Origin of the sequence: Cohnella luojiensis (assembly GCF_004564235.1) — a bacterium.
Taxonomy (GTDB): Bacteria; Bacillota; Bacilli; order Paenibacillales; family Paenibacillaceae; genus Cohnella; species Cohnella luojiensis.
Map to the genome: position 1 here is coordinate 1 of NZ_SOMN01000001.1, position 57671 is coordinate 57671.

Sequence of the window (57671 nt, forward strand, 5' to 3'; positions counted from 1 at the left end):
TGCGTAGGTTTACTAATTGCGTGAGTGGAGAGGATTTATGAGTGAAGAAGGGGCTATCCCAAAAGGGTAGAACCGATTAAGTAAATCCCGAAATATGAACAAGAAAACCTCCAAATCCACTATCAAACTGGGGATGAAGGTTTTACTTTGGCTTGATTATTCATCGAAAGTGGGGGCTCAAAAAACCTAAAATTGACTTTTGAGACAGCCCCTTTTTTGTGTGGCGTGCCCAGAGGCACGCATCTTCTAGCCGGTGGAAGCCAGTCGCGGGAGGGGCCGGCTTGCCAAAAGTAAGCCTAGAGGTCGGGTGGCTTTCGCTTGCCCATAATCTGCTTCAGAAAGTCGCAATTGACCGAAATAGAGAAAATGGTGGTACAGGGATAACGCTCCTGCACCACCATTTCTCGGTTTACTATGATTTTTCACTCCGAGTGAGCAATCTAATCAGTAAATTTTTGAGGGCTATTTCGGCGAAAGACACAACTGCATACAAATGAAAATAATTGGAAATGGTAACCATTATCCAATGAGTATAATACGGTCAAGGTTTATACAAATTTTTAGAGTCTTGGGGGGATAAAGATTGGGAACGGTAGATTGGAGCCGGGGCTTAACAGAAATGACGCTGGCCTTTCATATTTTGTTCGCGACAATCGGAGTAGGCGTGCCGGTTTTCATATCCGTGGCCGAATGGATGGGGATTAAGAAGAAGGATGTGCACTATTCGTTAATGGCCCGAAGATGGGCGCGGGGGTTTGTAATTACCGTGGCCGTTGGCGTCGTCACGGGGACATGCATTGGTCTTCAGCTCAGTTTGTTGTGGCCAGAATTCATGAGGGTGGCAGGTAATGTGGTTAGCTTGCCTTTGTTTTTGGAGACTTTCGCGTTTTTCTTTGAGGCAATATTTCTCGGCATCTATCTTTATACCTGGAACAGGTTCTCTAATCCATATATCCACTGGCTGTTAACCATTCCAATCATCATCGGTTCATCTGGCTCCGCGCTGTTTATTACGACCGTCAATGCTTTTATGAATACGCCGCAAGGATTCACCATTGAAAGCGGGAAACTGACGAACATCGACCCGCTCGCAGCTATGTTCAATCCGGCTACTCCTTCGAAAGTAGCGCATGTATTGTCTACCGCTTACTTGACTGCCGCATTTCTACTGGCAATGATCGCCGCATTCGCCATGATTAGAGGTCGTAAGGACGATTATTACCGAAAATCGATACGTTTGAATATGACAGCAGGTCTAATTCTGGCTTTAGTCACGATTGGAGTTGGTGATATGGCCGCTCGGTTTCTAGCCGAGGAACAGCCGGAGAAGCTGGCTGCTGCTGAGTGGCATTTCGAGACCGGCAGCAGGGCTCCATTGGTCGTCGGCGGTCGATTGAATCCGGAAACGCAGGAGATTGCCGGGGCTATCGAAATCCCTTGGGCGCTCAGTCTGCTCGCAACCCACCATCCTGACGGCATGGTCGTCGGTCTAAACGATTTTCCAAAAGACGAATGGCCTCCGCTATATGTTCATTATTTGTTTGATTCCATGGTTGGGATTGGCTTTTATTTGCTCGCCGTGCCCATTCTGTTTCTGGCGATGTTATGGCTGAAACGTTGGAATGCATACAATCGCTGGATGCTGGGAGGCATTCTGGCGGGAGGACCGCTATCCTTTCTCGCCATTGAACTCGGATGGTTTTATGCGGAGGTTGGCAGACAGCCTTGGATTATACGAGGATATTTGCGTGTGTCCGATGCAGCCACCACGAACACTCACGTAAGCATCGCTTTCTGGTTGTTTGCCGGTTTGTATGCCGTGCTTGGTATCGTATGCCTATTCGTGCTAGTTCGTCTGTTTCACAATAAACCAGCCGAGTTGGAACTGGAAACACATCGCATCATTTTGTGAGGAGGTGACAGGCATGTCGATTGAACAACTCGGAATCACTGTTCTTTGGAGCTTTTTGTATGGCTATCTTATTGTTGCCTCCATTGATTTTGGAGCGGGGTTCTATGCTTATTACGGACGGATAAGCGGAACGGAAACGATCATTGGGCCGGTGATTTCCAGGTACTTATCCCCGGTCTGGGAAGTAACCAACGTATTTCTCGTGTTTTTTTTCGTCGGGATCGTCGGCTTCTTTCCGGAGACGGCTCATTATTATGGCACAGCTCTGCTGATTCCCGGCAGCATTGCGCTTCTATTGCTTGCCATCAGGGGGTCGTTCTATGCATTCGCGAATTATGGTGTTAAGAAAAATTCCTTCTACCTGCTTGCCTACGGAACGACGGGCTTGTTAATACCGGCTGCTTTGTCAACGGTATTCACCATTTCTGAAGGAGGTTTTTTGGCAGTTCGGGGGAATGAAGTCCTATTGCTGATGGAGGAGTTGTTTTATAGCTCGTATTCCTGGGCGGTTGTACTGCTTGCCCTGTCCAGCGTGTTGTTCATCAGTTCGACCTTTTTGACCTATTATGCGGCTCGTGCGCAAGACGCGAGAGCTCTCGAACAGATGCGTCGATTTGCCTTGTGGGGCGGTATTCCAACGATCATTTCAAGCCTGTTTGTCTTTGTTGCTCTGCGGAATCATAACCTGGAGCATTTTCAGCGTGCACTGGACATATGGTGGATGTTTGGCCTCTCTCTGGTCAGCTTTGTATTTGCGGTCTGGCTCATTTGGAAACGAAAATCCTATGGAATCGCATTTGTGATAGTGATGTTGCAGTTCGCGTTCGCATTTTACGGATACGGCCTTTCTCATTTGCCCTACTTGCTGTACCCTTACTTGACGCTGTATGGCGGCGTGACAAATCCGGCAATGGGACGAGCTCTGGTCATTGCCTTTGTCGCGGGTTTCGTGCTTCTGGTTCCATCCCTTGTTCTTCTGCTTAGGCTGTTTCTATTCAACGCTCGATATGTGAAGGGAGACCTTTGATGAATATATTTGATCACCAGGATAAATTGCTGATGCGCCTCTGTTTCGTTATCGCTTTTTTGCTTTTGTTATCCCTAATAAGATATTTCATTTAGGAGTTGTACGCACAGCCACCCAGAGCAATGGAGTGGTTGGTACAGGAAGGCAGTTGAAGCCGTGAGTTTGTTGATGAACGGCTTAAAATACACGTTGGCTTTATCCGGGCTTCTGACGTTATTACGTTTTTTCTTCGCATTGCCTTTGGGGCTGTGGTCGGGGATAACGGGCAGAGGGCGCGGCTTTTTGCGTGCGATGCAATGGGTCATTTCGGCTGTTCCAGCGTTCTTATTGCTCTTCCCAACGCTTGGAGGCATGTTCTTCGGACTCGGCTTGAATGAAAAAAGTGCAGAACCGCAAGATATGATGTTATTTATGATCGTCTTTTTGTTGCTGGTGACCATCCATGGCGTCTTCCCGCTCGCTTACCAGATTTCCGAGAGAGCTCAATTTTATAACCAAAAACCTTACGTCGAAGCTTCACGTTTGATGGGTAGCTCCTTCTTTCATAGAATTGTGACACACATCCTCTCGAGTATGCGGTTAGAGTTAGTTTTTACACTCATCAGTGAATTCATCTTGATTCTCTTTCTCATGGGACAGCTTGCCATATTTAACATCATCCTGGGGCGTACGAAAACGCGTGCTTAATGTAGGTCTTTGTTTTCTCGGCCTAATCTTCTCGCTACAATTTTTCTTGCATCAGTTTAAGAAACGGTACGGAGGATTGGAAGGGGCGGAATAAGCACCTTCACAAAATCACCATCGATGTTATGTTTCGCTCAAAAAAAGCGACATAAAGTATTATTAATTGTACAATTTGGCTGTAATATTTTACATATACCTTCCATTAATCATTTTATATATGAGAAAACGAAAGAATAATAGAAAAGTTTACATAACACGTAATAATTATTGACATAAAATTATCGACTTTGTATAATTTCGTAAATAGGGTTAAAGTTCCTTTTTGATACGGGCTTTTTAACTTTGTAATTATATTATTTGGAGGGAACCGTTTTGAGAAAAGTAAAAATAGCTCTATCAATCTTCTTGGTCATTATTTTGCTTGTCGGCTGTACGAGTTCAAAGCCAGATGCAACAATACCTGCTGAGACCGATTCACCGTCAGCCAGCGCGGCTGAAGCGAAGATCATCAATCTTGGCAAGGAGGTCGAGCTTGCCTCCATGGACTCCGCCATTGCAACCGATGGTTTGTCGTTTGAGGTCATTGCCGCGACCATCGAAGGGCTGTACACGATAGACGCCGCTGGCGTACCTCAATTAGCCATGGCAGAGAAGGCTGAGCTGAGCGACGATGGCTTAAATTACACCTTCACCATTCGCGATGCCAAATGGTCAAACGGAACCCCTATAAGCGCCAAGGATTTTGAATTTGCCTGGAAACGTCTGGTCAATCCCGAAACCGCAAGCGAGTACAGTTTCATTATGGGCGTAGCCGGGGTTAAAAACGCCGATGCGATCGTGGCCGGTGAAAAAGGCATCGATGAACTGGGCGTGAAGGCTGCTGATGATAAGACGCTGGTTGTCGAGCTCGACCGTCCGGTCGCTTTCTTCAACTCGCTGCTGGCCTTCCCTTCATTTTATCCGATTAACGAAGCTTTCTATAAAGAAAAAGGTGCCCAATACGCTCTGACAGCCGACGCGCTGCTAGCCAACGGTCCTTTTAAAATGAAAACTTGGGAAGTTGGCGGCACGACTTTCTATCTTGAGAAAAACCCGGATTATTTTGACGCTGCCAACATTAAAGTGGATGGCCTGAACTACAAGGTTATCAAAGATACCCAGCAATCGATTCTGGCCTATGAGAATGGCGATGTCGACTATGTCACCCTCACCGGTGAACAGATTGTCAACTATCAGCAAAGCCCGGAGTATCACAATATTGTAGCAGGCTACCTTTGGTATCTGTCTCCCAATCAGAAGGTTCCTGGTTTAGAGAATCTGAACCTGCGCAAGGCGTTATCGCTGGCCTATGACAAAGAAGCCATTGTTAACGACATTCTGAAGGATGGCTCCATCGCAGCCAGTTTCGCCGTTCCTACGCTGCTTGCGACTGGTCCAGACGGAAAGGATTATCGAGAAACCGCCAGAACCTTTCCTTCAACAGATAAGGCCGAGGCACTGAAATATTGGGAATTGGCAAAGAAGGATCTTGGCGTTAGCTCGATCAAGCTCGAGCTGCTGTTCGAGGATACGGAATCCGCAACCTTGGTTGCGCAGTTTATTCAATCGGAAATTGAAACCGCCCTGCCGGGCGTGACCTTTGAGCTCAAGTCTCAGCCTAAGAAGAACCGGGTCGAGCTGATGCAGAACGGAGAATACCAAGTTGGACTTACAAGGTGGGGTCCCGACTATGCCGACCCAATGACCTATCTGGACATGTGGACAATCGGCAATCCGAACAACTATGGCACGTGGGAAAACAAAGAGTATGACGATTTGGTCAACAGTGCCAGCAAGGGCGAACTGGCAAGCAAGCCGAATGAAAGATGGGAGGCCTTGAAAAAAGCTGAATCCATTGTCATGGATCAAGCGGTTATTTTCCCGGTCTATCAAAAGGGGAATGCTGTATTGATCAAGCCTGAGGTAACCGGTATTGAATTCCATTCCGTAGGCGTTAACATCTTCTACAAGAATGCCGACAAGAAATAACTTGCAGCTTTGAGCTGTCATTAGAGCAGCCGGATTATAGTTGCGGACTTTCTGCGACTGTAATCCGGTATTTTTAGGAGATGAATGTATTGAGAAGGTATGTGCTCAATAGGTTGGGACTTGCAGTTGTTACCATCCTGGTTATTTTGCTGGTCCTGTTTCTTATACTAGAGTTTATGCCTGGGTCTCCTTTTAACGATGAAAAGATAACCAAGGCGCAGAGAGCCGTACTGGATGCCAAATATGGATTGAACCAACCTGCTCTTTATCGCTTTATCCATTATATCAAGGCCATGCTGAGCGGTGATTTCGGGGTTTCTTATGTAATCCAGAAGAACATGCCGATATCCACCATGCTGGAGGCTCGTCTTCCGGTCTCCATTCAGATCGGCGTCCAGGCAGTATTGCTGGGTACGCTTATCGGACTCATTCTGGGCATTGTGGCTGCCTTAAAACACAACAGCTTCGTCGATAACCTAACGACCTTTATTTCCGTTATCGGTGTCAGCTTTCCATCCTACGTGTTTGCTTTGGCTTTGTCTTATTTTCTCGGCTCAAAGCTAAAGTGGTTTCCAATCCTGTATACCTCATCAGAGCCGTTTGTTTCCTCTATATTACCGACCATAGCGCTCTCCGTGTTTACCGTGGCCACGGTTGCCCGTTTTGCCAGGTCCGAAATGATTGACGTGTTGAGCTCGGATTATATGCTGTTGTCGGAAAGCAAAGGGGTAAAATGGCAAAGATTGATTTTCATTCATGCGCTGCGCAATGCGTTAATTCCAATCATCACGGTACTCGCGCCTCTGGTCGTCGCTTTGATGACAGGAAGTCTCGTCATCGAGCAAATCTTCTCTATACCGGGAATCGGCAGCCTTCTCGTAACCGCCATACAGGTGAACGATTACAACGTCATTATTGCCGTGACCTTTGTCTACAGCATTTTGTTTATTGCCATCATGCTGCTAGTCGATATCCTATATGGGGTTATTGATCCGAGAATCCGTTTGGCAAAGGGGGAGAAGTATGAGTAACCAGGCTCCGACGTTCGATCCGGGCGACTTTGAATTTGCAGACAATAGCGAGCGGGTTCAAATCGATCGTAATTATACCAGCCAATCCTATTGGAAGGACGCTTTTATTCGATTTAAATCCAACAAAGGGGCTATCGTCGGTCTCGTCATCATCCTGATCATTTCCTTTTTTGCCGCGTTCGGTCCGATGATGAGCGAGCACACGTATAAATCGATTAATATCAAGCACAAAAGCCTGGCTCCTCGGATTGAAGGCTTTGAAAACTCGTTCATATTCAATGGCGTTGCCAATGGAATCAACTCCTATGAGCAAAAGGGACTGGACGATGTCTACTATATTTTCGGTACCGATACACTTGGCCGGGATTTGTGGACCCGTACCTGGGAGGGTACGCGCATCTCGCTATATATCGCCGTCATCGCAGTCATCATTGATATGCTGATCGGAATGATATATGGCCTTGTTTCCGGCTATTTCGGCGGCTCGATAGACAACGCAATGCAGCGATTTATCGAAATTCTGAGCAGTATTCCCAATCTGGTCATTGTGACCCTGCTGATTGTGATCCTCAAGCCGGGGCTTGTGACGATTACGCTCGCCTTGATGATTACCGGCTGGATCGGCATGAGCAAGGTAGCCCGGGCGCAGATGCTTAAATTGAAGGGACAAGAGTTTGTCCTGGCCTCCAGAACCTTGGGAGCCGGAAACTTCACGATTATCTTCAAGGACATTCTGCCTAATATTTTCGGTCAGATTATCATCATGTCGATGTTCTCGATTCCGACCGCCATTTTTACGGAGGCATTCCTTGCATTTATCGGTCTTGGCATCCCTCAGCCCATGGCTTCCCTCGGGTCCTTAATCAGTGAAAGCTTCAAGTCCATGACAATATACCCCTATATGATCGTAGCGCCGGTTGTTGTGCTCGCCCTGTTGATGCTTAGCTTCAACCTTTTGGCTGACGGACTCAGAGATGCGCTGGACCCGAAAATGAAGGAAATGTAGGAGGGCGAACAAGATGAGCGAAACCGTGCTTTCCATTCGAAATTTATCCATATCCTTTCAGACTTCAAACGGCATGGTGAATGCCATTCGAGGCTTGGATCTGGATTTGCATAAGGGTAAAACCGTGGCAATTGTCGGGGAATCCGGCAGTGGTAAATCGGTTACCGTAAAAGCCATTATGAGAATCTTAAGCGGAAATCAAAAAATCAATTCAGGCTCTATTACCTTTAACTTTGACAGCGGTGACGAGAAAATAAGTCAGGATTTGCTGAAGCTCTCCAAGAAGGAAATGCGCTCCCGGATCAACGGTAGACGAATTGCCATGGTCTTTCAAGATCCTATGACATCGCTCAACCCCACGATGACCATAGGCAAACAAATCATGGAGGGTATGATCATCCACCTGAATAAAACCCGTGCCGAAGCTCATGAGCGAGCCCTAGAGCTGCTGAGGCTGGTCGGCATCTCCGATCCGGAGAACCGAATGAAGAGCTATCCTCATCAGCTATCCGGCGGGATGCGGCAGCGGGTCGTCATTGCCATTATGCTGGCCTGCGATCCGGAGGTGCTGATATGCGACGAGCCGACTACTGCTCTGGATGTAACCATTCAGGCTAAGATCCTGGAGCTAATTAAGGAGATTCAGGCGAGAACCCATATTTCCGTCATCTACATCACGCATGATTTGGGTGTGGTTGCCAAGGTAGCCGACTATGTTGCCGTGATGTATGCCGGCAAAATTGTGGAACGGGGCACGGTCAACGAGATTTTTTACGATCCCAAGCATCCGTACACCTGGGGCCTGCTTTCCTCCATGCCGGATATCGGCTCAGAGAACGAGAAACTGTATACCATTCCCGGCAGTCCGCCCAATCTGCTCCATAAGATTGAGGGAGACGCTTTTGCTCCGAGGAATGTCCATGCCCTGAAGATTGACTTCAAACAGGAGCCGCCTATGTTTAAAATCACGGATACCCATTATGCGGCGACCTGGCTGCTGCATGAAAACGCGTCAAAGGTGGAAATGTCCGAAACGCTGCGGCGGAGGATTGACAAGGTCGTAAAGGAGGCGGGGAGAGATGGAGAGAACACCGATCTTGCAAGTTACTGATTTAAAGCAGCATTTTAAAATGAGCAAGAAGTTTACGGTAAAGGCAGTGGACGGCGTATCCTTTGAAATACGCGAGGGTGAAACCTACGGGCTTGTCGGCGAATCCGGCAGCGGAAAATCCACTATCGGCAGATCGATCATTCGTTTGTACCAGCCAACCTCAGGCACGGTTACCTTTCAAGGCGTGGACATATCCGGTCCTCTCAAGGAAAAGGAGCAAGTTCTCCTTCGCACCAAAATGCAAATGATCTTTCAGGACCCGATGGCCTGCCTGAATCCGCGGAAAAAGGTCATAGATATCATCGCACAGGGGTTGGATATTCATAAGCTATATAAAACCAAGCAGGAAAGAAAGGAAAAGGTCGACCGGATTCTGGACAAGGTCGGTCTTTCCCGGGAACACGCCAACCGCTACCCCCATCAATTCTCGGGAGGGCAGCGCCAGCGCATCGGCATTGCCCGGGCTCTGATTATGGAGCCCAAGCTGATTATTGCCGATGAAGCCATCAGTGCGCTCGACGTCTCCATTCAGGCACAGGTGGTCAATCTGATGAAGGAGATCCAGGAGGAGACCAACACCGCTTTTTTGTTCATCGCGCATGATTTGTCGATGGTCAAATATATATCGGACCGCATTGGGGTGCTGCATCTGGGTAACTTGGTTGAAACGGGAACCACCCAAGATATTTTCGATCATCCGATCCATCCGTACACCAAATCCCTTTTATCGGCAATCCCTCATGCAAATCCGATTAAGGAAAAGAAGCGGGTGGCCATTCCGTATGATTACGCAACCAGCGGAATCGACTATAGCAATGGCATCCAGCAGAAAATTTCCGATTCCCACAGCGTCCTGGCAACCGATGAGGAATATAAAGCCTGGACCGCAGGGTAGCGGGTTAGGGCATTACTTAGAAAATAAACGGAATTAAAAAAGGAGCTGTCTCAAAAGTGAAAACTTTTGAGCAGCCTCTTTTTGATTTATTGGGGACCTTGACGGAGATCGAGCCAATTGGGATCGAAGTGGGAACTAACTCCATGAAATCGTATCCCTGAAGAGTGGACTTACCCCACTCTCTCATTATGATTGTGGTTTTATAATAATAATGCTTGGCTGCTAAGTCGAGATATAAAGGGGAATAAACTGCAACCGCTTACAATCTTCAATAAAAAGGAGGAACTAAGATGTTAGTAAAAGGCTTTTTGAAATCGATGAGTTTTGTATTGGTCGCAGGAATTATTGGTTCGGGTATCGGCATTCAACCGACAACGGTTAAAGCGGCTCCGTCCCAGAACATTACGATTAATCCGATTCCCAGTCAGGTTCACCGGATCTCGCCCCGTTTTACCATGACGGTAAACGGCGTCAATGCGCCGGTGGTCGACGGCCAGTACACCACGACGATCTCGGAGAACGGCACGACCCGGACGATTAAACCGGATTACCTGGGTTACGATTACACGACGTTCACGGCTTCGACCGGGGAAACCGAAATCGTCATCCGGTGCCGGAGCGTCATCAGTTCCATCAGCGTGAGTCCGTTGAAGCTGGGTATTACGCCCGTCAAGGTCGACGACTATACGTACAAATTCACAATCGAAAGCCAGCAGTATTTGATCGTAAACATAAACGGCAGCAAGCTTGCGGTGACCCGGGATGATCCCGAAGCCTACGTCCCGACGCTTGGCGCGCCCGGCGTGTTCAACGTCGCGAGCTACCTCGGTTCCACCGATGCAACCCAGCAAGGGAACATGCTGGCGACGGCCGCCGCGTTCCAACAGGCGGTGAACGAAGCGAGCGCCTACGGGACGGCGGCCGGAGGCGGAACGAAAGGAATCGTATACGTGCCGCCAGGGCTTTATTACATGGGCAACTTGATGCTGAAGAGCAACACCGCCCTCTATCTGACACACGGATCCGTACTCCGGATGACGGACGACTACTCGAACTACCGCGTCGATTTTTTCAAGGCCTCGCTCGGCAGCAACGGCCGCAACGGCACCTGGTGGATCTACACCGAGAATAATTCGAGCAACATCAAGATTTTCGGCCGCGGAACGATTGACGGCAACGGACATTATTTGCAAAAAGACAAGCCGACGACGGATCCCGGCTTCGCCGCCCACCTGGTGACGATCATTGGTACGAGCAATTTCAAGCTGGACGGACCCGTCATCTTTCAAGCCCCGTTCTGGGGAACGATTACGGCGCGGGCGGACAACGTGAACATTTCGAACATCAAATTTTTCAATTCTATGGACGGCAACGAGAACGACAACCTGGACATCAACGAATCGCAGCATGTGCGGGTGTGGGACTGCATCGGCATCGCGCTGGACGACAACTTCTCCACCAAAACGTGGGAAGGGAAAGGGACGATGGCGAACTGGTACGGCGCGTCCGAGCCGCTCGATGACGTCATTTTCAACAATGTGTTCGGATGGACGGACCACGCCACGTTCAAGCTCGGGCACGGGGCGCACGAGAACCAGACCAACATCACGTTTAAGAACAGCGTCACCTATAGCGCCATGCGGGCGATCGGAATCGAGCATGTGTACGGAGACGGCGTGTGGTCCAACATCACATTCGACAACATCGACGTCGAGAATGTCGGCAGCGAAGGCTGGTTCAAGGCCTGGATCGATAATGGCGCCGGGCTCGGCGTCGGTCCGATCTCGAACATTACGATCAAAAACATCAACGTTCGCCACAGGGGCTCGGCTTCCTGGCTGAAGGGCTACAGCAGCTCGGCCATGATCTCGAACATCACGTTCGACAACATCAAGACGCTGGGCAATCCCGACCCGGTAACCAGCCTAGGGGAACTTAACATTACCAATACGGCCTTCTACCAGAACGTGAGTTTCGTTCCGGACCGCAGGTTTGCCTCGCAGTACCGGATCCAGGCGGAGAACAACAACGGCCTTTTCGGGGTAGATTGGAACGGCAGCAAGAGCATCAAGCATTACGCTTCCAACGATACGGACGCCGTCGGCTACCAGATCGGAGGCATTGCGGACGACAATTACGCACTGTACAAGGGCGTTGATTTCGGGGCCAATACTTCGAACGTCAACATCCGGTACGATGCGCCCAGGGCGGTTCGGATCGAACTGCGCCTGGACAGTCCGTCGGGAACGCTGGTCGGATCCACGGATCTTGCCGGAAACAACAACACGTGGCTGCAGTGGAACAATTACAATATTCCGGTATCTGGCGCATCAGGCGTGCATGATCTCTATGTCGTTTTCCGGGTATCCGGCTCTACCCAAGAAAACCAGTTGCTAGGAAGCCTGAACTGGTTCGAGCTTACTAGAAGCTTTTAATCCTTAAGCGAAAAATATTAAATCAGCCCATCTATCAAGAGACTTTGATGGGCGGGTTTTCTTGTCATTGTGCAAGCGGGAGTGTCGTGACATAATCGAATTATTCAACCTCCTATCAGGCAGGACGTGACTCCATTGACCGATTTCAACAAGCTTTCGTTTCGGAATAAGCTAAGATCGGCTTTTCTAGCTCTAACCATCCTATCGATTCTCGTAACGGGCGGTTTTTCGTATTATATAACTTCTACTATTATCGAGAACAACGCACTGAAGCTGACTCAGGACACCGTCGTCCAATCGGCGCAAATCGTGGATGAGAAGCTGGGAAAGCTGATGCTCGTCATGATGACCTTCATGATAAGCGAACCGTTTCAAAATTTAATGGACGATGTTTCGGCAGGCGAGGATAGACGATACTTCACGCATTTGTCCAATCTGGACAATGCCTTCTCCCAAGCCAGGATTGCGGAACCTTTAATTCATTCTATTTACATTTCAACGCCAATAGGAGAGTTCTACCCTCTAGCCATAAACCGAAACCGGCAGACCGTCTTTAATGAAACGCCTCTATTCGAACGTTTTAACCGGGAGAAGAGAAATGTCTGGGTGGAGGGGCATGAGGATATGCTGTTCTCGGGTAAAAACCGCGTTATTTCGCTCGTCCTGGAGCCAATAATCGATAACACGATAAACGTGAAGGATGTGTATGTCGTCGTTAATATTCGAGAGGACGGAATTCGCAAGCTTTTGGGTACGGAAACTGTGGGGGGCTCTTCCCGGTTTCTGCTTAATGCCGATGCGGCGCTTGTCGGATTAGAACGGAATCCGCTTGTAATGGAGGCTGTCAATAGTGGTCTAATGGGAGAGATTATCAAGAATGAGCCTATGGGTTACACGTCTTATGAGCTGGGAAACGATTCTCATTTGCTGAATTACGCACGTCTGGGTATTAACGACTGGACGGTGATGGCCATACAGTCTAAGGATCACGTCCTGCGGGATATGATCTATGTGAAGTGGATGATTCTATTTATAACGGTATGCTGCTTTGTGGTTACGGTGTTCGTGTCGGGAGCGTTCACCCGCTATTTGTTAAAGCCTCTGCAAGGGCTGCAGCAGGTTATGAAGCGAGTCGAAAACAATGATCTGTCAGCCCGGTTCAAGAGTAAGAACGAGGATGAGCTCGCACAGGTTGGCTTCCGCTTCAACCGGATGTTATCACAAATTGTTCTGCTAATTGAGGAGGTTAAGAAAGCCGAAGCCAACAAGCGGGCTGCTGAGATCAAGGCGCTTTCCGCGCAAATGGACCCGCATTTTCTGTATAACGCACTGAATACGATCTATTGGAAGCTCAAGCTGAAGCAAGTCGATCAATCTCAACAAATGGTTGTCTCCTTATCTCGTTTATTCCAGCTGGGACTTAATAAAGGGAATGAGATTACAACGCTGGATAAGGAGCTTCAGCATGTCCGTCAGTATTTGGAGCTTCAGACTTACTGCTATGAGAACTTGTTCGAGTATGATATTCAGGTTCGAGAGCCGTCGTTAATGGAACTGCCGGTTCCTCGCATTATGCTGCAGCCACTGGTGGAAAATAGCATTCAGCATGGGTTCCAAAACATGGAGAGCGGCGGCCGAATAACGATAGATATAGATGTCAATTTTGAATTGGGGCATTGGACTATGCGGGTACAGGACAACGGCTGCGGTATGGAAGAAGCAACGATCCACTCCTTGCGACAGCAGGACCCGGAACGGGGTTATGCGATCGGGAATTTGATCAGCCGCTTGCAGCTTTATTACGGAGATCATGCGGAACTGTACATCCAAAGCCCGAGTCCTTCGGGTAAAGGGACAATCGCTCTCATCACGATTCCGTTGAAAGGGATGAATCCAGATGTACAAGCTTGAACAAGTTAACCTGTGCGTTATCGATGATATAAAGAGTGTAGTGGACGGTCTGTTGTCCATGGAATGGGCGGGGCAAGGAATTACGATCGCAGGCGCATCGGCCAATGGGGTAGATGGATTGGAACTGGTGAGAGGCACCAAACCGGACATTATCATCACGGATATACGGATGCCCAAGATGGATGGGCTTACGATGCTGCGCGCTATTCTGGAGATGAACTATTCTTGCAAGGTCATTTTGATTAGCAGCTACACCGATTTCGATAATGCCAAGCAGGCCGTTCAGCTCGGTGCTTTTGATTTTGTCGTTAAGCCTTTTACGGAGGAAGACATTATGGAGGCTGTGCTGCGGGCAAAGGCGCAGGTCATGCAGGAAAGATCTCGGCTTATGAGCGTACGGGAAATGGAGCTCAAGCTGCGGGAAAGCATGCCTGTGCTGAGACAGGAGTATTTCTCTCTACTGATAAGCCATTCGACCTCTTGGGAGAAGGCCGCGGAGCGCTGGCAATTTCTTCAGGTCGAGCTCATTCATCGCGGCTTTGTTGTTTTGTTGCTCGAAATCGATGGTTTTCAAGAGCGGGCTGCGGATCTTTCGGTCCTTGAGGTGGAGCTGAATTGGTTTTCCTTGCAAAATATTACAGAGGAAACGATTCGGGTTTATGCAAAGTGCGTCGTGTTTCGAGGTAAGAATAATCGTTTCGTCGCCGTATTGAATGATTCCGAATCGCTCAGCACGACTCAGATCGCAGAGAAATGCTGCAAGAATATAGAACGGTACACGAAGTTTACCGTTTCCGTCGGAGTAGGAGGAAGAGTCGAGGAAATTAGCGAGCTGCCTGATTCTTATCGACAGGCTGATCGGGCACTGACGTATCACCTCTTCACCGGGGGAAACGGAGCGATCAGTTATGAAGAGCTGCCTAAGACGGATCTGCAGGCACCTATATCGCTAGAACGCAAGGATGAGTTGTTGCTTGTCCTGCGCTCCGGCAATGGAGATCGGGCTGAAGAAATATTAAATGATATTTCGAATACGCTGCAGATGAAGTCTTCTAGGCAGAATCCGAATTATTTGCTTAGCCTTTATGAGGAGCTGGCGGCTTCCGCCATTCGGATCTTTTACGAGCTGGTGCCGTTTACTGAAGTTCAACCGCTAATCGAACGATTTAAGGCAAAATGGGGAACTTCGGGTTTGACGTTGTCCGAGCTGGAGCAGCAGCTATTGGGGCTATGCCAGGAGGGGGCAGGATTGGTACGGAAAAATACGTTGTCGGAGGCGCAAGCAGTCATCTATAAGTCGCTGGATTATTTGAACAGTCATATCGATCGGGATGTGACGTTAACGGAATGCGCGGCTTATGTCCATCTGAGCGTAAGTTATTATTCGAGTCTGTTCAAGAAAGTAACGGGGACGACGTTAACCCAGTACGTAACCGCCGAGAGAATCAACAAGGCGAAGTCGATGCTGATAAGCGGATTAACCGTGCAAGAGGTGGCATCCGCCGTGGGTTACGAAGAACGTCGGTACTTCAGCGATATGTTCAAAAGAACGACCGGGATGACTCCCTCGGAATTCCGGGCGAGTTATCACCCGGAAACCATGATCGCCGAAAGACAATAAAATCGTATCCTTGGAGAGTGGACTCACCCCTCTCGCTGCTTTGTCAGAGCATCTTATAATGAAATTGCAGCAAACAATTTCGACAAAAGAGGGGCGAATATGTTGAAAAAATGGTTTAGTCTAAGCTTGAGTGTCGTCTTGGCGGTTGTTTTAACGGCCTGCGGCAGCAATAACGCCGAATCGAGTAAGGAACCAGCAACGGCATCGACAAGCAGTGAAGCTCCATCGGCTTCCGCATCCGCATCCGCATCGGCGGAGAAGAAGGTTATTAAATACTGGACGGATGACCGTCATGACCAAGAGTACATCAAAGAGCTAATCTCTCAATTTAATTCCTCGAACCCGGACAACATCGAAGTCGAGCTAACGGTTCTATCGGAGAATTTCAACCAAAGTGTAGATATAGCGTTCTCCAGTAATCAAGCGCCGGACGTTCTTAGATTGAAGAGCGCAAACACCGAACTCTTTTACAAAAAAGGATACTTAACCCCATTAGATGACTATCTAACAGGCGAGAACGAAGGAATGAAGACGAAGTTCTCCACCGGTATTATAGACAATGTTAACCGTTTCGGCGGCAAGCTATATTCTCTTCCGAATACGGGTCTGACTTTACGGCTTGTGTATAACAAAGACCTGTTCGAGAAAGCGGGCATTACCAGCCCTCCGGTCTCTCTGCAAGAAATGGTGGACGCTGCCAAGAAAATTACCGAAGCGGGCAAGAAAGACGGTATCTATGGTTTTGCCCTGAATTTCAAAAACCCGAAAAGCGCCTTCGACCGTTCCGTACGCGAGATCTTGTCTCTTAGCGGTCACCAAGGACTTGGATTCGACTTAAAAACCGGCAAGTTCGACTTTGCCCCTTATGCACGGGTTATCGAATACTTTAAACAAATGTATGACGATGGCAGCATTCTGCCTGGAGCGGAAACGCTTGATATCGATCCGCTGCGCGCCCAATTCGCAGCTGGCAAGATCGGCATGTATCTAAGCTTCTCAACTGAGCCCGGCGTGTATAAGGACCAGTTCCCGACTGACATCAATTGGGGTGGAGCCATAGCCCCGTCGATTGACGGAACGCAACTAGGAACATCGGAAATCGTATCGGCCGGCACATGGCTTGGAATAAACGAGAAGTCAGAGAACAAGGATGCGGCTTGGAAATTCATGGCTTACATGTATGGCGATGATATTCAAACTACTTATCACGAGAAAGGCTTCGGGATCGCTATCGTGCCAAGCATTGCGGCTAAGGCGAAAAATCCGGATATCAAAGGAATGGAAGGATTTCTTGTCGGCAAATCCGACTCCCTGTGGCCGGTATCCCCTACCATTACTCCAGAGGGACTTAATTACGGCGATGCTTTCTTCAAATATATGATTTCCGGTGGAGATTTACAGAAAATTACAGACGATTTGAACACCCGGTATAACGCAGCCTTAACTGCAGCAGTAGCGAAGGGCGACGTTAATGTAACCGCTCTTCCGGACTTTGATCCAAGCAAGCTGCAAGCAAAATAATATGGCGAGGGCAGGGGCTTTCGTGAGCTGTTGACGAAAGCCTCTTTCTCATTCTTGTAAGGAGGGTAAAAAATGTTCAGTTGGAGGCGGCTGCAAGAAAATTCTCTGTTTTTATTCCCGAGCGTCATCCTTACCCTGGTATTAGGTATCTATCCATTACTATGGATGCTGCGTTTTATGTTTTATGATTATCCCGGTTACGGCGACGAGCTGTTCGTCGGCTTGGACAATTTCGAGCGGTTGGCGAGAGATTCCGAGTTCTGGAAATCGGTTCAGAACACATTCGTGTTCGCGGCCGGCAAGCTGTTGATAACGATTCCGTTGTCTCTGCTTCTGGCTGTTCTATTAAACAAGAGCTTCCGAGGACGTAATCTGTTGCGGGCAGTTTATTTCATGCCAACGATCATTAGTACGGCAGTAATTTCTGTCGTCTTCTATATTATCTTCAATTCCTATAACGGCATGGTCAACCAGCTTTTGATGAAATATCATCTGATCGATCAGCCCGTTCCCTGGCTGGGACCTAAATATGCCATGCTGACCGTAATTCTTGTGGCGGCATGGGGAGCTGTCGGCAACTATATGCTGCTGTTTCTTGCCGGGCTGCAGAGCATTCCGCAGGATCTATACGAAAGTGCTTCAATCGACGGAGCGAATGCCGTACAGAGGTTTCGGTATATTACGATTCCAATGCTGGGACCCATTATGCAGATCATTATTATGCTGGCGATTATTGCTTCGCTGAAAGGGTACGAAAGTATAATGGTCATGACCGACGGAGGCCCAATCGGCAAGACTGAGGTCATGTATTTATACTTGTATAAGCTGCTTTTCCCGGTTCCGACAGGCCCGCCCGTCGAACAACAGCTGGGTTACGGGAGTGCCGTTGGTTTTGCGACGGCTATTATCGTTGGACTAATCACGGCGATCTATTATTTTATGACCAAAAAAATGAACAAGGTATTCTAGGAGGCGAGTCTGCTAATGAACGTACAATCGTTATCTATTGAAAAATCATCGGCACGGCTCGCTAGAACCGTAAGTCGCGCGGTAATTTGGTTGTTTTTACTGGCGACGGCGCTTCTGACCTTGTTTCCTGTATTAATGACGTTATCCGGTTCTTTGAAGAGCAACTCCGAACTGATGACCGGCGGCGGACTGCTGCCTAAGGTGTGGCAATTCGCCAATTATTCGCAAGCGTGGGAGCAAACTAATTTCGCCCGATTCACATGGAACAGTCTATTTCTGAGTATCTCTGTAACGATTGGCACACTTCTTGTAGCGGCCATGGCTGCGTATGTCGTCGACCGAAGGCAATTTCCGGGGAAAGCGCTCTATGTCGGAGTTCAGGCATCGACGATGTTCATTTCCGTTGGGGCAATTGTACTGCGGCCGCAATTCGATCTTATGGTCAAGCTTCATTTGAATACATCGCTGTGGGGGGTCATTCTCATTCTTGTGAGCGCCCATGCAACGACATTCTTTATTCTGATCGGCTTCTTCAAAGCGATTCCAAGGGATCTTGATGAAGCGGCTATGATTGACGGCTCAGGTTTTATTCGCACCTTCTATAAGATCATTCTTCCGTTGCTGGCGCCAGGGCTGGGGATTTCCGGACTGTTCGCGTTTCGGCATGCGTGGAATGAATATATTTTACCGCTCGTATTTACAATGACGAATCCGCAATTGCAGACGCTGACGGTAGGGTTGGCGAATCTTCGTTACGGCACATCTGCCGCTATGCAGACCCATCTTATGATGGCTGGAGCTTGCTTGTCGATTCTGCCTATGCTGCTTGTCTATATGGTTGCGAACAAATCGTTCATGCAGGTCACGGCAGGTTCTATTAAAGGTTAGAGGAGGGAAATCCCATGAACGAATTTACGATCGGCCCGCTGCATTCCAGCAAGGTTATCCACCGTCATCCTTCAAATCCGATATTGGCGCCGAAGGATGTCCCTTACGGCCCTGCGATGGTGTTTAATGCTGGAGTTACTAAATTTCAAGGAAAATACGTTATGGTATTCCGCAACGATTACGGGGATGCCGACAAACATACGATCCTACCGCATAGCACGACCAATCTGGGAGTTGCGTTTAGCGATGATGGGGTGAAATGGGATGTCAAAGCTACACCCTGCTGGACTTGGAACGATGAAGAGGTCATCCGGGTTTATGACCCGCGGCTAACCGTTATCGACGACAAATGCTACATGTGTTTCGCGGTAGACACGAAGCATGGGCTGCGCGGAGGGATCGCCGTGACCGAGAACTTCGAGAGCTTCGAGGTGCTCAGCCTATCCTTGCCCGATAATCGGAACATGGTGTTGTTTCCGGAGAAGATAGCGGGGCATTACGCGCGGTTGGAAAGACCCTTTCCGGTTTATAGCCGAGGAGGAATCGACCGCTTCGATATGTGGATGAGCGATTCCCCTGATTTGCGCTATTGGGGCAACTCCAAACTGCTGCTTGCGGTCGAACAGGTTCCCTTCGCTAACGACAAGGTTGGACCTGGAGCTCCCCCAATCAAGACGGAGAAGGGGTGGCTGACGACGTTCCATGCAGTCGATATCGACCACAGCCGAGGTAAGAACGGATGGGAGGATATATGGAAGAAGCGATATACGGCTGGGATTATGTTGCTCGATTCGGATAATCCGAGCAGAATTATCGGCTTGGCGAAAACTCCTCTGCTCGCTCCCGAGGCGGCTTACGAGATTGATGGCGGGTTCCGCAACCATGTCATTTTCCCGGGAGGCATGATTCTCGAGGAATCCGGCGAAGTGAAAATCTATTACGGTGCCGCCGATACGGTGGAATGCTTGGCAACTGCTCATGTAGATGATTTAGTGCGTCTATGTTTGGAGGAGAGATAAATATGAGCTTTGATCAAGTGACATTGCCGGCAGAAAATATACCGGTATCCCGCGATGTCGATGTCGTTGTAGCCGGCGGCGGTGCGGCGGGCATTGCTGCAGCGATAAGCGCTGCGGCTAATGGCGCGAATACGCTTCTCATCGAGCAAAGGGGATTTCTCGGTGGAATGGGAACGGTTGCCCTCGTTCCGGCGTTCTGCCCATTTACCGATAAAGAGAAACCAATCATCCGCGGCATCGGGCTGGAGCTAATGGAACGGATGAAGCAGGCTTGCAATTCGGATTACAGAAATAATTACGAGAATACGCTGGATTGGGTGCCCATTGATCCAGAGGTGCTCAAGAGGATTTATGACAACGCTGTGATAGAGAGCGGTGTTTCGCTTTTGTTTCATACCTTCGTGTATGATGTTCTGCTTTCCGAGGATAAAAGAAACATTGAAGGCGTGATTATCGTAAACAAAACGGGGCGTTCATTCGTGCGATGCCGTTATGTCATAGATGCCAGCGGAGATGCCGATATAGCAGCCTTAGCCGGGGTGCCGTTTCAGAAGGGCGGAGAGCAGGGAGAGCTGCAACCGGGAAGTATGTGTTATTTGCTTGCCAATGTGGACAAGAAGAGGTTTGAACGGTTTCTTCGGGAATCCGGAGATTCGGGCCAGCTTCACCGCGCGGTGGAACGGGCAATTGCCGACGGATCGCTGCCGGAAGGACGCAAGTCCGTTTCGGGTTTGGCATGGGTAAACGATTATCTGGTCGGCGTTAATTTCGGGCATGTATTCGGGATCGACGGCACCAAGGCGGAGGATTTAACCCGCGGGGCTATCGAAGGCCGCGCGCTGGCGGAAAGGCAGACCCGGTTTTTCCGCGAATACGTTCCAGGCTTCGAGAATGCCCATATGGTTGCCAGCGGAGAACAGGTAGGCATTCGTGAAACGAGGCGAATTCAAGGGGATTATGTACTTACGGGAGAGGACTTTATGGAGGCTCGCTCCTTCCCTGACGATATTGCGCGTAACGCTTATTATATCGATATTCATTTAGCTAACAGCAAAGGAAGCATGACCTTCACCCACCTGCCGCCTGGCCAATCTCACGGAGTCCCTTACCGCGTCCTTCTGCCGCTTGGCATAGACAACCTGTGGGTACCGGGAAGAGCGGCTTCCTCCGACAGGGCGGTTCAAGGGTCTCTTAGGGTGATGCCGAATTGCTTCGCAATGGGGCAGGCATCCGGAACGGCTGCCGCATTGGCGTTAAGCTCAACCGCCAAGTCTCGAGAAATTCCTATTGCAAGGCTTCAGCAGCTATTGCTTGAGCAGGGTGCATGGCTCGGTGAAAGCTTTGTCGGCGCTGCCGTAGAAGGACAATTGGAAGTCGATGTGGCTGACAGTTGAGAGCGATTCCTTTGGCAGACGATTTATTTTACGGAGCGGTTTCCCTCGAGCATATAGATGGGGGGATCAAGCCATGGCGAATTCCGTATCGGGATCTCGCGTTATTTCTGCCGAACGGGATCGATTCGAAAGCGGAAATCTGTGCTGGAGTAAGGCTTCGGCTGCGAACCGATTCTACATCTGTTATCATCATGTTCGCACCTCTGGAAGAAGCTGCCCGTATGGATTGCACAGTGGATGGAGCTTTGCATTCAACGGTAGCGTTGCTTAAGGGAGATAGTGCAGCTCCATTCACTATGCTGCCCGGTGAAATGGCGGATTTGGAGATTTTCTTGCCTCAAAATACCGGCATGACGATAATCGGCTTGCGAGTGATGTCTTGCGCGGAATTTGCTTTTTTCCCGGATCAAAGGCCGAAATGGGTAACCTACGGCAGCTCTATCACCCAGTGCGTCGACGCGCGGAGCCCATCTTATACTTGGCCGGCTATTGCCTCCCGGAGATCCCAATTTAACCTGACATGTCTCGGATTCTCGGGGAATTGTCACCTAGAGCCAACGGTCGCCCGGATGATCCGGGATTTGCCGGCGGATTTCATTTCCCTTTGTGTAGGGATTAATGTCTATGGAGCAGCCACGCTTAGCCCTCGAACCTTCAAGCCGGCGCTTATTGGAATGTTGGAGACGATTCGGGAGAAGCATAGCCATACCCCGCTGCTGGTCATCTCACCCATTTATGCTCCGGATCGCGAGACAACGGAGAATAAGCTGGGCTTTACGTTAATCGCAATGCGCGAAGAGATTAGCCAAACGGTAGCTCTGATGCAAAATCGGGGTGACCGCCGCATTTTTTATCTGGATGGATTAGAATTGCTTGGTTTAGCTGACGCAGATCATCTTCCGGACGGCCTTCACCCGGATGCCTCTGGCTATGAGCTAATGGCAGATCGTTTTGTGGATAGAGGGATTAACGCATTGCGTGATAAAGGTATTTTTTTATAAGTAATAAATGATATTGACATATCGACGATTGTCGATATAATAAAATGTATGAAACCCATTGAAATATTCAAGGCTCTATCCAACGAATCGCGGCTTCAAATTCTGGAATGGCTCAAGGATCCGGAACAACATTTTACGCCCCACGAAGGGATTGATATGCGCACGATCGGGGTATGCGTAAGCCAGTTCACGGACAAATTGAACATGACGCAATCAACGGCTTCGCAATATCTTGCGATGCTTCAAAGAGCCGGACTCATTAAGACGAAGCGGATCGGCAAGTTTACGTATTACCAAAGAGATGAGCAAGCCATTCGTGAAGTAGCGGATTATTTTAAGCAACAGATGTAAATCGTTGAACTGAATTTCGATAACCGGAGTTCAGTTTGATTTTTCGGAAATCATATCGACAATTCGTGATATATAATTATTAAATGAAGGAGAGGAATTTCTTTGTCAAACACATGGAAAGTTTATATTTTGGCTATCGTCAGTTTTTTAGTCGGAACGTCAGAGTATATCATATCAGGTATTTTGGATAAGATTGCAGATTCGCTTGGAACATCGCTGGCCGCAGCAGGGCAGCTCATCACCATTTTCTCGCTTGTTTATGCCATTGGTACCCCCATCTTAATGGCTTTGACTGCTGGCATGGATCGACGGAGGTTAATGATTTACGCTCTTGGACTGTTCGTACTCGGGAATATCCTTTCATTTGTTTTACCTGGCTATGGACTGTTTGTCGCCGCACGGATTATTATGGCCCTTGGCGCAGGGATGGTTGTCGTGACGGCTTTGAGCATTGCGGCCAAAATAGCTCCGCCTGGCAAGCAAGCCGGTTCGATTGCAACGGTCATAATGGGTTTCACGGCTTCGTTGATTATCGGCGTGCCCCTTGGAAGAGTGATGGCTGAAGCATTTGGGTGGAAGTCTGTTTTCGCAGGAATTGCTGTATTGGGGTTGCTCGCGATGATCGTGATTGTCCTCGCTATTCCGCACATCAGGGGAGATAAACCGATTCCGTTGGTCCGACAGCTTGGCCTTTTGAAGAAAAGAAAAGTGGCCATCGGGCTGTCCATCACTTTCTTCTGGCTAGCTGGATACTCGATTGCGTATACCTATCTGTCGCCTTATCTGCTTGCTGTTTCGGGGATAAGCGACAAGTGGATTAGCGGTGTATTGCTTATTTTCGGGATTGCCAGCTTGATCGGGTCAAAATTCGGAGGCTACAGCACGGATCGCTGGGGAATCCCGGTTACGTTAATGGGCGGTATGGTACTGCACATTGTTATGCTGATTGTGTTGTCGTTCGTGACGAACACATTGGTCGGCGTGGTGGCCATCCTTATCGTATGGTCATTCGCGGCCTGGTCATCCGGTCCGACTCAGCAATATCTATTGACGACGATCGAGCCGGAATCGACAGGAACGATGCTTGGTCTCAACCAGTCCATGATGCAATTGGCCATGGCTGCGGGAGCCGGAATCGGAGGTATTGTCGTGGAGAAGGTTTCACTTGCATCCGTATCGTGGATCGGGGCCATCGGCGTTGCCGTGGCGGTCGCATTGGCATATTCACTTACCGTTTCCGACGTATCCAAACGAAAGAAGTAATATGACACAAGTATTTAAACAATCATCGTACTCTTTGTAGTCGATTAGCCAAAGTGAAACAAACCTTTCCATTGTGATATACTGTTTATACAATAAGCAGTTTTAACCGTAGATCGGCTATGGAGGCCATGAAATGACGCAGAACGGCAGTCACGAGGAGCAAGAAGAAGTGTTGAAGAGTTTGCCTAACGGCGTGACGCTAAGTTGGGGGATCATTAAACAACCGCGAAGAGGGCCGAAGGGCGAGCTAAGCATCGAAAAGATCGTTGCGGCGGCTATCGCCATCGCCGATCAGGATGGGCTCCCCGCCGTCTCGATGAGTCGGGTTGCCCAATCTTTGGGGTACTCGACCATGTCCCTTTACAGATACATTGCGAGCAAAGAAGATCTTCTTATCCTCATGCAGGACGCCGTAAGCAATGTACCGATTCCCCCGGAAGACGCCGCCTTGGACTGGCGCGATGGCATGAGGGAATACGTGAGAGTTTGTGTCCAGGTTTTCCGGGATCATCCTTGGTACAGCGATATCCCGATCATGAGCATCCCCACTACGCCGAATACCCTTCAAATCATTGACTGGCTATTGCGTACGATGCGGGATTTCCCGTTAAACGACTACGAGAAAATATCGTTCGTTCTCTTGTTAAGTAGTTACGCGAGGGCGTGTGGAATGATACAACGGGATATGGATCGGGTGATCCAATCAGGGAGAAGCCCGGAATCCTTCAGCGGGTCCGACTATAGCGCGGCATTGAAGTATCTGGTGAAGGCGGATCGATTCCCGGACTTGTATCCGGTTATTCATTCCGGTGCCTACACGGACGATACCGACAGTCCGATCGGCAACGATCTCGATTTCGGATTGGAACGGATTCTAGACGGTATCGCGCATTACCTAGAAAATAAACGGAAATAAAAAAGAACAGCGATTCGGCGATGCCGAGTCGCTGTTCTTCATTACCGGAGTCCCGCGTTTCGTCGGAATGCGATGAAACACCAAGAGATGGAGAAGATAAGGATGACCGCACACCATCCGATTGCCCACCAGCCTTGATGTTGTATCGGGGTGCCTGTAAGCAATCCGCGAATGGTCTCGATAACCGGCGTGATAGGCTGGTGGTTCGCGAAACCTTGCAACCAGTTCGGCATCGTGCTCGTCGGGACGAACGCGCTGGATAGGTAGGGGAGGAACAGCAGCGCGAATCCGTATCCGCTGGCTGCGGACGGACTGCCGGTTACTAACCCGATGGCCGCGAAAAGCCAAGTAAACGTCAGGATGAACAAGATAATGACGCCAAGAGCCGCCAACCACTCTATGCCGTTAGCGGATGGCCGAAATCCGACGAGCAAAGCGACGCCGATGACGACGATCGAGGCAACGAGGTTGCGGGCGAGACTAGCGACCACGTGTCCAGTGACAACGCTCAAGCTTCGAATCGGCATCGTGCGGAAGCGGTCGATGATGCCGTTCGTCATGTCTTGCGCGACATCGACGGCGGTACTGGACGAACCGAATCCCGCACAGAGCAAGATAATTCCCGGTACGACGTAATTCACGTAGTTCCCGCCCGGATCGATTGCCCCTCCAAACACATAAGTGAAAAGCAACATAAGCATGATAGGGAGCATAATAGCCATAATCAGCGCCTCGGCATTGCGTAAGCTGTGACGAATGCTGCGTCCGATGAAGACGACGTTCGTCATGCCGAAAGACGCGGGTTTCCTGACGGATGGTGGTGTATTCACGCGTATGATTCCTCCCGTTCTTTGGATGTTAAAGCTAAGAACACATCGTCCATGCTCGGCTTACGGATGCTTACCTGCGTATCCGGCGGCAGGGAGTGAGCTAGCTCGTTTAGCGTGAGCATGACATCTTGGATTTTGCCGCTCGTGGGGACGACGAGGAGGAGTTCATCGTGTCCGTTGCGCAGTTCAAGTACTTCGCCGCCCAAACGAGATTTCAGTTGTACGGCAGTCCCGGCTGTAGCGACGCGACCTTGGTCGATGACCGCGATGCTGTCCGCAAGCTGATCCGCCTCCTCCAAATATTGCGTCGTGAGGAAGATGGTAATGCCTTGCTCTTTGAGCTGAATAATGTTGTCCCACAAGGCACGCCGGCTGATCGTATCGAGACCTGTCGTCGGCTCATCCAAGAACAATACGGGCCGGCTGACCACTAGGCTAATGGCAAGATCAAGCCGTCGGCGCATGCCGCCAGAGTAGGTCTTGACGCGCTTTTTCGCGGCAGCGGCCAAATCGAAGCGAATCAGCAATTCGGAGGTCCGGATACGGGACTCAGCTGTCGTCAAGCCGGAAAGCTTGCACATCATAAGCAAATTTTCCTCGCCGGTCAGCACTTCGTCGACCGCCGCGAATTGTCCCGTAAGGCTGATGGACTTTTTAACCTCGTTTTTGTCGCGTACAACGTCGTAACCGGCTACGCGCGCCGATCCCACATCCGGATTTATAAGCGTAGACAGGATGTGGATGAGCGTTGTTTTACCTGCGCCGTTAGGGCCGAGCAACGCGAAAATGGTACCCGGCATTACTGCCAGATCGATACCGTTGAGCACGACCTGGTCGCCGAATCTTTTACGTAACCCATTCACTTCGATAGCGAATTTAGGCATTGGAGTTCACCCTTTCTGTTCTCATTAACTGCGGATAACATAAACAGTATATTATGTATACAGTTTATTCGCAATATAAAATTTCCATTCTAGCGCTATAGCAGAGGAAATCGGAAAATAAGTTATTAAGGTAAAACCTCCCAAAAATACGGGACTTGCATCGCCAATAAAGAGCGGCTGTCCGAAATGTGAAATTCACATTCCGTACAGCCGCTCCTTTTCCTTACAGTACCTCATTTACCCAATGGCAACAATAGCCAAAAGATCAAAACGTTCTGGCTGACTCCTTGGCTTTGGCGATCGCTTTTTCCTTGATGGATGGGGCTTGATCCGGCATAGCCGCCATCCCCTCGACAAAGATACCTTCGAATGACGGCACGCCGATAAACTGCATGATTTTCCGAAGGTAACTATGCCCGCTCTCCATGGATGCCGCGGGCCCTTCCGTATAAACACCGCCGGAGGCTTGAATATGAATCGCTTTTTTGTCGGTCATTAATCCAACCGGACCGCTCTCGGTATATTTGAACGTTTTGCCGGCGATGCAAATCGCATCGATGTAGGCTTTCAAGATCGGCGGGAAGGAAAAATTCCACATCGGCGATACGATCACGTATTTATCCGCGCTTATGAACTGTTCGAGGATTTCATTCATCCGTCCGACCTTGGCTTTCTCCGAATCGGAAAGCTTATCGAATTCCGAACCTGAGCGAAGCTTTCCCCATCCGCTGAATACATCCACGTCAATGTGCGGAATATCCGTCCTGTACAGATCGACCTCGACAATTTGGTCTCCCGAATGGGCTTGCTTATAAGCTTCGATGAATTCTTTCCCGACTGCCATGCTGTAAGAAGCTTGATCGTCATGAGGGTGCGCAGTGATATAGAGGAGCGTTGCCATTCCGTTTCATTCATCCTTTCGGTAATCATATTTTTCTCTTGATATCCTTTAACGAGCAGGTGTAATTTATTCAGCTTTTCTCTCTTGACAGTTACTTTTTAAACAAGGCTGTCCATGGGCGGTGTCCAATGTTCAACATCGTGTTTAATATTCGCATATTATTGCAGCTAGCAGGATAATCGGAATGGGTTGCGAATCGTTTACATGAGATTACTAGCGATGAAAGAAGGTTATCGGAATGAGCGGAGAAGCGGGGATCGGGGTCATTGGACTCGGCGGAATGGCGCGATATCATATCGAGCAGCTTGGGAAAATAATCGGAGTGAGAATCGTCGCCCTGTGCGACGTTAGCAAGCAGGCACTAGAGGAAGTCGGCGACAAGTTAGGAGTTGCGGAAGACAAGCGGTATGATTCGATTGAAGCGCTTATCGGGGACGCGGAGGTAGACGGCATCGTCTCCGTAACGCCGAATGATTCTCATGCCGCTATTCTGAAAGCCTGCATAGAAACGGGCAAGCCGTTGTTCGCGGAGAAGCCTCTAACGAGGACTCTTGCGGAGGCGGAGGAAGTGCTAGCATTATACGAGAGCAAGCCGATTCCGCTGCTAATCAATTTCTCCTATCGCAACGGGCCTGCTTTTCAGTTCGCAAAGGAATTCGTTCGAGAAGGAAAGCTTGGCCGGATCAATCATTTGTTCGTGCAGTACTTGCAGGATTGGGGCTCGACGGTGAAAGATACCCCCTTTCTCTGGCGCTTCGACGAAGCCGTTACGGGAACGGGTACCCTTGGGGATTTAGGCTCGCACATGATGGATATTGCGGAGTACGTAACCGGCGGCCGCATGGTTGAATTGCAGGCGATGTTGCAGACGATCGTGCCGGAGCGCAAAGATCCGAAGACCGGGGAACCGGTTGCCGTTCGCGTGGACGATTTCGCTTGCTTCAACGCCAGGTTCGAGAACGGCGCCATCGGCGTGTTCCAGACCTCGCGTAACGCGCTAGGCAGCGGGAACCAACACGAGATCAACTTGTACGGCGAAGCGGGAACGCTTTACGTTAGTACGCTTAACGATCGCCAAGTCGTTTGGACTTATCCGAAGGAGGACGGCAGCGGAACGGTAACCGAGACGATCGAAGTTCCGGCGGATAAGGGACTAAACCCCTGGCAGGAATTTGCCCTGCGGATTCGCGGGGAGCAGCAGGCGAATCCGGAATTCGCGTCGCTGCAAGAAGGATACCGGAATCAATTGTTACTGGAGACCGTGGTACGGGCTCATCTCAGCCGGTCGGTCATTTCGGTATAAACGCAAGCTTAGGTGTCAAACCTTCCGACAGCCAATCGGAAGGTTTGACACCTTTTTTGTTTATAGCCAATTGGATGGTTTCAAGGGAGTAACGCTACACCCCATTCGCGTAATGTAAGCGGTTACGAAAATTATAGAAATCCCTCCATAATGAAGGCGTAACACAACAACAAATCGAATTGGGGGAAACAAGTCAATGAGAAAGCGGATATCTTTGTTACTATCTTTAGCGCTCTTATTTCTATTAGCGGCGTGCGGAGGAGGTAACAACAACAACGCGAGTCCGAGTGACAGCGCATCCTCGGCCAAGCCGGCCGAAAGCTCGGCGAAGGCGTCGGAACCTGCGAAGAAAGTCACCATTGAGTATTGGCATACTTATTCGGATTCCGAAGAGAAGGTATTGACGGAGAAAATCAAACCGATGTTCGAGGAGGCCTATCCGAACATAGAGCTAAAGCTGACCCGTATGCCGTACGAAGGCTTGAAGGATCAGGTCATCGCGGCCGTAGCCGGGGACGCGGCGCCGGACTTGATGCGGATGGATATTATTTGGGTGCCCGAGCTCGCGTCCAAGGGTGCTCTAAAGAAACTGAACGATCTACCGGGGTTCGACGACGTGAAAGCAAGCGTATTCGAAAGTCCAATGCAGACGAATTTCTATAAAGGCGATTATTATGGCGTGCCGCTAAACACGAACACGAAGATCGCCGTCTACAACGCGGATACCTTAAAGGAAGCCGGTCTTGACCGCGCGCCTGCCACGATGGATGAACTCGTCGAGGCGGCACGCGCGCTGAAGGGGAAGAACAAACAAGGAATCGGTATTTCCGGTATCCATGCCTGGGGCTTGCTGCCTTACTTCTGGAGCCTTGGCGGTACGGTGACGAACGAGGACTATACGAAGGTCGACGGATTCTTGAACAGTCCGGAGAGCGTCAAGGCTTTGGAAACGATCGTAAGCTGGAACAAAGAAGGCCTCGTCATCTTGGCATTGCTCGGCGGCGAGCCGGGCGCATGGGACGGCCTCAAATCGGGTCAGTACATGATGATCGACGACGGTCCGTGGTTCTTTAGCATCCTGATGGGCGACGCGGCGAATACGTTCAATCCGATCGACAAGACCGTGCGGGCATTGTTGCCTGCGGGGCCTGGCGGAAGCCGCTCCGTCGTCGGCGGCGAGGACCTTGTCACCTTCTCCAATTCCAAGCACCCTGAAGAAGCATGGACGTTCATGAAGTGGATGCTCGGCGAAGAGCCGCAGCAACTCATGGTCGAGGCGGGAATGATTCCTACCAATAAGAATGCCGCCAATGCGATAGATACGACCAAGAACCCGTATATCGCGCCGTTCATAGAGCAGTTGAACACGGCGTTGCCGCGTACTCCGATTCCGCAATGGGGCGAGATGGAGACGATCTTTAACCTAAGCTTCGAAAAAGCGATCCGCGGCGAACAAACCGCTGCCGAAGCATTGAACGAGGCGGTCAAGCAAATAAACGCGGTATTGGGCGGATAACCTATCCAGCTAATAAACCGACGACCGCACCGGTATTTCCTAGCCTGGTGCGGTCGTCTTCATCCGATAGAGGGAGGCTATAGCCGTGGCGCAATCGTTGCTGTCCGGAAACCCCAAGCCCATGAAGAAAACCCGTTTGCGAATCGGTCTCAAGCAATGGTTGACCGTGCTTCCGTTCGTCACCGTCGGGATTGTTGGCGTTCTCGTCTTCGTGGTGTACCCGATGATCCAGAACATTAAGCTCAGCTTCCAGGAATTCAACATCCTGCCGGGAACCCAAAGCCCTTGGATCGGCTGGGAAAATTACAAAAGCGTCTTCGAAGACCCGAACGACAAGTTCATGATCGCGCTTAAGAACACGTTCCTTAACGTACTGGTCACCGTGCCGATCAACTGGTTTCTCGCGGTGGTCTTCGCCGTCGTCATCAATACGCGTTTCGTCAAGATGAAGGTAACGTTCCGTACGTTATACTATTTGCCGATCGTTACCTCTTGGATCGTCGTGGCGCTTCTTTTCAAATATTTGTTCGCCGACGGAGCCGGCGGTTTCGTCAATTACTCGCTCCTTCAGCTCGGGATCCTCTCGGAGCCTATCGCCTGGAAAAGCCACTATTGGTCGGCCATGATCATGATCTGGTTGTTCCATATCTGGAAGACGGTCGGCTGGGGAGTCGTGATCTACATGGCCGCGCTTCAAGGCATCCCACGCGACCTGTACGAGGCAGCGGACATCGACGGCGCGTCGCCGGTCAGCAAGTTTCTACGCGTGACGTTGCCGATGCTGCGCCCGATTACCTTGTTCGTCCTCATCAACCTGATCAACGGGGCTTTCGGCTTTTTCCCGCAGGTATACTTCATAACGGCCGGCGGACCTATGAATCAGACCCAGGTCATCCCAAGCTTGATTTACATGGAGGCGTTTAAGCACTTCCACTTCGGGGAGGCGGCCGCGATGGGAGTCATGATGGGGCTTCTCGTATTCGCCGTCACGTTCTATCAGATGACAAAGATCGGCAAGCAAAGGCTTTTTTAACGATTAGCAATTATAAGCCGTTTTACTTGAAAGGGGATACGGAATGAAAACACCGTGGTTCACGAAGCTCGCCGTTTACGCCATTATCGTGGCCGGTGCTCTGCTGTTCGTTTTTCCGTTTATTTATATGATTCTGACTTCGTTCTTCACCGCGACGTTCTCCCTCCCGAAGCCGGAGGAAGTATTTAACGTCACTCCGAATTTCATTAACTATCAGGTCGTATGGAGCAAGAACCATTTCGCCCAATATTTCTCGAACAGCCTGCTCATCACTTCTGTTGCAATGTTCGGAGCGCTGTTGATCAGCTCTTTAACAGCTTACGGTTTTGCAAGGTTTGCTTTTCCGGGCAAGGAAGGGGTATTCCGCCTGTTCCTGCTGACGATGATGATCCCTTCGGTCATCAACATTATTCCGCAGTTCGTTATCGTGAAGAACCTAGGACTCGTGAACACGTATTCCGGGCTTTGGCTCATCTATATCGCGACGGGAGTAGTCGGCAACATGTTTTTCCTGCGCGGTTTTTTCGAGAGCATTCCGAAGGAACTGGAAGAATCGGTGCTGATCGACGGCGGGGGCAACTGGAGGATTTACTGGAATATTTATTTGCCTCTCTCGCTTCCGGCGATGGGAACGCTGGCTATTTTCATCTTCCAAGCGACTTGGGAGGAATATTTCCTTGCGCTGACCATCATCAAGAGCGAGGCGCTTCGCACGCTTCCGATCGCGATTCTCATGTTCAACGACAAGTACGCGACGAACTACGGGCAGATTTTTGCCGCTTCGATGATCGCGTTGCTGCCGGTTATTCTCATCTACGTGATTTTCCAGAAGCGGTTCGTGCAGTCCGGATTTAATGAAGGAGCCGTAAAGGGATAATCGGGAGGGCATTATGCAACGGATAAAGCAGGGTATTGGAAAAGGGTTCGCAGCTGCGGTTGCGATTCTGTTGTGGAGCGTAACAGCAGGTTGTTCGCAGGGTGATAAGGAACCGATCAGAGCCGATCGGTTACAATTGAATGAAACGACTGCCGTTCTCGGAGCCGTGTCGACAGACAAAGCTGCCTATAAGCCAGGCGAGACCGTTCGGTTCGAGATGTCGTTGAAGAGGGCTGACGCTTCCGGCGAGTTAGTCGTCCAGTACCGCCATCTTGGGGAAATGGTCGATCGCAGCGTGATCAAGCTAAAGGCAGGCTTGGATCATGCGGAATGGACATGGAATCCGCCGGAGGAAGATTATCAAGGCTATATGACGGAGATTTACTGGCGAGAGGATGGAGTCGTGCGGGAACACGCCAATATCGGGGTGGACGTCTCAAGCGATTGGGGAAAGTTTCCGAGGTACGGATATTTGGCGGATTTCGGTAAAATGACGGCCGATCAGCAGAAGGAAATCGTCGCAAGGCTTAACCGGTTTCACTTGAACGGCGTTCAATTCTACGATTGGCAGTGGAAGCACCATGTGCCCCTTAAGCTAGACCAGGACGGAAAGCCAGCAGCGGAATGGCCGGATATCGCGGGTCGCGCGACGTCCTTCAATACCGTGAAGGGATATATCGACCTGCTTCATGAAAGAGGCATAAAGGCGATGAATTATAACTTATTGTTCGGCGCTTACGACGACTATGAACAAGACGGCGTGAAGCCGGAGTGGGGGCTGTACAAGGATCGCCTGCATGCGAACCAAGACCGTCATGTCCTGCCGGATTCTTGGGAGAGCGACATCCAGCTCATGGATCCGGGCAACGGGGATTGGCTCGATTATTTGTTCGGGGAGGAGAAGAAAACGTTCGAAAGGCTGCCGTTCGACGGATGGCACGTGGATCAGCTTGGCAACCGGGGGAATCTGTTCACGTTTGACGGCAAGCCGGTCACGCTCATGCTATCGTACGGCGAGATGCTGAAGAAAGCCAAGCAAGCGATCGACGTCGACTACGTGATGAACGCGGTGGATCAATACGGGCAGGCCCTAATAGCCAAATCTCCGGTGAAGTTCTTGTATTCGGAGCTGTGGGACAGCTATCCGGGATATAAGGATCTGAAGCGAGTACTCGACGGGAACCGGGAGTTGACCGAAGGCAGGCTGAATACAGTACTCGCCGCCTATATGAACTACGGAATCGCGGATCGCGCGGGCGAGTTCAATACGCCGGGGGTGCTGCTGACGGATGCGGTAATCTTCGCTTCGGGAGGCTCGCACATCGAGGCGGGGGAGAATCTGCTGGCCAAGGAATATTTTCCGAACCGGAATTTACGCATTCCGCCGAAACTGGAAGAGAGCCTGATTTCCTATTATGACTTCATGACCGCTTACCAGAACGTATTGAGGGGTGGCGTGGAGGAAGCAGCTGGCACGAAGGTGGCGATGGCAACCGGTTCGGCAGGAGACTCGTCCCTTGCGGTTTCCGCGGAGGCGGAAGGCGGCAAAGTATGGTCGTTCGTGAAGAAGAAGGATAACCGGCTTATCGCTCATTTCATCAATTTTAGCGAAGCGACGACGATGCAGTGGAACGATACGCTCGGCTCGCAGGCAGAACCGAAGGCCAGAAATAACGTATCCGTAGTTATCCCATCGACTCAGGAAATTTCCCGTGCATGGATGGCAACCCCGGATGCTTACGGCGGTTCGCCGATCGAGCTGCCTTTCGAGTCTGTGTACGGAGGAGTGTCGGTTAGCCTCCCCACTCTCAAATACTGGAGCATGGTCGTTCTAGAGTCGAAGGGATGAATTCTGAAAGCAAATATTTCGCAAGGGTGGGGGCTGAGAAGCTTTCACCCTTTATATGGATAGAAGGACGCTAGTTTTCGCGTATCAATAGCCGTGCGAGGCACGCCTAATTTTACGTAACATAATACACTCATCCCGGAAAATACGACACCGATAATTGATTATAATGTAAGTGCTTTCAACAACTCCGCCAGGCGTTGTACAATAGGTACACGGAGGGCGACGACGATGAATCTGAACATAAAACGGAAAAACCAGCGGCTTCGATGGGGCAAACGTTTCGCGACCAAGATGATCCTCGCCCTGCTCGTGGTCATTCTAATACCGACGTTAACGAGCGTGTTATTCTATTCGGCTTCGTCGAAGCTCGTGAAGAAGAACGTTCGCGTATCCTCGCTGCAGCTTGTCAGGCAAGCCGCCGATGCGTTGTCATCGATCATTACGGCCGGAACGGATGCGTCCAACGTGCTGTACAGCGATACCAAGCTGCAGCAGGCGGTACGCAATACGAAGCCGACGCCCGAGGAAGAGAAGACGAATAACGATTATATATCGAATTTAGTCAACAACTTCGTGGGTTCGAATTCATTCGTAAAGACGTTATACATTCTGAGAGAGGAAGGAACTAGCTGGGGAAGCGGTTCGTTTAAGCTGTCCAAAATCTACCGTCAGTCCGTCCGCGACCTGGAGTGGGTTCGGCTTGCCCGCGATAAGGACGGCGAACCGGCTTGGGGACCGCTCGCATTCGATCCCTATAGCGGAATAGGGGAACGCAACGACTTGATCTTGCCGGTCACGCGCGTCATCAAGGATTTCGAGTCCCTCGAGGATATCGGTTATTTACTCGTTAATCTCGACGGGAAGAAAATCGTGGATCGGATCGGGCAAATCCATCTGGGGGAAACAGGGGGATTCTCGGTCGTGGACGATCAAGGAATCATCGTAATCGATGGTCGCCAAGAGCGTGTAGGTCAACCTCTTGCCGACGAAAGCTTGCGCCATTGGGCATCCCGCGGAAGCGAAGCGGAGTTTGAATACGAAGCAGACGGCGTTAATTACTACAATATCAAGCAACCGCTTTCCAATGGTTGGAGCGTCGTCGGTTCGGTACCTATCCATGAGATCACCGACGAATTAACCGGCATGCGCAGGATGATCTGGACATCGGCCGTTGGTTTCGCGCTCTTGGCGATCCTAATCGGCCTCTTGCTTGCCCGCCAAGTGACGAAGCCGATCCAGCAGCTAACCTCCCAGATGAAGGTAGCGGAAAGCGGTGACTTCACGGTGCGTACGGAGGTCAGATCGCAGGACGAAATCGGCCACATGAGCCGTCAATTCAACAAGATGATCAAGCGGATCGACGAGCTCGTCCAGGAAGTCCACAATGTCCAGGAGAGCAAGCGGCAAGCGGAGCTAAGGGCGGTTATCCATCGCATTCATCCCCATTTTCTATTTAATACGCTTAGTACGATCAAGTGGCTTGTCCGGTACAATCAATCTACAAAAGCGTACGAAGCATTATCGACGCTCGTTCTTTTGCTTGAGGCGAACATGGGCAAGAAAGGCAGCTTCGTGGCACTATCCGAAGAACTGGATATCGTGGGCAAGTACTTAACGATTCTGGAAATTCGCTATGATACGTTATTCCGGCTCCATCTAGATATCGATCAGGAAGCTGAATCTTTCCGGATACCGAGAATGCTTATTCAACCTCTCGTGGAAAATGCCGTCTTTCATGGTCTTGTGCCGACGGGGATCGAGGGGGATATCTGGATCAAGGCAACGAACGCGCCGGATGGGATTACGATCGAAATCCGGGATAACGGACGAGGGATCGCTCCGGAGTATTTGCTAAAGCTTGAAGATCACGAGAATGGCCAGCTTTCCGGAATGACAGGAATCGGGCTGATGCACGTCCATGAATCCATCAGGCTATATTATCCGGCGGGATCCGAGCTTCGGATTCTAAAAGGCGAGTCGGGCGGGACCATCGTGCTTATGAAACTATTGAAGCCTAAGGAAGATATTACGCAGCAAGAGGGGGCTTAACCATGTATCGTGTCGCGATCGTTGACGATGAACCGGTTATTCGCTTCGGGATAAGGGCTTCGGTAGATTGGGAACGTGAGAACGTCGGGCTTGCGGGTGACTTCGCCAACGGAGAAGAGGCATGGCGGACGATCGAGAAGGAGCCCGTCGATATTCTGATCACCGACATTAAGATGCCGGTAATGGACGGTTTGGAGCTTACGAGACGAACGTTAGACCAGCATCCGAAGACGAAGGTGATTCTGGTCAGCAGCTATAACGATTTCGAATACGTCCGGCAAGGCCTGAAGCTCGGCGTTGTGGATTATTTGTTAAAGCCGACGCTTGAGCCGGAAGGGCTTCTGGAGCTCGTCCGCAAGTGTCTGCGTCTGATCGAGGACGAACGGCGCTACGATCTTGACCGACAGCTGATTCGGACGACGAGGATGACCTATGACCGGAAGAAACACGAAACGGACGTTAAGCGGGCGCTGGCGCATGAAGACGAACGTTTGCCTCAGGGGGCTGTTCCGCCTTGGATGAACGATGGTTACGCGCTATGCACTGTTCTCGTTAACGGCTTAAGGGAGACGGAGGAGTCGTACGGCCATCTGCATGTCGGCATGCTGCTGGAAGAGATGCAGGATAATTTCTACGAAGCGGTGGAAGAAGGGATTTCCTTTCCGGCAGAGCGTGCATTAATCATCGCGTTTCCTTCGTTACGCCCCGAATCTCCAGAGGAGATTATTGGCACGATGTGCGATATCTGGTCCGCCCGTCTAGGGATTAGCGTAACGGCGGGGTGCGCTGCCGGTTCGAATGCCGAGGAGCTCCATTCGGTATATCAGGAGAGCGGACGCGCAGCCCGGAGAAGATTCTTCGAAGGCGAAGGGAAATATTACGCGCAGGAACCCGCGATCCCTCTACACTATCAAACGGCGACATCTTACAAACCTGCCAGCCAACTGCTCCAGGAGCTGCGGACGGCATCCCACTCCCGCGATGCGGTCGCAGCGGAAGCGGTCATTCGTTGTTGGATCGACCGGTGGACGGCACTGCGAACGGATCCGGATGCGATCTGCAGGGAAGCGTTCGAAATCGTGACGACGTTATTCATGAACGAGCAGGAAATGACCGTGCTTCTGGAGGGGTTCGAGGATCTGAAACGGAGTGAGACGTTGGAAGAATTGACAAGGCTGCTGCTCGCGCAAATCCGCGGATACCGTAACTCGTACGCCGTCGGATCGCATACGTCCAAAGGAAACAAGCAGCTCATAGACAAAGCAATCGAATACATTTCAACTCATTATACGAGCGAAATCACGCTCCAACAGCTGGCCGACCACGTGCACATGAGCAAGAACTATTTCTGCCTTCAGTTCAAGCACCATACGTCTTTCAATTTTATCGATTATCTCATCCGGCTTCGGATCGGCAAAGCCAAGGAACTCATCGGCGACCCGGGTCTCAAAATTTACGAGGTAGCGGAGAAAGCCGGATTTAACGACGTCAAGTATTTCAGTAAGTTGTTTAAGAAAATGACGGGATTATCGCCTGTCGAATATAGGGAACATCAGCATGAGAACGAATAGCGGAATCGAGGGGGAGAAGCCATGACGAAGCGAGGGAAGCGGGAGCGGATAAAGCACGGGAAGCTTTCGATCGTCATTGCTTTAGGGTTCGTTATCAGTTTTGCGGCGACAAGCTGCGGGTCGAGCGAAAGCATCATCGGGAACAGTGAAGTCGCGAAAGTCATGGAGCCTTCATCGAATGAGGAGATTACGGTGTGGCATACGTATAGCGACGTGGAGTCTTGGACTTTCGAGCAAGAGGTCATTCCCGCCTTCGAGAAGGAGCATCCCGAGATTCGGGTCGTATCCGTCAGAAGGCCATACGAAAATATAAAGGGAGCGCTCATCTCCGAGACGACTTCGGGGAGCGGTCCTGACGTCGTGCGGCTGGACATGGCGTGGCTCGCGGAATTCGCCAAACTCGGCCTGGTGGATCCGATCGACGGCTATCCCGAGTTCCCGAGAATAGGCAAGATGCTCCAGAAGACAGCGCTGGAAACGAATAGATACGAGGGAAGATATTACGGATTGCCGCTAAACATGAATACGAAGGCGGCGATCTATAGCCGGGAGCTGCTGAATCAAGCGGGTCTTGCACAGCCTCCGGCAACGATGGACGAGTTGGTGGCGCTCAGCGAAAGGACGGGTTATCAGCTTGGGGTAAACGGGATTAATACGTGGTCGATCCTTCCTTATTTCTCGGGGCTCGGCGGGAAGCTGACGAACGATGATTATACGAAATCGATTGGCTACTTGGACGGCGCGGCAAGCATTCGTGCCGTTCAGACGCTCAAGCGACTAATGGACAAAGGCTTAATTAGCGAGGATGCGCTTTCCGGCAAGATGGATAGATGGCTAGCGGTTCAAGACGGCAAGCTGCTCATGATCGATGAGGGGCCTTGGTATTATTCTATACTGTCGCACGTGGACGGAGATAACAACGCCAAGCTGCTGGAGAATACGGTAATCGCGCCGTTTCCTTATAATAACGGGCAGAAGGGAGCCATCATCGGCGGGGAGAATTTGGTCCTGATGAAAAGCTCTCGCCACAAGCAGGCCGCTTGGACGTTCATGAAATGGATGGCGGGCGTCCCGGCCCAGCAGCTGATGTTCAAGACCGGCCTTCTGCCGACTAACGTAGAAGCAAGCAAGTCCAAAGAGAGTCTAAGTCCGACGATCCGTCCCTACGTGGAAAGCCTTGACGCTTCTTTTCTTCGTCCGCCGGTCACGAACTGGGCGAAGATCGACAAGGAGTTTAACGAATCGTTCGAACGGATGCTGCACGGGAGAGTTCCGGTCGAGCTTGAACTCCATAAGTTGGCTGCGCAGATCGAAGAGTGGCTGAATTGAATTTAAATCGACGAAAGAGGCACCTTGGGAGGAAATAGAGCGGCAGAGCCGCTTTAAATCGACGAAAGAGGCACCTTGGGAGGAAATAGAGCGGCAGAGCCGCTTTAAATCGACGAAAGTGGCACCTTGGGAGGAAATAGAGCGGCAGAGCCGCTTTAAATCGACGAAAGAGGCACCTTGGGAGGAAATAGAGCGGCAGAACCGCTTTAAATCGACGAAAGTGGCACCTCTGGAGGAAATAGAGCTTGGAGCGGTAATGTTTCGTAATCATGCCAAATGGTTCTATTTGATTACGATCGTCGGTAACCTTTTCTTGTTCTGGAGACAGCCTGGGCTCTTGCCGCACTATCGGGATATGTTCGTATTGCCGGTAAGACGAATTCCTTGATAACTCAAGGAATTTTCTGTATTTTACAGATAAAGAGAATGACAGGAGGCGAGCTAATGAAATTCGTGATCGCTCCGGATTCATTTAAGGAAAGCTTGTCTTCATCCCAAGCGGCCCATATCATGGCGGATGCCATCCGGAGCGTACATCCCGAGGCGAACATCGAGATCGTGCCGATGGCTGACGGCGGCGAAGGAACGGTGGAATTGTTGGTGTCGGCCAGAGCGGGAAAGCTGCAGTATGCAGAAGTGACAGGACCTCTGGGAATACCGGTACAGGCGTTATACGGAATCCTAGAGAATGGAGTTGAACCTGGACGGAAGGAAAAGACGGCCGTATTGGAGGCTGCGTCCCTATTTGGCTTATCCATGATCCCAGTCTACGATCGAAATCCCTATCGGACCATCACAAGGGGTATGGGCGAGCTGTTGCTGCAGCTGCTCGACAAGGGAATCCGGAAATTCATCATCGGATTGGCGGGAGCGGGACCAATGACGGCGGCATGGGATTGTTAGCCGCGCTGGGAGTACGGTTCTACGACAGTCATGGTGAACCGTTGCTAGGGTTCGGGGAAGATTTACTGAAGCTCGGTCGGATCGATTCGGATAACCTGGACTCACGTTTATTCGAATGCGAAATCGTAATGGCTTCGGATGTGCAAAACCCTTTATGCGGGCCTAATGGGGCTTCTATTATCTATGGACCGCAGAAAGGTGCCCTTCCAGCTCAAGTTGAAGCTTTGGACGCGTCGATGAGTCATTATGCAGACTTAATGGAAGGGCAGTCAAGCCGCGACTTCAAAGATTCCCCGGGAGCCGGAGCAGCCGGAGGCGTCGGATTCGCGCTTCTCACGCTCGGAGCTAAGGTTGTTCAGGGTGCGGAGGTCGTCGCCGACGCTTCGCGGTTAAGGAGCAAGCTTAGCGGCGCGAATTGGGTGATCACGGGGGAGGGCAAGAGCGATAACCAGACCCTTAACGGGAAATTGCCGTATTACGTTGCCCGACTGGCGAAGGAATCCGGGGTTAAGACGATTCTGATATCCGGCTGCTTGGGAGAGGATACGAAGGAATTGGAGAAGGAGTTCAGTGCTTGCTTCTCTTGCGTGCCCAGGCCAATGACGTCTTCGGAATGCTTGTTGCAGGCCGAGAAAACCTTATCCGATTGCACGCGTAATGTCGTTCGATTGCTCTAGGTCAAGGTCTGATCGTAACCCTCGTTCTGACTGGGACTAATGACGAGAGCTGCAGGACGTCCTCGTTATGCATCCGAATACATCCAAGGCTGACTTCCCTTCCTATTGAAGCGGGGTCGTTCGTGCCGTGAATGCCATAGTGAGGTTTAGACAAGCCCATCCAGAAGGCGCCGAACGGCCCTCCGGGATTGGCTTGTTTATTTATGATGGTATATTCGCCGGTGGGCGTTTTCGTTACCATCTTGCCGATGCCCACGGGAAATGATCTGACCACGATATTCCCGTCGAGCAAATAGAGGCTTCGGTCGGATAAATCGACGATGATCCGATACTTGGGCATGGATATCACTCCTTGCCCTAGGTTATGTAAAGGAGGGATTGCGCGTTCACGATGGCTCTTCGCGTGTAATTCCGGGACGACGATATGGTATGATCAACTTATCTACGGTAAGGAGTTGCGACATGCGGGTTCGTGCTGGAAATGCACTGCTAAGATACGGAATTCTCTTCGCCCTCTATGCTGTCACGATCGCGGTTTACATTTGGTATACATCGCCGAATCAAGTGCCGGCTGTCTACCTCGGAACGGTCACGGATCCGTCAACTTTCTTCACGCCTAGTCAGCTTCATAATAGCGAGACGCTTAATGCGATGCGGAACTGGATTTTTTTCATGAGCGGGCCTTGGGAATGGCTCATTTACTTCATGTTGTTTGCAAGCGGTTTGTCGAGAAGGTGGAGGGATCTTCTTGAGCATTATCGCCTTCCGGCCTACATCCGTTTACCCGTCTTCGCGTTGATGGTTAATGGCGTGTCCTTCTTGCTGTATTTTCCGTTGCGGATCATCGGTTATAACCTATCGAGAGCTTACGGCATATCGACTCAGCCCGTCATGAGCTGGCTCAGGGATAAGCTTATAGCGTTCGGGATCGGTTACATAACCTTGCTTGCCGTATCCGCGGCAGCTTTCTGGATCATCTCCCGGGGTGGAAAATGGTGGCTGAAACTATGGCTAGTCTCCATCCCGTTCACCGTGTTCATGATGTACGTGCAACCTGTTATCATCGATCCTCTGTATAATCATTTCTCGACCTTGTCCGATCCTAATTTGGAGCAACAAATCCTGGAGCTTGCCGATAGAGCGGATATACCCGCGCACCGCGTCTATGAAGTGGACATGTCCGCCAAGACGAACGCGATGAATGCATACGTAAACGGAATCGGCTCATCGCTGAGGATCGTTCTTTGGGATACTACGCTTAAGCGATTGAATGATCAAGAGATCCTGCTAATCATGGCTCATGAGATGGGTCACTACGTGAAACATCACCTGGAATGGAGCGCGGTCGGCGCGGTTGGCTCGTCTTTCCTGTTGCTAACGATCGGCGGTTGGCTGTATCGGGTCGCTATTCGAAACCGGGGCGCGAAATGGGGGATTCGTTCTCCATCGGATATGACGGCTCTCCCGCTAGCGCTTCTGATTATTTCCGTTGTTTCATTTGTAACGTTACCGCTGTCGAATTACGTTTCCCGTCAAGCGGAAGCGTCCGCCGACCGGTATGCGATGGAGTTGATCGGCAGCGCGGAAGGATCCGTATCTATGAATCAGAAGATGTCAGTAACCGTGTTAAGCGACATAAACCCGCCGCTTCTCGTCAAATGGTTTCGGAATACCCATCCCTCCGACATGGAAAGAATGATAGAAGCAGTACGATTCGATCATCAAAGAGGGAAATGACATGCATATCTACTTTATGGCGGGAGTATCGACCTCGCCGATGTTCATGGAGAAGTTTCGTAACGCCATGCATCAACATTTCGAAAATTCCGGTAAAACGGTTTATTCCGAGTTGCTCTTCCCTTACGGGGACATGAGCAGACGGCTCATTCGGCAATTATGGGAAGTAAGGCACGACATGAGGCTCGGGTATCGAAAATTAAACAAAGCCCTCGGCTGCAATCGGGTGCTTGCTGCCATCGAGAGGAATTTAAACGATGGCAAGGATGACCGTGTCTTGCTGATCGGCCATAGCGGAGGAGGAGTTGCCGCAGTACACGCTGCCGCTCTATTGCTAGCAAGGCGACCGGGGATGAAATCTTCCGCGGTCGTGATGATCGGCTCTCCAAGATGCCGTATTCCGGCCGAGCTGCGGCCCTCCGTGCTTTCTTTGCATGCGGAGGGAAGAAGAAGGAAGGGGATTAGCGAGGAAATTTCCACGGACTTCGTAACGTTGTTAGGATCATTCGGAGGCTGGAACTTGGGATTGCGCAAGCTTCCTTCTTGGCAGGTGGATAAACATGCTCCCGCCCACATTCGCACCGTGCCTATTATCGGAGGACATGCGGATTATTTTCGCGACAGCACCCCTTACTTAAATCCGACGGGCAAGTCGAATCTAGAACATACTATAGAAGCGATCCTATCTTGGCACAGTATTAGTTGACGATATCGATTAACGGCTTATATACTCGAACAAACAATAGAATCGCGGAGGAAAGATGATGACGAAGCATTACGCCAAACAAGGTACATACGAGAACGAGCCGGCAATTCTGCTCAAGCACGGAAGTTATTCGGCGATTTTGCTCCCGAAGATCGGAGGAAACCTGATTTCGTTCCGGGATGACGACCGGGATTTCCGGTTTATTCGCGAGCCGGAAGGGGCGGACTGGCCTGCATTCGTCAACAAACCTATGGTTCACGGGGTCCCCGTCCTTTTTCCGCCTAACCGTTATGATGGAGGAACTTTCGAGTTTGACGGACGCACGTACCGATTTCCCGTAAACGAGCCCGAGACGGGCAACCATATTCACGGCTTCGTCTATGAGTCGGAATGGGAAGTCGTCAGTTATGGCAGCACGGAACAGGCAAGCGCGGTTACCGTTAGGCTGCACTTTGACGAGAAGCATTCGGGCTTCGCTTATTTTCCTCATCGCATCACGTTATCCCAGACGTTCACGCTGTCCAACGAGGGACTTAAACTGCATTTCGAAGCCGTGAACGAAAGCGCGGAAGCCATTCCTTTCATGCTTGGATTCCATACGAGCGTGAATGCGCCATTTGCGCAAGGGAGTACAATCGAAGATTTAGAGTGCGGAATAGCCATCGGGGAACGGTGGGAGTTAAGCGGCCGTATGCTGCCGACGGGGCGCAAACTTCCGTTAAGCGAAGGGGAATTATTGTTGGCGGAAGGAGCGGGCAATCCTTATTTCGAGTCGTTAGACAATCATTATACGGCTTCAGGAAACGTCGGCGATAATGCGATGACGATCTACGATCGTCGGGTCAATGTCCGTTTCGTATACGAAGCGGGAGATGCCTACAAGCATTGGATGGTTTACAATGCGGCTGCGAACGGCAAGTTTTTCTGTCCGGAGCCGCAAACCGGCATGGTCAATGCACCGAATGTCGGGTTGCCGGCCGAGCAAACAGGACTAATCCGATTAAATCCGGGAGAGCGGTGGACTGCGGTCAGTCGCATGTACGTGGAATAACTCATAATCTCGAAACCAACCCGATTTGTTGATTTATCCCGCTGGCAGCGGCTTAAATGCTCGAAACCAGAATGGCACCTAAGCAGTACCGAAAAAGACTACCAGGCATGCTTTAGCGCGTCCTGGTAGTCTTTTATTATTGTAATCGGCGGTTATCACTCCGAGGTAAATCCCTTTGGAGTCTCCTGCAAGTCTCGCGGCTTGTGGAGAATTGCAGGCTTATGTCTTCGAATTGCTTGAGCATCAAACTAATCTTCTCCGTCGCTTGTTTAACGGTAAGGTTGGAGACGGATTCCATCTTCTCTTCGATAATGGATTGAGACTTGTTATAAGAAACCCAGCCAACAAGGAGTACGGAAACAAACGTCGAAACAAAGAACAGAATGAATATTTTCGAGCCTACCTTAGCGTGATAATGTGTTATTCTACGAAAAATAGGCGCGCTTTTACGGGAATGCGACGTCGTTCTGCAAAATGCGGCGGACAGCATGCATAATAGGGATTCGACCAGCAGTTGGAGGGATATATAAAATGCGATCAAGGTTGATAAACCCTTTGACGAGATTAAACGTTAGGCAGCAGCTGATCCTGTTGTTCTTGGTATTGGTCAGCCCGGTGTTCCTGCTCAACTGGTACGCGAACACGAAAGCCGAGCAAATCCTGAAGGAGCACGTGACGAGCGCCTACGAGGAGCTTAACAAACAAAACCATTTTCTGATCAACAGGGATATCGACACGGTCAGCCGGCTCATGACGACGCTCATCCAAAATGCGATGACCCAAAGCATGATCAGCAACGAGTACGATACGGAGTTCGACCGCGTCGTGAAATATGGGGAGATGAACACCCTTCTCGGCAACAACACCGTCGGGCTGTTCGACGGAGAGGCCATCTATTATTTCTTGTTCGTTTACGATCCGAACAATCATTATCGATTCGCGCCTTCCGTCCCGGATATCAACCGTCAGATAAACGGATCATCCGTCTTTTTCTATTCGGATAAAACGAAGACGCCATGGATCGAAGAAGCGCTGAAAGCCAAAGGAAAAGGCGTGCTTGCGCTTATTGATAATTTCGGACCCAAGGCCAACCAGAGAACGTTGGCGTATCTGCGAACGGTGAACAGCATCACCAACGGCAGAAGCGTCGTCGGGGTTCTCGTCGCCACGAAAATGGACAAGAAGATCGAAGAATCCTTCAGCACCGTCTCCTTGCCGGAAGGCGGCGAGATGTTCTTAACCGACTGGTCTAATCGCGTTTTAGCGTCGACGACCTCGGAAATGGGCAAGACGTTAAAGATTCCGAACGGATTGGATAAAGATTCGATGGAGGAAACCGTCAGTTTGGTTTCGGAGAAGTCCATTTACGTCGTCCATACCAAATTCACCCTAAAACAAAAGCTCGTATACACGATACCCACGAAATCCCTGCTCCAGCAACAAAGCGCTTTAAAGCAAGTCATTCAGACGATATCGATCGTCTATTCCTTATTCGCCATCGTCGTGATGATGTATTTCTGGCGATCTCTCATGAATCCTCTGCGGAAGCTAGCCATGTTCGCCCGGTCGCACGAGCCCGGCAAGCCTCTGTCGAGCATTCCGTCGAGAGAACGGAACGACGAAGTAGGCGTTCTCATTTATTCCGTTCATAACATGGCTAACCGGATCAACGACATGATCCACGACCAGTATTTCATGGAAATCAAGCAGAAGGAATCGCAGCTGCAGCTTCTCTACCAGCAGATCAATCCCCATCTGTTATACAACACGCTGGAGAGCATCTACTGGAAGAGCTCGCTCGAAGGAAACACGGGATCGGCGGAGATGATCAAGGAGCTTTCCAAGCTGATGCGCATAAGCTTGAGCAGAGGCAGGGAATTGATCACGATCGAGGAGGAGCTGGAGCACGCCATGGCGTATACGAGCCTCCAGCAGAAACGGTATGAGTATGGTTTCGCCATCCATTGGAACATAAGCGACGAGGTCGTTAAGAATCTAATTCCTAAGATTACGCTGCAGCCGCTCATTGAGAACGCTATCATCCATGGAGTCATCAATATGGGCGAGGACGGGGAAATTATCGTCTCTGGTCGTTCGGTCGACGACAACATCATTATCACGGTCGAGGACAATGGGTACAAAGCGACCGATCATGACGGGATCAACAAGCTGCTCGTTAGCGAGCCATCGGATACGACGTCCGGTTACGGGATCAAGAACGTCAACAAACGTATCCAGCTGCATTTCGGCAACGGCTACGGATTACGCTACGAAGCTCGTGAAGATGAAGGTACCCGGGTTATCGCAGTCATCCCGCAACGGACAAGCTCGGAGATGAACGGAGAACAATAGGAAATGGGAGGACATCCAACATGTACAACATCCTTATCGTAGACGACGAACCGCTCATATGCCGAGGCCTGGCAAGCCTGCTCGAAACTTCGGGGCTCAACATCCAGAACATTTACACCGCGCATAACGGGTATGAAGCATTGGACTATTTGAAGATGGAGAACATCGACCTGCTCATCACGGATATCCAGATGGGCGCCATGAGCGGAATCGAGCTGATGCAACAGGCGAAGATCATAAAGCCATGGGTTCAAGTCATCGTCATCTCTGCTCACGAGACCTTCCAGTACGCGCAGCTGGCAATCCGGCTTGGTGCCAGGGACTACTTAATCAAGCCGATCAACAGCGAGCAGCTGCTCAATTCCGTTAGGCACGTCCTTCTTCATATGGATCGACCAGTGCTGAACCAAGCGGAATTGATCTCGGATTTGAGAGAACACTTCCGCATGGAGCAGCCTCTGCCGCAGCGAACGGAAATCCTGAACAAGCTTCTGAGCCCGGATCGCTCCAATCAGTCTCCGGAGACTTCAAAGCTGGAGCAACATAACGAAATTCACTTGCGCGGGCCGTATTTCGCGATGATCAAAATCCGTTTGGACTTTAACTCCGGCGCCAAGTCGCAAGTTGTCGAAGAGAAAGATACCAGGTTATTGCAATACGCCGTGCTGAACATCGTCAATGAATTGCTCGACAAGGAGTGGGATCATCATTCGTTCTATTCGCTCAATCAAGACGTCAGCATTATCGTTCAATGGGATGAAGCCGGATACGGCGATTCCAGCGTTGACAAAATCAATCAGCTCGAGATGATCGGAAGAAGCCTGCATTTCAACGTACACAAATTCCTGGGTTTCCAATGCGTTGTCGGCATCAGCCAGATTCTGAAGGGGCGCGAGTTCCTTCCCGAGCTGAACGACCAGGTGAACAAGTCGATCGTATGGAATCGCGAGCATAAAGACCATCATGTGTTCTATTTCGGCGATTTCAAATGGGGCTTGTTTACCGAGGATCCCACCGAAGAAGACCTGGCCGCGCAGAACAATTTAATCGTGGAACGAGCCCATGAATATATTCATGCCAATTACGCGCAGAAGGGACTCACCCTAAATGAGGTCGCTCAGAAAAACCACGTAAGCCCGAATTATTTAAGTTACCTGTTCAAGAAAAACACGGGCACGAATTTATGGGAATACGTCATCAAACTGCGCATGGAAGAAAGCAAGCGGTTGATCCACAATACAGACTTGCGGAGATATGAAATCTCGGAGCGGGTCGGCTATGAATCGCCGGAACATTTTAGCAAAATATTCAAAAAATACTTCGGAATCAGCCCAAGCGAAATGAAGAAGTAGGATCGCCCATGATCCGCATAGATACGCACATGTTCACATTGCGTCCCTTTTTCTACAATAAGACTTATGAGTAGAAAAAAGAAAGAGGGAGAACGAATGAGTCAACCATCAACTGTTCCAATACGTTCCTTGGATGCCCTGCCCAAGAAACCTCCCGCAAAGTGGACAAAACACCTATGGGGCTATTTGTTCCTACTGCCCGCGGTCGTTATATTCTTCCTATTCCTGTGGATGCCGATCGGCAAGGGGATCGTCTTCAGCTTCTACCATATCGACTTCGTCAAAGGGGACTCCTTCGTAGGTTGGGAGAATTACGAGAGGGTCTTTATGGATCCCGAAGTCTGGGTATCCGTGAAAAATACGCTGTACTACATGGTGCTCGGGGTTCTTATCGGTTTCTGGGTGCCGATCCTGTTCGCCATCGCCATCTCCGAGATGAGAAGATTTCAAGGATTCGCCCGAATCGCGGCTTACTTGCCGTACGTCGTTCCCTTCGTCGTTCTTTACGGCTTGTGGAGATGGTTATACGACCCGGTAGGACCGATTAACGCGCTCATTACGAAAGTGGGGCTCGATTCCGTTCTATTCTTGACGGATAAAGCGTGGTCGATGATCTCGATCGTCATTATGGAAACTTGGCAAAGCTTCGGCTCGGCTTTGCTCATCTATTTGGCCGCGGTGCTCAGCATCCCCCGCGATTGGTACGAAGCCGCGGAGATCGACGGGGCGGGCGTATGGAAGAGAATTCGCCACATCACGCTTCCGGCCATCAAGAATCAGATCGTCCTCTTGTTCTTGCTTCAGCTTATCGCCACATCCCAAGGCTTCCAAACGCATTACGCGTTATTGGACGGCGGGCCTAACAACGCAACGCTGACCTACGCATTGTTGGTCGTCAGATATGCGTTTACGCGACAGGATTACGGTTCCGCGTCCGCGCTTGGCGTACTCATGTTCCTTGTGCTTGGATTGCTGGCCGTTATCCAGTACCGGATGTCCAACAAGAAGGAGGCATAAGCTTTGAAGACCATAGACCGAGGCATATTATCGGATTACGATTTGAAGAAGCCGGGCAACAAGATTATTTATTACTTAATGATGGTCGTCGTGCTTGCCATGGTATGCACGATGCTGTACCCCATGTTCGTCATTCTCTTTAACGGACTGAAGCTCAATACGGAGGTCAACTCGTTTCCGCCGACATTCCTTCCGTCCGAGGTTCATTTCGAGAACTACCAGAAGGCATGGAGTTATATTAAGTTGCCGTTGTTCGCTAGGAATACGCTGTTTATCTTCGCAGGCAACATGGTCATGACGGTGCTCGTCGTCGGATTCGCGTCGTTCAGCCTATCGCGAATGAACGTGCCGTACAAGAAGGTCATCCAGTATTTCTTCCTGTTGACGCTATTCATCCCGCCAACGACGTACATTATTCCGAATTTCGTTAACTTGCGCGATCTCGGATTGATGAATTCGTTCTGGGCGTTATGGCTGCCCGCCGGTGCTAATGCCTTCTTCTTGCTTCTGCTCAAGTCCTTCTTCGACGGGATCAACATGGAGATGTTCGAATCGGGTCGGATCGACGGGGCTTCCGAGCCTAGATTGTTCTTCCAGATCGCGTTCCCTCTATCCGTGCCGATCTTTGCGACGCTTGCGATCTTCGTGTTCTCCTCGGCATGGAACGACTGGTACTGGCCGTCGCTGATCCTATCGAGCGACGATAAGTATCCGCTCGCAACGGCGATTTACAAATACGTGATTAACGTCAGAAGACTGGATTTGAACCTTCGTTTCGCGATCCTGTCGATGATTACTTTCCCGCCGGTTATCGTATTCCTGATTTTCCAGAAGTATATCGTTCGCGGTCTTCATTTGGGCGGAGTCAAAGGATAATGCCCATGAACAGCATGCGTAAATCTGCACATGATCGAAATAGGAATACACATCGCCTTGATGAATGCGGCTCCATTATGATGAGCGTGTAAGCAAAACAATTAAACGAAAAGGGGATTAACAACAATGCGCAAGATTTCGACGATCATCGCTTGTCTTCTGTTATTCAGCTTAGTACTGGCTGCATGCGGCGGCAATAACAACAACAATGCATCACCTTCGGCTTCGCCGTCAGCGAGCACGCCAGCTGAATCTTCACCCGCTGCCGAGAGCAGCGAAGCTCCTCCTGCCGAAGACTTTACGCAGGTCAAAGCGACGATCAGCATCTACTACCCGACTCCGGACCAAGTGGAGAAACGCGCACTGGAAGACGATAAAATCAAACGCTTTAACGAAGTTTACCCTAACGTCGAAGTCGTAAAAAGCGACTGGCAGTACAATCCGAACGAAATCGGAATCAAGATGGGAGCCAACGAAGCTCCGACGCTCTTCAACACTTACGCAACCGAAGGTAAATTCCTTGCGGAAAAAGGTTGGGCGGCAGATATTACAGAGTTGTTCAACGCTTACGACAAAAAAGACCAATTGAATCCGATCCTGCTGGATCAATTCAACATCGGCGGCAAAATCTTCGGTATTCCGCAGCAAGGATACGTTGTAGGTACAGTAGTGAACAAAAAGATGCTTACCGATAAAGGCGTAGCGGTTCCTCCGCTTGACTGGACTTGGGATGACGTTATGAACACGGCTAAAGCGGTAGCGGATCCGGGCAAAGGAATTTCCGGCATCGCTCCGATGGGTAAAGGAAACGAAGCCGGCTGGAACTGGACGAACTTCTTGTTCGAAGCGGGCGGAGAAATTCAAACGGTCGAAGGCGGCAAAGTTACGGCGGCGTTCAACTCCGAAGCCGGCCTTAAAGCCCTAGAATTCTACAGCAAGCTGAAAGAAGCAAGCGTTATTCCCGCCGACTGGGCTCTTGGATGGGGCGATGCGGTAGGCGCGTTCGCGCAAGGCAGAACGGCCATGGTTATCGCCGGTCCCGACGGCCCGCTTGATCAAGGGTTGAACCAAGGCGGATTGAAACCGGAAGATCTTATCGTATACCCAATGCCGGCAGCAGCCGCAGGCGGCAAGCACACAGGCGTTCTTGGCGGAGACTTCCTCGTTGTCAACCCGAACGCAACTCCAGATGAACAACGACTGGCGTTCGAATACGCGGTATTCCACTACTTCTCCGACAAAGGCCTAGAATCGACGGAAGCGAACATCCAAGCGCGTAAAGCAGAGAACAAATTCTTCGTACCGCCGGTTATCCAATACTTCAAGCAAGATTCAGAATACGGCGCTAAAGTGAAAGCCGTATACGACAAATACGATAACGTATATCAATACAGCAATGAGTTGATGGCACTTCTCGACGGTAAACCGGAAGCGCAATTCAACACTCAAGATTATTACGCGGCCATGACTAACGTCATTCAAGAAGTGTTCTCCAAAAAAGACGTTGACCTTAAAGCGCAACTCGACGCTGCGGCGAAAACCGTACAAGAGAAATTCTACGACCAAATCAAAGTAGAATAGTTAGAAAGAGGGTTGCCTTGGGCGAACGAAAGTTTGCAGGGGGCAACCCTCTATAATAGGGGGAAAGCGTGTGGCCAAGCGATATTGGCAATCCAGAGGAGCATGGATTTCGATTGGAATTATCGTTATTTTACTGGCGGCAGCTTATTTCTTCGTGTATTCGCCTTTTAGCGCCAATGCGAGCTTTAAGGACAAAGACGGTTTATTGATCGTTAGCAACCCGAAATACGAGATTGCCTTCCATTCGGATAATGGGGCCATTGCCTACTTGAAGAACAAGGATTCCGTGAACAAAATTACGTTAGGCAACCGCGAGAAGGCGCTATGGTGGGCTTTCATGCAGGACGACACATCTACGAACGGCAAGAAGGCCGAAGCATTCTCCTATGACTGGAATTCGCGCAAAGCTGAGCTGGTCTTTCATTACGGAGGACAGATCAAGGTAGACGTGACCGCAAGGTTTGGCGAAGAAGATAACCGGATCTATTTGAATGCTTCGGTCGACAACCAGTCGGATAAGACGATCAAGTCGTTCCGTTTCCCTTATGAGCTGAAGGTGGATTCCGCTGCGGTCCAGGATGCCATTCTGCCCATGTTGCCGGGGGCCAAGTTAAAGGACGCCTTCTTCAAGGAAAGCAATTCCTTTCAAGATCAGTACCCTGGCGTCATGTTCGCTTCTTATCTTGGGCTGCGCACGTCCGGCGGAAACTTGGCGGTGTACGATTTAAACGGAGATATCGTGGCGACTACGGATTTGGGCTTCAAGAGCCAAGTGGATGATTCCGGCAAGACCGGGATCGTTCACAACTACAAGACTTGGATCGACCCGAAGAAGCAATGGAACAGTCCGTCGATCGTTCTTGAGATCGGGGATTACGAGACTACGATCGCCGGTTATCGCGAGCTTAACAAAATGGACGATTACCGTTCTTTGGCCGACAAGCTCGGCGAGGATAAGGCAACCTATTTCCAATTGCCGTTCTATAAGACGGATATCTCGGCGATCAAGGATGGCAGTTGGAGCAATCTGACGAACAATTATTTGGATAAGATGAACTATAACGGCGTCATCCATTTGGTTGGATTCCAGAAAGGGGGCCACGACGAGAACTATCCGGATTTCATTCCTCCGGATCCGCAATGGGGCGGAGAACCGGCTTTCAAGGCTTTCGTTAAAGCGGCGAAGGACAAAGGAAATCGGGTCGTTCCCTACACGAACATGTCCTGGTGGGGCATTAACTCTCCGACGCTGTCGAACTTGCCCGCGGGCACGACCATGGAAGATTTGATCGTAGCGAAAGACAACAACGCGATCATGAAAGAAGACTATGGTAAGCATAGCGGTTACGTCGTCAACACGGGCCATCCGTTCTTCCTCCAGCGGACGGCCGAGGAGCATAAGAAGCTGACAGAGCAAGCGGGTTTCGACGGTATCTTCGAAGACCAGTGGGGTATCAGAAATTCGCCTTACGTGTTCAACAAAGAGATTCCCGAAGGCACCGATCCTTCCTCGGCTTACTTCCAAGGCGTAAGGAATTACTTTGATTCCTTGAGCCATAACATGTACATGGAGGACGGTACGGATGTTCTGGCGGACGATGCGGTCGGCTTCATGGGCTCGACCTACTTATGGGATCAGCTCGGTTACCGCAAGAATACGTCATCCTATACCGATTATTACCCGTTATCCGGAATGCTTCTCCGCGACAAGGTCATGTTATTCCATCATGACTTGGCTGCCGAGACGATGACGGACGACCAAGATATGCTGAGATGGAATTTAGCCATGGGATATAACTTAAGCGTCGACTTCTTTAACGGCGTCGCTAATCCATGGGTGGATACGGTCGGCGTATTCCAGAAATTCATTTTGTCGCAATACGCGGATTCGCTCGTGGAGAGATTCGAACAATTAAATCCAACCGTTACGCGGACGGATTTCGGCAAATATGCCGTAACTGCGAACTGGAACAAGGATGAGGCCTACGTACTGAACGACGACGTATCGCTAGCTCCTGGCGGCTATGACGTCTCGGCAGGTGACGGCAACCGAAGAGCAGGCAACTACGTTCGGTTAAACGGTTTGGATTTAGATGCGGGAGATCACAATTTGATAGAAGTTAGGGAGAAGGATGCCATCCGCATATATCAACCGATTGGCTCCGATACGACGCTTAAGATTCGGAAGGGCAAAGACTGGCCGCATGCGAGCGCGATCGCTTTCCGGGCAAATGGAACGAAGATTGCCGATCTTCCGGTGAAGGAAGAAGGGGATTTCGTTATCTTCGACTATGTCGCATTAATAAAAGAGCAAAGGGTCGCTTACGTGGAGCTCGGAAATTCCAAAGAATCCAGCAAAGCAAGCGAAACTTTCGAGAAAGTAAAAGTACAAATCAACGCGGCGTTGCTGAAGAAGGTATTCTCAACATCCAACACGGCTGAAGCTTTCCCTGCGGAGCTTGCGGTAGACGGGGATCCCTACACGTATTGGGAAAGCACGGCCAAGAAATTCCCGCAATCGTTGACGCTGGATCTTGGAGAGGCAAGGAAAATCGGCAGGCTTGTCCTGAAGCTGCCGCCTCAAGATGCTTGGGAAGCGAGAGATCAACAAATCGAAGTGCTGACTAGCTCCGATGGCGAGAACTTTACCGCTTTGCTCGCATCGAAAGCTTATACATTCGAGCCGAAAGAATCGAATGAAGTTAACATTGAACTAGGGGAGACGAACACGCGATTCGTTCGACTTACGATCTTAGGCAATACAGGTTGGCCCGCAGCGCAAGTTGCAGAGTTCGAGGCTTATTAATCAATCGATTGGAATAGAATCAATGAGGCCCCTAATGAATTTTGGTTAGGGGCCTTAAGTATGCCCCTTGTTTTTAGGGTAGATTAGTCGCGTGCCATACGGTAATAAACCGTTCCCGTCTTGTCCACACGGCATATAATAATGAAAAATCTTTTTTCCGGGGAGGGAAGGTGGATGCAATTACAGGCCGGGATAGTATGTGCTTTACTGGGAGCGGCGATTTCCTTCTCATTTGGAATTTGGAGTGAATCGTTAACGTTCTTGCTCGTTCTGATGTCGATCGATTATTTGACAGGGGTAACCGCCGCGGTAAGGGAAGGCAGCGGTTTGAACAGCAACGTCGGTTTCTGGGGCTTGCTCAAAAAAGCGCTTGTCTTACTCGTCATGATTATCGCTCACCGGCTGGACGTGCTGCTTGGGACCGAAGTCGTGATGGGAAGCGCGGTCTTCTTCTATATCGCGAACGAATTGCTATCCGTAATCGAGAATTACGGCCGTCTGGGTCTCCCATTGCCCGACCGTTTGAAGAGAATCGTTCAAGTGCTAAGGGACCGGGCTGGGGAGCCGGCGGATAATAGCGAGGACAAAGATTCAACGAACCCGCCTAAAACGTAAGCAATCAAAGCCGAATTTCAAGCGTTCGCAGAGACTTTGAAAGTCGGTTTTTTGTTTTTCGGCAAGTCAGGATATAATTGAATTCAGAAATACTTTCAAGTTTAGTCTGGGAGGATAATTGTCATGAGAATGGAAGGCGGCACTAGCGTTATACTTCGCGTTGAGATGGACAAGCACGCGGTCACGTTCGGCGAGTTAGTTTCTTTGATCGGCCAGCAAGGCGGGGACATCGTTGCGATCGACGTCATCCAGCCCGGCAGAAAGATGGAAATCAGAGACTTGACCGTAAGCGTCGCCGAGCCCTCCGTAGTCGATACGCTCTCGAAAGCAGTAAGCATCATGAAAGGCATTCACCTCGTTAACGTATCGGACCGCACCTTCCTGCTGCATCTCGGGGGCAAAATTCAGGTGCAATCGAAGGTGCCGATCAAGAACCGGGACGACCTGTCTCGCGTATATACGCCGGGAGTGGCGAAAATTTGCCTGGCCATTCGGGACGACCCGAACAAGGCTCATTCCTTAACGATTCGCCGGAATACGGTTGCTGTCGTTTCTGATGGCACAGCTGTTCTTGGGCTCGGAGATATCGGTCCGCTTGCGGCGATGCCCGTCATGGAAGGGAAGGCGATGCTGTTCAAGGAATTGGCGGGGGTAGATGCTTTCCCGATCTGCTTGGATACCAAAGATACGGAAGAAATCATCGCGATCGTTAAGGCGCTTGCGCCGACATTCGGAGGCATTAACCTCGAGGACATCTCCTCGCCAAGGTGCTTCGAGATTGAACGTCGGTTAAAGGAGCAGCTCGACATCCCGGTATTTCACGATGATCAGCACGGCACGGCGGTCGTCCTTCTTGCAGGATTGCTCAACGCTTTGAAGATCGTCGGCAAGAATATTGGGGAAATCAAGGTCATCGTATGCGGGATCGGGGCTGCGGGAGTCGCATGCTCCAGAATGCTATTGGCTGCAGGCGTCAAGCATCTCATCGGCGTAGATAAAGACGGCGCTATTCACAGGGGCGCGAACTATGATAATGAGGTATGGAACGAGTTCGCGACTTTAACGAATCCTAATAACGAAACAGGGCGACTATCGGAGGTTATTGGCGGGGCGGACGTATTCATCGGATTATCCAGGCCTAAACTATTGAATAGAGAAGATGTTCTGAAAATGAACCCGGATCCGATCGTGTTCGCCATGGCGAATCCCGATCCGGAGATTAGCCCCGAAGAAGCGGGTTCGTACGTGCGCGTCTATGCGACCGGGCGATCGGATTATCCGAATCAGTTAAACAACGTGCTCGCGTTCCCCGGAATATTCAGAGGCGCTTTGGATGCCCGGGCAAGCACGATCAGCGAATCGATGAAGCTTGCGGCGGCTAAGGCGATTGCCGCGATCGTAACGGACGAGGAGTTAAACGAAGAATATATCATTCCGAGCGTATTTAACGATAAAGTCGTTCCGGCCGTTCGGAAGGCCGTTATCCAAGAAGCGATACATAGCGGGATCGCGCGCAAGGTCCCGGGCGATTTTCGGAATCTGGAATAGGCAGGCGTGGGACAAGCCGGGACGCGTTCGCGAAGTTCATGAATTTGTCATAAGTACAAAAAGTTGCGACTCCTCTTTCAGACAAGTGCTTGAGTTCAAATGCTTGTTTTAGGTAAAATAGGAGGTAAAGACTTTGTAGGAAGCAGGGGAGCAGACAATGCATAAATGGATTTTGTCCACTTTGATTACGATCGCGTGCGCAATGGGAGTATACTTAATGGCGACCGGATTGCCGGATAAACCGGTAGACGAAGCTTCCGAACTTGCTGAAGGCCAAGAGTTGCTGAAAATCGAAGCGACTAACTTCGACTTCAACGAGAAGGAATACCGAGTCAAAGCAGGAACCAACTATAAAGTGAAATTCTCCAACACGCTGGGCACTCATGGCGTAGAATTCGTTGGACTTGATCTTGAGCTTACCAAGGACAATCCGGAAACCGTGATTACTTTCGATAAACCGGGTACCTACGAGCTGCAGTGCTCCATAATGTGCGGTCAAGGCCATGCATCGATGAAATCCGTACTAATTGTTGAATAATGAAAAAGGAGCCGAGACGGCTCCTTTTTTCCCGTTGGCGTTAGGAAACGGTTTCGGTTGTCAGAAATGTCGCCAAGTGCGGATGCGAGAGACGCCGAGGTCGCCTAAATAACCGATCAAGGCCCAGCTTAGAACCGTTAACGCATACATAAACCATATATTGACCCTATGGATATCGGTGAATACCTCGACGAACCACATCGGGACGCTAAACATCATGAGGAATAAATTATGGGGGTCGTATCCGCTGTAATTAAAGAGGCTCAGCGCAACTCCGATTAAAGTACAGGCTATCGTAATGGTATAACGCATTTGGGTTCCTGGGACTCCCTTCGCTTCATGTTGTAGGTAGTATGTACGTCGCTCAATATCCTCATGATAAGAAAGGAATGGGAAAATAATGATTACTCACATCGTATTATTCAAATTGAAAGACCGCAGTCCGGAAAGCATTGATACAACGGTACAAGTGCTAAGAAACATGGAAGGGAAAATCGAAGAGCTTCGCCACCTTGAGGTGGGTACCGACGTGCTGCATTCGGAACGCTCATACGATATCGCGTTAGTTACGAAATTCGACTCCATGGATGCTTTGCAGGCATATCAAGTGCATCCCGTACACAAGAAAGTCATCGAGCATATGGCGTCCGTTCGCGAAGCTTCGGTCAGCGTCGATTACGAGTGCTAGGATGAGAATGGTCGTAGAGAAAGATCCGACGAACATGGGCGACGTGTATCAGATGATGACTTATATTATCGTCATTCTGATAAGCGCCTTCATTATGGT

At 50.3% G+C, this 57671-nt stretch carries 48 protein-coding genes and 2 pseudogenes (1 of these 50 running past the window's edge); 45 read left to right on the forward strand and 5 right to left on the reverse strand.

The genetic code is table 11. The annotated features are described in order from the left end of the window. Nucleotides 1-278: 278 nt before the first annotated feature. The 21 genes and pseudogenes from E2980_RS25055 to E2980_RS00105 form a co-directional block, all read left to right on the forward strand. A pseudogene (locus tag E2980_RS25055) lies at nt 279-347 on the forward strand (transposase); the annotation flags it as partial. Nucleotides 348-583: 236 nt separating this feature from the next. Next, complete coding sequence (locus E2980_RS00010) at nt 584-1912, forward strand: cytochrome ubiquinol oxidase subunit I (RefSeq protein ID WP_135150081.1); 1329 nt, start codon at nt 584-586, stop codon at nt 1910-1912. A gap of 13 nt (nt 1913-1925) precedes the next feature. After that, on the forward strand, nt 1926-2939 hold the full coding sequence (locus tag E2980_RS00015) for a cytochrome d ubiquinol oxidase subunit II (RefSeq protein WP_135150082.1): 1014 nt from the start codon (nt 1926-1928) through the stop codon (nt 2937-2939). A gap of 156 nt (nt 2940-3095) precedes the next feature. Continuing rightward, nucleotides 3096-3626 (forward strand): ABC transporter permease subunit, encoded by a 531-nt coding sequence (locus tag E2980_RS00020; protein WP_135150083.1) that lies wholly within the window; start codon nt 3096-3098, stop codon nt 3624-3626. Between the two features lie 369 nt (nt 3627-3995). Further along, entirely contained in the window at nt 3996-5651 is a 1656-nt protein-coding gene (locus E2980_RS00025) for a peptide ABC transporter substrate-binding protein (protein WP_135150084.1), read from the forward strand. A gap of 89 nt (nt 5652-5740) precedes the next feature. Continuing rightward, complete coding sequence (locus E2980_RS00030) at nt 5741-6682, forward strand: ABC transporter permease (protein WP_135150085.1); 942 nt, start codon at nt 5741-5743, stop codon at nt 6680-6682. Then, a complete protein-coding gene (opp3C, locus tag E2980_RS00035) occupies nt 6675-7688 on the forward strand; it encodes an oligopeptide ABC transporter permease (RefSeq protein WP_135150086.1) in 1014 nt (337 codons plus the stop codon). The genes E2980_RS00030 and opp3C overlap by 8 nt, the downstream gene beginning before the upstream one ends. Nucleotides 7689-7701: 13 nt before the next feature. After that, entirely contained in the window at nt 7702-8799 is a 1098-nt protein-coding gene (locus E2980_RS00040; protein ID WP_135150087.1) for an ABC transporter ATP-binding protein, read from the forward strand. Continuing rightward, a complete protein-coding gene (locus E2980_RS00045; RefSeq protein ID WP_135150088.1) occupies nt 8768-9694 on the forward strand; it encodes an ABC transporter ATP-binding protein in 927 nt (308 codons plus the stop codon). Before E2980_RS00040 ends, E2980_RS00045 begins: the two co-directional genes overlap by 32 nt. A gap of 290 nt (nt 9695-9984) precedes the next feature. Next, complete coding sequence (locus tag E2980_RS00050; RefSeq protein WP_135150089.1) at nt 9985-12129, forward strand: carbohydrate-binding protein; 2145 nt, start codon at nt 9985-9987, stop codon at nt 12127-12129. Nucleotides 12130-12255: 126 nt separating this feature from the next. Then, complete coding sequence (locus E2980_RS00055; RefSeq protein ID WP_420808594.1) at nt 12256-14040, forward strand: sensor histidine kinase; 1785 nt, start codon at nt 12256-12258, stop codon at nt 14038-14040. Further along, nucleotides 14027-15661: a response regulator gene (locus tag E2980_RS00060; protein WP_135150090.1), complete on the forward strand. Its 1635-nt coding sequence runs from the start codon at nt 14027-14029 to the stop codon at nt 15659-15661. The genes E2980_RS00055 and E2980_RS00060 overlap by 14 nt, the downstream gene beginning before the upstream one ends. A gap of 99 nt (nt 15662-15760) precedes the next feature. After that, complete coding sequence (locus E2980_RS00065) at nt 15761-17182, forward strand: ABC transporter substrate-binding protein (protein WP_135150091.1); 1422 nt, start codon at nt 15761-15763, stop codon at nt 17180-17182. A gap of 72 nt (nt 17183-17254) precedes the next feature. Further along, complete coding sequence (locus tag E2980_RS00070; RefSeq protein ID WP_135150092.1) at nt 17255-18151, forward strand: carbohydrate ABC transporter permease; 897 nt, start codon at nt 17255-17257, stop codon at nt 18149-18151. Nucleotides 18152-18166: 15 nt separating this feature from the next. Further along, nucleotides 18167-19039, forward strand: a complete 873-nt coding sequence (locus E2980_RS00075) for a carbohydrate ABC transporter permease (protein WP_135150093.1) — start codon at nt 18167-18169, stop codon at nt 19037-19039. 14 nt (nt 19040-19053) lie between these two features. After that, on the forward strand, nt 19054-20058 hold the full coding sequence (locus tag E2980_RS00080; RefSeq protein WP_135150094.1) for a glycoside hydrolase family 130 protein: 1005 nt from the start codon (nt 19054-19056) through the stop codon (nt 20056-20058). A gap of 2 nt (nt 20059-20060) precedes the next feature. Further along, entirely contained in the window at nt 20061-21452 is a 1392-nt protein-coding gene (locus E2980_RS00085) for an FAD-dependent oxidoreductase (protein ID WP_135150095.1), read from the forward strand. An 11-nt stretch (nt 21453-21463) separates the two neighbouring features. After that, the gene (locus E2980_RS00090; RefSeq protein WP_240702778.1) at nt 21464-22453 is read left to right on the forward strand and encodes an SGNH/GDSL hydrolase family protein; all 990 of its coding nucleotides are present in this window, start codon (nt 21464-21466) and stop codon (nt 22451-22453) included. Nucleotides 22454-22501: 48 nt separating this feature from the next. Continuing rightward, nucleotides 22502-22804 carry an ArsR/SmtB family transcription factor gene (locus E2980_RS00095; protein ID WP_135150097.1) on the forward strand — a complete coding sequence of 101 codons (303 nt, stop codon included), beginning with the start codon at nt 22502-22504 and terminating at the stop codon, nt 22802-22804. A 102-nt stretch (nt 22805-22906) separates the two neighbouring features. Beyond that, the gene (locus E2980_RS00100; protein WP_135150098.1) at nt 22907-24067 is read left to right on the forward strand and encodes an MFS transporter; all 1161 of its coding nucleotides are present in this window, start codon (nt 22907-22909) and stop codon (nt 24065-24067) included. Between the two features lie 133 nt (nt 24068-24200). Continuing rightward, on the forward strand, nt 24201-24983 hold the full coding sequence (locus tag E2980_RS00105) for a TetR/AcrR family transcriptional regulator (RefSeq protein ID WP_135150099.1): 783 nt from the start codon (nt 24201-24203) through the stop codon (nt 24981-24983). Nucleotides 24984-25024: 41 nt separating this feature from the next. Here the strand turns inward: E2980_RS00105 and E2980_RS00110 are convergent, their stop codons facing one another. The 3 genes from E2980_RS00110 to E2980_RS00120 form a co-directional block, all read right to left on the reverse strand. Next, complete coding sequence (locus E2980_RS00110) at nt 25025-25771, reverse strand: ABC transporter permease (RefSeq protein WP_135150424.1); 747 nt, start codon at nt 25769-25771, stop codon at nt 25025-25027. A gap of 38 nt (nt 25772-25809) precedes the next feature. Then, a complete protein-coding gene (locus E2980_RS00115; RefSeq protein WP_135150100.1) occupies nt 25810-26697 on the reverse strand; it encodes an ATP-binding cassette domain-containing protein in 888 nt (295 codons plus the stop codon). A gap of 265 nt (nt 26698-26962) precedes the next feature. Then, complete coding sequence (locus tag E2980_RS00120) at nt 26963-27598, reverse strand: FMN-dependent NADH-azoreductase (RefSeq protein WP_135150101.1); 636 nt, start codon at nt 27596-27598, stop codon at nt 26963-26965. A 238-nt stretch (nt 27599-27836) separates the two neighbouring features. Here E2980_RS00120 and E2980_RS00125 point away from each other — a divergent pair, with 238 nt between their 5' ends. The 10 genes and pseudogenes from E2980_RS00125 to E2980_RS00170 all read left to right on the forward strand — a co-directional run bounded on the left by E2980_RS00125 (nt 27837) and on the right by E2980_RS00170 (nt 40705). Next, nucleotides 27837-28901 carry a Gfo/Idh/MocA family protein gene (locus E2980_RS00125; RefSeq protein WP_135150102.1) on the forward strand — a complete coding sequence of 355 codons (1065 nt, stop codon included), beginning with the start codon at nt 27837-27839 and terminating at the stop codon, nt 28899-28901. A 196-nt stretch (nt 28902-29097) separates the two neighbouring features. Continuing rightward, nucleotides 29098-30417 (forward strand): extracellular solute-binding protein, encoded by a 1320-nt coding sequence (locus E2980_RS00130; RefSeq protein ID WP_135150103.1) that lies wholly within the window; start codon nt 29098-29100, stop codon nt 30415-30417. A gap of 85 nt (nt 30418-30502) precedes the next feature. Then, nucleotides 30503-31450, forward strand: coding sequence for a carbohydrate ABC transporter permease (locus E2980_RS00135; RefSeq protein ID WP_135150104.1), 948 nt, complete (start codon nt 30503-30505; stop codon nt 31448-31450). A 43-nt stretch (nt 31451-31493) separates the two neighbouring features. After that, a complete protein-coding gene (locus E2980_RS00140; protein WP_135150105.1) occupies nt 31494-32327 on the forward strand; it encodes a carbohydrate ABC transporter permease in 834 nt (277 codons plus the stop codon). A 13-nt stretch (nt 32328-32340) separates the two neighbouring features. Further along, nucleotides 32341-34176: a glycoside hydrolase family 66 protein gene (locus E2980_RS00145; RefSeq protein WP_135150106.1), complete on the forward strand. Its 1836-nt coding sequence runs from the start codon at nt 32341-32343 to the stop codon at nt 34174-34176. A gap of 228 nt (nt 34177-34404) precedes the next feature. Further along, complete coding sequence (locus E2980_RS00150) at nt 34405-36225, forward strand: sensor histidine kinase (RefSeq protein ID WP_135150107.1); 1821 nt, start codon at nt 34405-34407, stop codon at nt 36223-36225. Nucleotides 36226-36227: 2 nt separating this feature from the next. Then, entirely contained in the window at nt 36228-37796 is a 1569-nt protein-coding gene (locus E2980_RS00155; RefSeq protein ID WP_135150108.1) for a response regulator transcription factor, read from the forward strand. Nucleotides 37797-37817: 21 nt separating this feature from the next. Then, a complete protein-coding gene (locus E2980_RS00160) occupies nt 37818-39125 on the forward strand; it encodes an extracellular solute-binding protein (protein ID WP_135150109.1) in 1308 nt (435 codons plus the stop codon). 118 nt (nt 39126-39243) lie between these two features. Beyond that, nucleotides 39244-39513 (forward strand): hypothetical protein, encoded by a 270-nt coding sequence (locus tag E2980_RS00165; RefSeq protein ID WP_135150110.1) that lies wholly within the window; start codon nt 39244-39246, stop codon nt 39511-39513. 122 nt (nt 39514-39635) lie between these two features. Continuing rightward, nucleotides 39636-40705: pseudogene (locus E2980_RS00170) on the forward strand (glycerate kinase family protein). Between the two features lies 1 nt (nt 40706). On the opposite strand, the gene E2980_RS00175 reads toward E2980_RS00170, so the two are convergent. Beyond that, on the reverse strand, nt 40707-41045 hold the full coding sequence (locus E2980_RS00175) for a L,D-transpeptidase (RefSeq protein ID WP_135150111.1): 339 nt from the start codon (nt 41043-41045) through the stop codon (nt 40707-40709). Nucleotides 41046-41167: 122 nt separating this feature from the next. Here E2980_RS00175 and E2980_RS00180 point away from each other — a divergent pair, with 122 nt between their 5' ends. From E2980_RS00180 to E2980_RS00235, 12 genes are all read left to right on the forward strand, one after another. Next, a complete protein-coding gene (locus E2980_RS00180) occupies nt 41168-42442 on the forward strand; it encodes a M48 family metallopeptidase (protein WP_135150112.1) in 1275 nt (424 codons plus the stop codon). Between the two features lies 1 nt (nt 42443). After that, nucleotides 42444-43148 (forward strand): lipase family protein, encoded by a 705-nt coding sequence (locus E2980_RS00185; RefSeq protein ID WP_135150113.1) that lies wholly within the window; start codon nt 42444-42446, stop codon nt 43146-43148. 58 nt (nt 43149-43206) lie between these two features. Beyond that, entirely contained in the window at nt 43207-44199 is a 993-nt protein-coding gene (locus E2980_RS00190) for an aldose 1-epimerase (RefSeq protein WP_240702779.1), read from the forward strand. 531 nt (nt 44200-44730) lie between these two features. Continuing rightward, complete coding sequence (locus E2980_RS00195; RefSeq protein ID WP_135150115.1) at nt 44731-46551, forward strand: cache domain-containing sensor histidine kinase; 1821 nt, start codon at nt 44731-44733, stop codon at nt 46549-46551. A gap of 20 nt (nt 46552-46571) precedes the next feature. After that, entirely contained in the window at nt 46572-47903 is a 1332-nt protein-coding gene (locus tag E2980_RS00200; RefSeq protein ID WP_135150116.1) for a response regulator, read from the forward strand. A 96-nt stretch (nt 47904-47999) separates the two neighbouring features. Beyond that, nucleotides 48000-48920, forward strand: coding sequence for a carbohydrate ABC transporter permease (locus E2980_RS00205; RefSeq protein WP_135150117.1), 921 nt, complete (start codon nt 48000-48002; stop codon nt 48918-48920). Nucleotides 48921-48923: 3 nt separating this feature from the next. After that, nucleotides 48924-49796 carry a carbohydrate ABC transporter permease gene (locus E2980_RS00210; RefSeq protein WP_240702780.1) on the forward strand — a complete coding sequence of 291 codons (873 nt, stop codon included), beginning with the start codon at nt 48924-48926 and terminating at the stop codon, nt 49794-49796. 126 nt (nt 49797-49922) lie between these two features. Next, the gene (locus E2980_RS00215; protein WP_135150118.1) at nt 49923-51377 is read left to right on the forward strand and encodes an extracellular solute-binding protein; all 1455 of its coding nucleotides are present in this window, start codon (nt 49923-49925) and stop codon (nt 51375-51377) included. Nucleotides 51378-51447: 70 nt separating this feature from the next. Continuing rightward, on the forward strand, nt 51448-54183 hold the full coding sequence (locus E2980_RS00220; RefSeq protein ID WP_135150119.1) for a discoidin domain-containing protein: 2736 nt from the start codon (nt 51448-51450) through the stop codon (nt 54181-54183). 174 nt (nt 54184-54357) lie between these two features. Beyond that, on the forward strand, nt 54358-54798 hold the full coding sequence (locus E2980_RS00225; RefSeq protein WP_135150120.1) for a phage holin family protein: 441 nt from the start codon (nt 54358-54360) through the stop codon (nt 54796-54798). Between the two features lie 123 nt (nt 54799-54921). Then, nucleotides 54922-56346 (forward strand): NAD-dependent malic enzyme, encoded by a 1425-nt coding sequence (locus tag E2980_RS00230; RefSeq protein WP_135150121.1) that lies wholly within the window; start codon nt 54922-54924, stop codon nt 56344-56346. A 157-nt stretch (nt 56347-56503) separates the two neighbouring features. After that, a complete protein-coding gene (locus tag E2980_RS00235; protein WP_135150122.1) occupies nt 56504-56884 on the forward strand; it encodes a cupredoxin domain-containing protein in 381 nt (126 codons plus the stop codon). Between the two features lie 60 nt (nt 56885-56944). Here E2980_RS00235 and E2980_RS00240 read toward each other — a convergent pair whose 3' ends face one another. Then, complete coding sequence (locus E2980_RS00240) at nt 56945-57196, reverse strand: hypothetical protein (protein WP_135150123.1); 252 nt, start codon at nt 57194-57196, stop codon at nt 56945-56947. Nucleotides 57197-57284: 88 nt separating this feature from the next. Here E2980_RS00240 and E2980_RS00245 point away from each other — a divergent pair, with 88 nt between their 5' ends. Both E2980_RS00245 and E2980_RS23980 read left to right on the forward strand, forming a co-directional pair. Beyond that, on the forward strand, nt 57285-57572 hold the full coding sequence (locus tag E2980_RS00245; protein WP_135150124.1) for a Dabb family protein: 288 nt from the start codon (nt 57285-57287) through the stop codon (nt 57570-57572). A 1-nt stretch (nt 57573) separates the two neighbouring features. Further along, nucleotides 57574-57671, forward strand: partial view of a hypothetical protein gene (locus tag E2980_RS23980; RefSeq protein ID WP_167746921.1) — the 5' portion only. Its footprint extends 40 nt past the window's final position; only the first 98 of its 138 coding nucleotides appear in the window; the start codon lies at nt 57574-57576; its stop codon lies beyond the right edge, outside the window.

Excerpts from the sequence above, each read along its gene's own strand:
- E2980_RS00015 (WP_135150082.1), top strand. The coding sequence starts at position 1,926 with ATGTCGATTGAACAACTCGGAATCACTGTTCTTTGGAGCTTTTTGTAT.
- opp3C (WP_135150086.1), top strand. The coding sequence starts at position 6,675 with ATGAGTAACCAGGCTCCGACGTTCGATCCGGGCGACTTTGAATTTGCA.
- E2980_RS00040 (WP_135150087.1), top strand. The coding sequence starts at position 7,702 with ATGAGCGAAACCGTGCTTTCCATTCGAAATTTATCCATATCCTTTCAG.
- E2980_RS00045 (WP_135150088.1), top strand. The coding sequence starts at position 8,768 with ATGGAGAGAACACCGATCTTGCAAGTTACTGATTTAAAGCAGCATTTT.
- E2980_RS00050 (WP_135150089.1), top strand. The coding sequence starts at position 9,985 with ATGTTAGTAAAAGGCTTTTTGAAATCGATGAGTTTTGTATTGGTCGCA.
- E2980_RS00060 (WP_135150090.1), top strand. The coding sequence starts at position 14,027 with ATGTACAAGCTTGAACAAGTTAACCTGTGCGTTATCGATGATATAAAG.
- E2980_RS00065 (WP_135150091.1), top strand. The coding sequence starts at position 15,761 with ATGTTGAAAAAATGGTTTAGTCTAAGCTTGAGTGTCGTCTTGGCGGTT.
- E2980_RS00070 (WP_135150092.1), top strand. The coding sequence starts at position 17,255 with ATGTTCAGTTGGAGGCGGCTGCAAGAAAATTCTCTGTTTTTATTCCCG.
- E2980_RS00075 (WP_135150093.1), top strand. The coding sequence starts at position 18,167 with ATGAACGTACAATCGTTATCTATTGAAAAATCATCGGCACGGCTCGCT.
- E2980_RS00080 (WP_135150094.1), top strand. The coding sequence starts at position 19,054 with ATGAACGAATTTACGATCGGCCCGCTGCATTCCAGCAAGGTTATCCAC.
- E2980_RS00085 (WP_135150095.1), top strand. The coding sequence starts at position 20,061 with ATGAGCTTTGATCAAGTGACATTGCCGGCAGAAAATATACCGGTATCC.
- E2980_RS00095 (WP_135150097.1), top strand. The coding sequence starts at position 22,502 with ATGAAACCCATTGAAATATTCAAGGCTCTATCCAACGAATCGCGGCTT.
- E2980_RS00105 (WP_135150099.1), top strand. The coding sequence starts at position 24,201 with ATGACGCAGAACGGCAGTCACGAGGAGCAAGAAGAAGTGTTGAAGAGT.
- E2980_RS00110 (WP_135150424.1), bottom strand. The coding sequence starts at position 25,771 with ATGACGAACGTCGTCTTCATCGGACGCAGCATTCGTCACAGCTTACGC.
- E2980_RS00115 (WP_135150100.1), bottom strand. The coding sequence starts at position 26,697 with ATGCCTAAATTCGCTATCGAAGTGAATGGGTTACGTAAAAGATTCGGC.
- E2980_RS00120 (WP_135150101.1), bottom strand. The coding sequence starts at position 27,598 with ATGGCAACGCTCCTCTATATCACTGCGCACCCTCATGACGATCAAGCT.
- E2980_RS00125 (WP_135150102.1), top strand. The coding sequence starts at position 27,837 with ATGAGCGGAGAAGCGGGGATCGGGGTCATTGGACTCGGCGGAATGGCG.
- E2980_RS00130 (WP_135150103.1), top strand. The coding sequence starts at position 29,098 with ATGAGAAAGCGGATATCTTTGTTACTATCTTTAGCGCTCTTATTTCTA.
- E2980_RS00140 (WP_135150105.1), top strand. The coding sequence starts at position 31,494 with ATGAAAACACCGTGGTTCACGAAGCTCGCCGTTTACGCCATTATCGTG.
- E2980_RS00145 (WP_135150106.1), top strand. The coding sequence starts at position 32,341 with ATGCAACGGATAAAGCAGGGTATTGGAAAAGGGTTCGCAGCTGCGGTT.
- E2980_RS00150 (WP_135150107.1), top strand. The coding sequence starts at position 34,405 with ATGAATCTGAACATAAAACGGAAAAACCAGCGGCTTCGATGGGGCAAA.
- E2980_RS00155 (WP_135150108.1), top strand. The coding sequence starts at position 36,228 with ATGTATCGTGTCGCGATCGTTGACGATGAACCGGTTATTCGCTTCGGG.
- E2980_RS00160 (WP_135150109.1), top strand. The coding sequence starts at position 37,818 with ATGACGAAGCGAGGGAAGCGGGAGCGGATAAAGCACGGGAAGCTTTCG.
- E2980_RS00175 (WP_135150111.1), bottom strand. The coding sequence starts at position 41,045 with ATGCCCAAGTATCGGATCATCGTCGATTTATCCGACCGAAGCCTCTAT.
- E2980_RS00180 (WP_135150112.1), top strand. The coding sequence starts at position 41,168 with ATGCGGGTTCGTGCTGGAAATGCACTGCTAAGATACGGAATTCTCTTC.
- E2980_RS00185 (WP_135150113.1), top strand. The coding sequence starts at position 42,444 with ATGCATATCTACTTTATGGCGGGAGTATCGACCTCGCCGATGTTCATG.
- E2980_RS00190 (WP_240702779.1), top strand. The coding sequence starts at position 43,207 with ATGACGAAGCATTACGCCAAACAAGGTACATACGAGAACGAGCCGGCA.
- E2980_RS00195 (WP_135150115.1), top strand. The coding sequence starts at position 44,731 with ATGCGATCAAGGTTGATAAACCCTTTGACGAGATTAAACGTTAGGCAG.
- E2980_RS00200 (WP_135150116.1), top strand. The coding sequence starts at position 46,572 with ATGTACAACATCCTTATCGTAGACGACGAACCGCTCATATGCCGAGGC.
- E2980_RS00205 (WP_135150117.1), top strand. The coding sequence starts at position 48,000 with ATGAGTCAACCATCAACTGTTCCAATACGTTCCTTGGATGCCCTGCCC.
- E2980_RS00215 (WP_135150118.1), top strand. The coding sequence starts at position 49,923 with ATGCGCAAGATTTCGACGATCATCGCTTGTCTTCTGTTATTCAGCTTA.
- E2980_RS00225 (WP_135150120.1), top strand. The coding sequence starts at position 54,358 with ATGCAATTACAGGCCGGGATAGTATGTGCTTTACTGGGAGCGGCGATT.
- E2980_RS00230 (WP_135150121.1), top strand. The coding sequence starts at position 54,922 with ATGAGAATGGAAGGCGGCACTAGCGTTATACTTCGCGTTGAGATGGAC.
- E2980_RS00235 (WP_135150122.1), top strand. The coding sequence starts at position 56,504 with ATGCATAAATGGATTTTGTCCACTTTGATTACGATCGCGTGCGCAATG.
- E2980_RS00240 (WP_135150123.1), bottom strand. The coding sequence starts at position 57,196 with ATGCGTTATACCATTACGATAGCCTGTACTTTAATCGGAGTTGCGCTG.
- E2980_RS00245 (WP_135150124.1), top strand. The coding sequence starts at position 57,285 with ATGATTACTCACATCGTATTATTCAAATTGAAAGACCGCAGTCCGGAA.